Consider the following 57,671-nt stretch of genomic DNA (forward strand, 5'->3'; position numbering starts at 1 on the left):
TACGCGTGGATCGGTTATTTCAAGTTTGTTGAGAATATTTTGATCAAAAATAAATATGGGAAGTACTTTGTATCCGTAAGAGAGCGCATGATATAATGCAATATTGTCCTCGAACCTTAAATCTCGCCTAAACCAAAAAATATTTATTCTCATTTTGTATACTCACCAAATATTTTAATCATTGATTGTGTTCTGTAATTAAATATTTTTTCAAGATCTCTTTGAATAAACAGTTTATTTGCTATTTTCCCAAGAATTGAAAATGGCGGCTCATAAGTTATCAAATCAGTCATCAATACACCTTTTTCAATTTCGACCAGCTTATGTTCGTGATGCCATATTTTATATGGTCCAACGCGCTGTTCATCCACAAAATATTCACCTTCTTTTACATGTGTGATTTCTGTAACCCAAGTCATCTTTAAACCTAAAAGTGGTTTAACTGTATAATGAATAATCATCCCGGGATAAATCTTTGCTGCCAAGTTTCTATATGTAATATTAAACTGCATATGTTCTGGGGTTATACGTTTAAGATTATATGGTGATGAAATAAAATCCCACACTTTATCTATAGAAGCCGATATTTTTTGTTCTTTATAAAACTGAAAAACTGCCATAAAACTAACTCGCTATTCTTTTTATCATGCCATTAAAAATTATATTGTGGAAAGGTACTAAAGCATACCAATACAGTCTTCCTAAAAGACCTTTTGGTTGAAAGGTAGCAGTTAAGAATAAAATTTTATTTTCAATTTTGAACTCCAGCCATGCTTCTCCCGGTAACTTCATTTCTGCAAACAGCAAAAGCGTTCCAGCAAAACGATCGGCATAAATTACCCGCCAAAAATCAATCGCATCACCAGGATTAATTCTGTTCATAGAAGTGCGGCTCCGCCTTAACCCAATTCCGCCAAACAGTTTATCTATTACACCCCGAAAGCCCCAAAGCCAATTAGCATAATACCACCCGGTGTCACCGCCAATTTGCCAGATTTTATTTAGCGTTCGATTATGATCTTTAATAGAAATAGTGCGCTTATCAACAAAACAGCCAAATGTTGGAACCTGGAAAAAATCAGAAAGATTACGGTTAAAATTTCCACTGACCAGTGAATCACGCCACCCTGAAACTATTTCCTTTTTTTCGTATGCCGAAAAGGTGCGTTTCAAACTTTCTTGATAACCAACGGGTGTAACTGAAGAAATTTTATTGATATCACTTTCTCTGCATACAATTTCTATTTTCATACTATTTACCAAAGCAACAGCAAGTTTAAATGACGTAGAAGTGATAAAAAACAACCAATATGAAGAAAGCTGTGGCGTCATTACCGGAACAGTAAATATCCACCTTTTAAGCTGCCTTATTTTTGCATATCCCAGCAGCATATCTTTATATGAAATTATATCAGGTCCACCAATATCAAAGTTTTTGTTAAAAGTGGCTTCATTAAAAAGAGTGTTAATAAGAATACTTATTACATCACGAATTCCGATTGGCTGGCTTTTCGTATTTAACCATTTTGGAGCTATCATAATTGGCAGTTTTTCTACCAGATCACGAATTATTTCAAACGATGCACTACCAGAGCCAATAATAATTCCTGCACGAAGAGTCGTTAAATGATAGTCTCCGAGCGCCAATTCCTCTTCAACAACTTTTCTGGATTTTAGATGCTTTGATAAAGTACTTTCATTTACAATACCAGATAGATAAACCACATGCCTAACATTTGTATTAGACAAAGCTTCTCTAAAATTTTTTGCTGATTTTTTCTCGAGCTCCTGGAAATTATTTCCCGACGACATTGAGTGAATCAGGTAATAAGCGCCATCAATGTTCTTTGGGATTTTTGATAAGGATGACCTGTTTAAGAAATCCGTTTCCAAAACTTCTATTTGATTTTTGAATTCTTGAGGGGTATTGAACCTACTTTTATCCCTAGCACAACAGATTACCTCGTGTCCATTTTCCAGTAACTTCATTAGAAGCCTTTTACCTATATATCCTGTTGTTCCGGTGATAAGTATTTTCATATTTCAGATAGTCTCACAAAACCCTAAAGAAAACTTGGTTCAATAAAAATAGATTTAAAATAGTTTATGTCAGTATTATTATTTAAAGAAAGCAGGCGTCAAAAACAACGCCTGCTTCTTTGGTTCCCCCTCTTAACACATGACACTACTTAACTAATGTCATGCGTCTTGTTTCAACAATATTTCCAGTTTGTAAACTATAAAAGTAAATGCCTGAACTTAAATTACTTGCATCAAAATTTATTGAGTAGCTTCCAGCAGATAAATTATCACTCAATAGTTCAGCTACTTCACGTCCGCTAATATCATATACTTTTAATGTTGTTTTTTGATTTGAAACCAGGTTGAAATTAATCGTAGTTGATGGATTAAAGGGATTTGGATAATTTTGTTTCAATTCAAATTTTGAAGGAATAGCTTCACCTATTGTTTCAATAGATGTAATAATACCAAACTCCACAACATCACCCGTTGGCAAGGCTGCAAAAATTCCAAAACCCGCACCATTCTGATCATTATCCGGCGATAGGAAACCGGATGCGAAAACAGCAGCAGCGCCACCGCTTAATCCGGACAGATCCGCATTAAATGTAGCAACAATTGTATTGTTATCTTCGCCGGGTGTTACATCTAAAATGTAACTGCCTGCAGGAACTGAAATATAATCAGTAATGTCACCATAAGCGGCGTTGTCTACCAAAGTTGCTACATCACGGGCAATAACATCAACGGTTGGTGCATCGCTGGAACCATGAACTACAAAAAAATCTACTTTGTCGCTTGTAGCAGCTTCGCGGGCCATTGCTTTGATAAACAATGTAAATGCAGTTGAACGCCCATCTGGATTGGCTTCAAAAGACGCTGGATCTAAAACACCATTGGCCATGGCAACATATGTTTCACCAGCTTTTAAGTTTAGAGCAAAATTCTTCAGAGTATCAGCAGCAGAAGTACTTGTACCTCCGGCAACACCAATATTTATTACCTGGTTAGCAGGTGCATCGATATAAGGTGTAGCTGTTCTGAAACCGAAATCGTCGAGCAAAATGCCACCATTCAAATAGACATCTACATTTGCCGCAGCTGGATCAGCAGCATTATGGATTACCTGAAGACGCGCGGTTGTCAAAGCTTCAAAGCCAACAACATCACCCGTTGGCAAGGCGGCAAAAATTCCAAAACCCGCACCATTCTGATCGTTATCAGGGCTCAAGAAACCAGATGCAAACACAGCAGCTGCACCGCCACTTAAACCTGAAAGATCGGCATTAAATGTGGCTACGATTGTATTGTTATCTTCGCCAGGGGTTACATCTAAAATATAACTGCCTGCAGGAACTGAAATATAATCTGTAATGTCACCATAAGCGGCGTTGTCTACCAAAGTCGCTACATCACGCGCAATAACATCAACGGTTGGTGCATCGCTGGAACCGTGAACTACAAAGAAATCTACTTTGTCGCTTGTAGCAGCTTCGCGGGCCATTGCTTTGATAAACAATGTAAAAGCTGTGGAACGCCCATCTGGATTCGCTTCAAAAGAAGCAGGGTCTAAAACACCATTGGCCATGGCAACGTATGTTTCATTTTCTGCTAATACTAATGGGAAGTTTTTTAAAGTGTCAGAAACACTTGTTGAAGTTCCGGGTGCGATTCCAATATTAATTGTAGTTCCAGCCGGTGCATCGATGTAGGGAGTGGCTGTTCTGAAAGCAAAATCATCAAGTAAAATACTACCGTTTAAATAAACATCGACCTTTTCAGCAGCAGGATCAGCTGCGTTGTGAATAACTTGAAGACGAGCTGTTTGCGAATATCCTAAACCAATTGTTAATAAAAAGATGTAAAATAATTTTGATAAGTTTTTCATTTCTCCTCCAAAGTAAAACCCGCCCAATTTTGCAGACGGGTTTTGTTATTTTAGTTTGTTAGTTATTTACAATTATTTGAGCACCAAGAGCCTGGTTATCTGTACCTGCCACAAATCCTTTTGCAAAAACTGTATAAATTTTTCCATTTTCTAATGCTATTCCAGGTAATTCAAGAGCAACTGTTGCCGTACCTTGCAACCGCACTTGCAAATCATATGTTGCTGCGGGCAAAGGTTTAAAGTCACTTGCCTGCTTAAATATGTAATTTCCAAAAACGATAGTACCATCAGTTGTAGTAATATCAACAGCTGGTGCATCTGGGGATAAGTGTATAAACCTTACATGCGCATTGCCAGAAGCAGGAGCGCTGAGGTCATCTACGACAACCAATGGGCTTAAATTCGCAACAGCGTCTATCGCAAAAACTGAATAATTCACATCTGAATCAAGATCCAGGTCAGCTTCAATTACGGTAGTCGTTGTGTTTGTAACATTTACCTTAATATTTCTGGTTCCTTCTGTTACTGGGAGATAACCAGTGTTATTAGGAAATTCCAGATTTGTGCCAGCTACGTTATTATCGACTAACAGATCAACGCCGGGTGCATCGGGAGACGCATGAGTAACAAGAACTCGCGCTTCACCAAGATTAGAATCCATACCGCTATCGTTGTCATCACTACAACTAAAAAATGCAAATGAAGCGGTAATAAATAAAATTAAAAAAGACTTAGAAAATAGTAACATGATAAAACTCCTTAGGTTAATGATTGTGTTTGTCTATCTTTTGTTTAAATAATCGGGAGCAATATATGTATTTTGTCTATCTTTTGTCAACTATATTTTTACTTTTTATGAATTCTTTTTCTGTAATATACTCCTAAAGCTTTATTTATTAACAACTTATTTAAATAATAAAAATATTGACAAATATTAGACAGAGCTATATATTGGACGCATGAAAACAAATAACTTATATCCGATAAAAGCAGTTTCTGTGAAAACAAGGCTGACAATACATGTAATTCGAGCCTGGGAAAAAAGGTATAATGCTGTTGTCCCAGTGCGAACCGAAACCAACCGGCGATTATATAGTGATCAAGATATTGAAAAGCTCTACTTGTTAAACAAAGCAACAAAAGAAGGTCACAACATTGGACATATTGCGTCTCTCAATACAGATGAACTAAAAGATCTCTTAGGAAACAATTATGATTCCGGGCTTATTCAAAGTGCAGAAAATCAAAAACGCAATGGAGAGAATGAATATTTAAAGACAAGCATTGAAGCGGTTAAAAATTTCGATGGGCTGGCTCTTGAGAAAATATTGCACGAGGCTTCACTTCAATTAAGCCAAGCTGATTTTTTGGATTTTTACATTCTTCCATTCATTGAGCAAATTGGCATTCTTTGGCACGGTGGTGATATTAGAATTATGCAAGAACATATGGCAACAGCTATACTTAAAACATTTTTGTCGAATATGCGATCCGGTTATCGCCCGAGAGAGGATTCACCTGCAATTATTGTAACCACACCATTAGGGCAAAACCATGAGTTGGGTGCCTTAATACTTTCCCTTGTTGCTGCTTCTGCAGGCTGGAATGTTACTTACCTGGGCCCAAATCTCCCGGCAGATGAAATAGCAACTGCTGTATTAGAAAAAGAAGCTAAAGCTATTGTATTGAGTATTGTATACCCTGCAGATGATCATTTATTAAAAAAAGATTTTGAAAAACTAAAAGATCTTATCCCGAAGGACGTAGAAATTATAGTAGGTGGGAGACTGGCCAATAATTATAAAAAGGAACTTGACTCTCTGAATGCCTCAATTATTAGTGATTTCAATATTTTCCGCAGGACTTTTTCTTCAGTTTTGTAAAAAGGAAAAATTTTTTTAAGAAGGTTTCCTTTTCATAAAGTAAATATTTTCTGCGGTATAAATAAAAAGTGCTGCCCAGATAAAGCTAAAACCAATTAATCTTTCCTGATTAAAATCTTCATTATAAAGAAATACACCAAGTAGAAATTGCATAGATGGTGCAATGTATTGAATCAATCCCAATGTACTGTAGGGAATTCTGCGGGCACCATAAGCAAAAACAACCAGAGGTACAATCGTTACAATCGCCGTTAAAGAAAGTAGAAAATGCATATCCCAGCCCAAAGATGGGATCATGAAATCCGTGTTAACTGCAAGGAAGCCTAAAAGCCCAAAAGCAGGAAGAAGTAAAACGGTCATTTCCCCGGTTAAACCACTTATTGCACCCAATGAGGCTGTTTTGCGGATAAAACCATAGCCTGCAAATGACACCGCCAAGACAAGCGCAATCCACGGAAACTGTCCGTAATTAATAGCCAAATACATAACGCCACCAAATGCCAAAATAATTGACAACCACTGCATGCGACGCATTCTTTCGCCTAATAAAATTACACCCATCAAAACATTTACAAGAGGATTAATAAAATATCCCAGACTGGCTTCGACGACATGGTTGTTATTCATTGCCCAAATAAAAATATACCAGTTTGTTGCCAGCAGAAATGCACTTAATATATAAGGTTTAATCTTAGAAAGGTTTGTTAGATCACTTTTAAAAGTATGAAAGTTCTTTGTAATCAATAAAATGATCAGCAAGAAAGGCAGCGAGAGCAAAACTCTCACAGCTAATATTTCCTCTGCAGGGATTGATGAAATTAGCTTCCAGTAAATTGGCGAAAGACCCCACCAAAAGTATGCAGAAAAAGCAGCAATATATCCTTTATTCAAGCTAATCCTTTTTTAATAACAATTCATAAATCAAAGTAAATGCCATAATAAAAATGGCGGCATATGTCAGGAATCCCGCTATTATTACTGCACACACAAAACCAGGATGGATAAATCGCATGGCCCACATACCGGAAAAAGTGATTAAAACAGAGAAAAACGGCTCAACTAATAATAAATATTTCCAGAATCCGGTAATAACAGAATTAAAATAAAAGACAAATCCCAGCGTAAAGAAAATAAAAGCAAACCCAAATAAATGATTGTGTGTATTGAGCAACATTTCCGAATATGATTTGGGGTATTTTTCCAGAATATCAAAGTCATCTGATGGTGAAGTTATACTACCACTATATCTTTCAGTAATTCCTGTTTTAGCAAATTGGGTTGTTTGGTATACAAATGCTAATCCTGTAAAGGTTGAAGCCAATAAGAGTAATATAAAAGCCGATAAGAAATGACGAAATGTACGATCGAGTTTATAAAGTTTAATCTGCATTGAAAAAATTGGTGAAATGATGGAAAATTGAAATTCATCAGGTCAATAGTTCAGAATTATCTTCTTTTAATTTACATTCTTTTGAATAAAAGGAAAGAGCATTACTATTTTTTGTATGCCTTTTGTAAGCGCATTTACCGAAATTGTTGCACCGCTGATTGCATCAACATCTTTTCCGGGGCTAAAATCGGAGTCTACACTTTTCCCGGTAAATTGCTTTAACCATTTTGGATTTGTAATCTGGCCTCCTATGGATTCACGATACTTAATAACCCGAACAGATTTAATTTTACCCGAATTATCGAGGATGGTCAAAAAGGTAATCGGCATGGCTTTACCGTAAACATTATCCAAAACGGCATACTTTGTGACAGAATCATTTTCCATCACTTTCCAAATATATAGCCAATCTTTAAAGAAGCGCTGGCGTACTTCTTTTTCTATTTTACTTTTTAAAATGGTTTTAAGTGAAATTTTTTGAAAACTTATTTTTGCATCCTCGGCCGACAAGCTATGAATTTTATTTTCAGTTAGCTCGCGTATCTCTCCTGCTGAAGATTGCAGGCAAAGGACAAATATTATAGTAATAATTTTTAAATAATTCATACTTAACTTTTTATGAGAAGCAGGGACACAATCGTCCCTGCATAAATAATTCATTCAGTTTAAAACATGTAACCGGCGCCAAAATTGAATAAGGCTGTTTCAAAATCTTTGGTACCATTTTTAAGTTCGTTTGTCTTCACACCATAATCTATTTTAAAAACAACCTGATCAATTGGTTTTACACTCAGCCCAAGCATCCACTTAGTATAGTGTGCTTTTTGCTCAGCATCTCCACCACCAATTACAGAAGCTGCTGTGTTGTAATCTGTGTATCTCACCCAGGGGATCAGTTTTCCATCCAAATCAAATATTGGGGCGATATTATATCCTAAATCAAAATAATAACCCATGGCACTTTCAACCATAAAGCCTACATCTTCACCATCATAGGCTATATTTCCATATTCAAAAACTGCAATAACATTATTAGCGTCATATTTTGCATGAACTTCAAAAAGGGTGGTTGAAATGGTAGAATCAACGCCAACAAAAGCATCGTTATAAGAAAAAGATGAACCAAGCCAAAGGCCTTCAATTCCTGTATAATCAACCCTGGCATTGTACAAAAGTTCTTGTGCATTTGATTTATAACCTTTCTGACGTCCGCTGCGAATTTTGCCATCAGCTAATATTTTTGCACCATTCAATCCTTCCATAACAGTGGCTTTGTAAGAAAAATCAGAAAACCGGCCATAAACAGCAGCGCCGTTTCCAAACCAGGTTGTTGGAATTATATTTTTCGAATATTCAGGCCGTTCAACACTTAAAAACAAAGGTGGCTCATGGTACTCATTTATAAACCCAACTGATGGTAAGATCACACCAACCTGAAATCCAAATGCATCACTGTGATGATAGTTAATATAGGCCTGTTCCAACTCTAACTCACCTTCACCATCTTTAACAAAATTGTGTTCCAATTCTATCTCCGATTTAAAAGACCATTTTTCTGTCCAAGAGTGTGAATAGAATAAAACAAAACGGTGAAAATCGAGTGTTTTCTTTGCGTCGTCGGCACCATCATCTTTAGACCAATTATAGTGCAGCTCGCCATATCCGCCTATGGTGGACTTTGGTTCAAAAAACTCGTCCTGGGCGCTTAATGTTGTAAAAGTAAAAGCTGAAAACATGATTAGAAGTAATAATTTCTGAAACATAAAATCTCCTGAAGTTTTATATAAAGAACTTTTGTTATATATGCTTAACATATAAGCTATAAATATAACATATTCATTTTGTTGTGTCAATCGTTTTTAAGACCTTATAACTTCTCTTGACAAAAAATTAAACTTTTATTTCCAATACAATTTTCAAAAATGGTAGAGTATTCCACAATTCATCAGTATTTTCGTGCTTTTTAATAAAAGCTACTTGCAATTTTTCTTAGAAAACATACGTTTTCCACTTTTCGTAAACCATAACAGGAGGTGAAATGAGTAAACTTACTTTTATTTTAGCTATTTTTACATCACTTATATTTTCTCAAACTAATGACGGCAAAATTTTTGATACAGGGTTTGCGATGGAGGAGATTAGTTCTAAAGCGCCTTCTGAGCTTAAACAAGCAACTTGGATGATCGGATCTTTTGATGTTAAATATACAATCCACACCAGCGATACATCCGAGATTGTGAGCACAGGGAAGTCTGTAATCACTTTAATGAATCGCGGGCATGGACTTATGGAACGTTATTATTCAAAGGATTTTAACAAGCAGGGAACCGAGCTGAATACAATCTCAATGCTGGTTTATAACCCTACCCAAAAAAAATGGTTACTGGGCAATGTGGACAGTTATAAGGAACAGTGCCGTGTTTATGATGGTGACTTAACTGATGATTCATTTATTTTGTATCACGCCAATCGCGATTTTGGCTGGATAAACCACCGCTATTATAAAATGTTAATTTCAAAAACAGATAATGGCTTAATATTGAGAGTTGATAATTCTGCAGATTATGGGAAGACCTGGGTAAAAGGGCTTACTAAGGAATATACTCGAACAGAAGAAAAACCTTCCTGGCCACAATCTAAAACACTAATTGGTGAAGCTGCTGAAGGTTTGCCCGATGAAGCACGCCAGTTTGATTTTCTTCTTGGCGAATTTGAAGGAAACCACACAATGCAAAGGCCAAACGGCCCCATTCGCTTTAAGGATAACTCGACAGCTGTCCATGTTATGAATGGCCATGCTATTATGGAGTTTAGCTGGTTTGACACCGATCCTAACCTGCCGGATGCCGCAACGACTATAATCAGGATTTATAACCGCGCAATGCGGCGATGGGAAAGCTTATTTTTTAATAACCGTGGCCATAGCCTTCTTTATTTTGGTGGCGTAAAGGAAGATGACAAAATAGTTTTGCACAGTTTTAATGCTCATTCCGGCACAGGTAGTTATTCATATTGGGTATTCTTTAACTGGCAGGATAATAGTTACCAATGGCGCTCTGAAGACACAAGAGACCGCGGCAAAACAGTCACCAACAATTGGGTTATCGACTTTGTAAGAAAGGCAAAGTAGCCTGGTTTAACTTATGCAAATAAACCAGACAATAAACAAATAACAGCTATTCCATATTATTTAATAACCAAAGAATCTGTTCTTAAAGGGTATGCCCCAAAATACCCTAATGCGCCACCGCTAATGTTGGAATTCGGATTTGCAAGTACTTCGGATGAGCCAAGACCTCTTGGATCACTGGCAATTGCATCACTTAAAGTTGAATAATACTCATAAACTGTTTTATCGATTGTCAATAAATCAAGTTGAATTTTATCATTTTGCTTTATCTCCTGGACGCGAAATCTGTCAAACTCAATACGATTTCCATCAGATAATCTGCCATTATACAAAAAGTATCCGCTTTCAAGTTCATTATTTTTAAATACTTTAATCCGGCAATAATCATCTATACCGGCATTATCCTTGAAGACACAAACCAGCTTATAATTGTTTTTGTCTCGAAAATTACCCTCTTCCTGAGTATAATAAAAAGAATCAATATTGATCGCATGCGGCATAAAAGAAGTGGCATTATACGATTCTCCGTCATGCAAAACTTGCAGTGTATAAGTCCTGCCCGGCGTTCCCTGTATTGCCTGGGTTTCATACAAACCATTTCCCAGCTTAGTAAGAACTTCTGTGTTTCCCAGGTTATCCGATATCTGTACTTCTGCGTTGGAAATAGTTGGTATACTGTCAGGATTATAATAATCGGTTGTTTGAGTAATTTTCACCTGGTATGGCCCTGGTTGATCTGTAACATTCCCTTCAATTACTATATTTGGATTTGAAGAATTCAGTTCAATTTCAATTATCTCTTCACATGCAAACATAAATAATAAAACAGGAACAAGACTAAACGATATTTTTAAAATTCGATTTTTCATTTTTTCGACTCACCATTTAAAGTTATAGGATATGGATGGGAAATAGGTAAAAAGATATAATTTTACTGCTTCAGTGACAGTGGGATCATCTTCATTTTCCCTGAAATAAATCGTATATGGATTCTTCTGGCCGTAGGCGTTGTAAATTGAAAAATTTAGACTCGATTCATAACGGCTGGTTTTTGCAAAATTATATGTAGCGCTTAAATCCAATCTGTGGTAATCAGGCATGCGGTAACTGTTCCGGTCTGTGTAATAGTTTACTGTCTGGCCATCAATAATATATTTACCACTTGGATATGTCACAGCTTGCCCGGTGTTATAAACCCAGTTCGCAGAAAAATTCCACTTCTCATTAAGCTTGTACATCGCAACAACTGAAACATCATGTGTCCTATCATATATTGTTGGATAAGGATCTCCATTATTGATATCGGCAAATTCACGCTCTGTTCGGGACCATGTATAACCCAACCAGCCAGTTAACTGACCAAAATTTCGTTTTATATATAATTCAGCCCCATAAGAATAACCATCGCCAAAAACCAGCTGGGATTCTACATATTGGTTTAGAAGAAGATCGGCCCCATTCTTATAATCAACCTGATTTTGTAAATCCTTGTAATATATCTCAAATGATGTCTCATATTTATTATTATCAAAATTACGGAAATAACCCAATGAGATCTGATCTGAAATCCCAGGTTTTACCAGGTTTGTGCTGGGGTGCCATACATCCATTGAAGGTCCACCGGATGAATTGGATATCAAATGAATGTATTGATGATTGCGTGAATAAGCCATCTTAACTGAGCTATTGCGGTCGATCAGCATATTGGCCGTAAACCTGGGTTCCAGGCCTCCGTAGGTTTTTATAACTTCCCCATCTGAATATTCGGTCTCAGATTCAACATCACCTTCTTCATCAAATCCAAAAACGGTACCCGGACCTAAAACTGAAAAGGCAGAGTATCTTAATCCATAATTAAAAGAGAGCCAGCTTGAAGCTTTCCATTCATGTCCAAAATAGACTGCGCTTTCAAGAGCATATTTTTTATCAATCGTAAAAGTGCTTAAAAGAGCATCTCCTGATGATGAAATGCGACCAGGTGTGAATGTGTGGTAATTCAAATCAAAACCGGAACTAAAATGGTGTTGTGGATTGAATGAATAATTGAAGTTTTGTTTAAGATTATAATCTTCAATACCTGAGGTGATATCTGTAAGATCCCCACCATTTTCCAAACTGACAACATAATCAAAATTACTGTAAATAAGCGACGTATTAGAAAAAATCTTATCATTGAAAATATGGTTCCAGCGCATGGTTGCTGTTGTATTGCCCCAATCCAATCCAAACCGGTTTTGAAAACCCAAAACATCCCGCCCCAAATAACCTGACAAATAAAGAAAATCCTTTGAACCCAATTGATAATTGACTTTCATATTCAGATCATAAAAATACAAAGACAAATCATCAAAGTTATCCGGGTCTACGGCTTTCATTACTAAATCGGCGTATGTGCGCCGGCCAGAGATAAAGTATGATCCATTTCCATTATCAATCGGGCCTTCAACTGCCAAACGAGATGAAATAGCACCGATACCACCAGAGGTACTAAAATTTTTCCGGTTTCCCTCTTTCATCTTAATATCAAAAACGGAAGAAAGGCGTCCGCCATATTCCGGATTTCCACCACCTTTAATTAGTTTAGCGCTGTTTATGGCATCAGAGTTAAAAACAGAGAAAAAGCCCATTAAATGCGCTGCATTATAAACCGGTGCCTCATCCAATAGGATCAAATTCTGATCCAGACCACCACCACGAACATGAAATCCGCTGCTGCCTTCGCTTCCCGCCGTTACACCAGGAAGAAGCTGAATACTTTTTAAAATATCCTGTTCTCCAAATATAACCGGTACACTTTTAAGTTCTACCGGGCTGACGGTTATTGTACTCATTTCTATAGATTTTACATTTTCATCTGTCCGCTCAGCAACCACAACTATTTCTTCTGTGGAAAAGGTTGCTGGTACAAGTTCAATACTTAGTGTCTGATTTGATGTGAGCTTTAATTTATGATCATAGGATTCATACCCAATATAGTTATAACGGATTGTATATTCTCCTGATTCGAGTGAAAGGGAATAAAATCCATACTGATTAGTACTTGTCCCCAAAGATGTTGTATCAGCAACGTAAACATTCACACCTATCAGCACCTCTCCTGTTTCAGAGTCTCTCAGGAAACCGCTTAAGGTTAAATTTTCCTGTGCGAAAATTGGTGAGAGAGATATTACAAATAAAAAAACCATTCGATATAGCATGTTAACTTTCAGTTTTGTGTAAGTTTTGTTTTCTATTTCTGACAAACGAACTTATTATTTATTGCATTCTTTTTTGTACTGTTAAATAGTAGCTGTTAATGTGATGTGTGATAGGAAAATAATCTAGATCGGAGAGTTTTCAGGCCCCTGTTAAAACCGTAGGTAATATATGATGGATAGTCAATTGCCAGCTACTAACCACAAAGGTTGGCATTTATTATTCGAAGAAAAGTAAGACGTTCAGAAAGTTTAAGTGGCTTTAATAGCCCCCATAGAATTTGTTCTTAGCACTTTTTTATTCTTAACCGGGTTTTGGGCATTTGCCAGCGTGCTTAAAAATAAGAATGATGTAATCACAAAGAGCATTATTTATAATCAATCCTTAAAATATTTCAACCGTTCATGGTTCGTCTCCGCTACCATGAAGATAAATACTCAATATTAGGTTATTGTTGCTTCACCATGAGCGAAGACGAAGGGCATATCTTTTTTATTACAACAGTTTCAGAATCAGTATTTTATTTGACTGCCAATGCTTCTTTCAATTTGGCAATATACTTCACGGCTGTCTCATTCCCATAACCGGCAAACTCACTAATTTTCTTTCCTTCAGCTGTCACCAAAACAACTTGTGGGAAATTTCCTTCAGGATTATAGATTTCTGCCATTTTTTCATTATGGGCAATCTGGGCAGGTTCAGGTTTATTCTTATCACGCGCGGGAAAATCAAACAATGCTAATACCAGGTTGTCATCAGCAAATTTCTTAAACAATTCTTTTTCGAAAACTTTTTTCTTTAATAAAATACATGGTCTGCACCAATCCGATCCGGAAAAATAAAGCAAGATTTTTTTATCATTTTTTGCTGCTATTAACTTGGCATCATCAAAACTCGATACCCAGGTTTCACCGGCAAAAACAGCTGTTGAAAAGAGTAAAAATATAATCAAAGTATTTTTCATTAGTTTCTCCATAAAAAAGTCTAATTAAATCTGTAGATGTGAACAAAGTTCCAAAATCAAACATGCATCATATCACGCATATTTGTTCACTTTTAATCAGACCATTAAATTTCTTATTTCTTGCATATTTTTATATGGGTGCGAAAAGTAACAACTGTTAGGAAAATTCTGACAGGGAAAGCCTAACTTACTCTTTTGCGGAACCTGCCTACTGCAAGTGAAAAGGTGATAATTCCAAAGAAGGCCATAGCCATTGTTTCTTTCAATAAATATGCAGCTCCGGTACCCTTAAGGTAAATCTCTCTAATAATTACCATAAAATATCGTAAAGGATTAAGATAAGTAACACCCTGCACCCAATCCGGCATATTTTCAATCGGGATAAAAAAACCGGATAATAAGATGGCAAAGATTGCAAAAAACCATGAGATAAACATTGCCTGTTGCTGAGTTTGAGAAATGGTTGATGCAAATATCCCCAAGCCCAGAGTACTTAACATAAAAATCAGGCTCATTGCATAAAGCAAAAACAAGCTGCCTTTCATCCACAAATTGAAAATTAAGCCGGTTGCCAAAATCCCGACATTCATCAATAGAAAACCCAAAATTACAAAAGGTATAATTTTACCAAGCATCAGTTCGTAGGATCTGATTGGAGTAACCATTAGCTGCTCCAGCGTGCCAATTTCTTTTTCTCGAACAATACTCATCCCGGTCAAAAAAGCTGTAATCATAGTAAGCAAAACGGCTACGATTCCCGGGACAATATTATTCTGGCTTTCAAGAGTTGCGTTATAAAGCATACGTGGTTCAATCTGCACAAGGCGCATTGAAGATATTTTTTCTCTGGCCTGTCCACTCTGAGAGAGCCATTCTTTTTGCAATAACTGGCCAATTTGATTTACATAAGCCATGGAAACACCCGCGGAGTTGCCATCCACCCCATCAATTATTGCTTGTATTTTCGGACTATCACCTCTTTTTAAATCTCGTTCAAAGTGCTGCGGTATAACCAATGCAATTTTTATGGATCCATTATCTATAAGCTCCTGGGCCTCTTTAACAGAACTTGCTGCATGCTTTAATGTAAATGATTCCGTCACGCTAAAGGCATCAACAATACGTCTGCTCGAAGCACTCAAATCCATATCTACTATGCCCAGTGACATGTTGCGCACATCAGTAGAAATCGCAAATCCCAAAATCACAATCTGGATAAAAGGCATTACCACTATTATTCCTATAAATGCCTTCTCGCGCATTATTTGCCGAAATTCTTTTTGAACAAGATAGAGGATTCGTTTCATATTTTAAAAACCGTAATGTGAAGAGTGTGATGCATTTGGCGAATAGAAAAAACTTGTATCAATTTGCGTTACGCGCAATCCCGCCACACTTCATTTTTTATCAAATCTTTATTCCAAATGTGTTTTAAATTTTCGCATACTCACAAAAGTTAAAAAGAGCGACAATCCTACCAGAAATAAAGTCTGATTGTATAACTCTTTTATTCCAACGCCTTTTAACATTATGCCACGAATAATTTCAAGAAAGTGCGTGGCAGGAATAATTTTTGCAACCCATTGAAGTATCTCCGGCATGCTGGCAATTGGAAAAATAAAACCACTTATCATTACTGTTGGTAAAATTGTTGCAACCAAAGTTACCATCATGGCGATTTGCTGTGTACGGGCAATCGTGGAAACCAGCAGGCCAATACTCAAACCTGTAAAAATATAGAGCAGCAACATAATATTTAATAAAAGCAGTGATCCATTAATTGGTACATCAAACCAGAAGTAACCAAAAATCAAAATCATGACGCCCATTAAATAACTAATTACAAGGTACGGGATAACTTTTCCTATAATAATTTGAAGCGGCTTTACAGGACTTACAAGAATTTGCTCTAACGTCCCGCTTTCTTTTTCACGCACAATAGCAATACTGGTTAGCAAAGCACAAATAAGCAGAAGAATTAATGCAATCAATCCCGGCACAAAAAAATAAACAGATTTTAAATCCGGGTTGTATAATAATCTTGGCTCTACGCTAAATGGAAAAATAAGAGAAGCGTTTTGGGCAAGATTATATTTTGCCGCGATTACGTTTAAATAGTTATTGATAAAATTTGCCGCATTTGGATCACTGGCATCAATTAGTAATTGTACTTTTGTATGAGGATTGGAATTAAGATCATCGGCAAAATTTTGAGGAAAAATAATAATAGCCCGCGCCTGGCGTTTTTGAAAAACACTTTCCAATTTCTCGTAAGGTACATCTACGGCAGTAACTTTAAAAAAGTCATTTGATACAATTTTTTCGATAAAGGAGCGGCTTTTTTGAGAATGTGACAAATTAATAATTGCTGTTTCGATCTGACGCATTTCCATGGTGATGGCGTAGCCGTATAAAAAGAGCATCAACACCGGCATCAGGAAAAGTATTATCAGCGTTTGCCTGTCACGCAGGATATGATAGAACTCTTTTTTAATTATTCCGCGCAGCGTTTTGCTAAACATTGTGCCTCGCCACTTTTAAAAAAACCTGATCCAAATTTTCTGCCTTGTATTCGCTTTTAAGCTGTTCCGGTTCTCCAATAGCCGCAATAATACCATCCTTCATTATACTCAATCGATTGCAATATTCCGCCTCGTCCATAAAATGGGTTGTAACAAAAACTGTTTTTCCCTGCCCTGTCAACTCATAAATCAACATCCAAAAATTTCGCCGGGAAACCGGATCCACACCGCTGGTGGGTTCATCTAAAAAAACAATATCAGGGTCATGCAACAAAGCTGTACTCAGGGCCAACCTTTGCTTCCAACCAACAGGAATAGATGAAGTCAGCTTATTGGCATGTTCATCCAATTTTAAATAGTCCAGCAATTCCTCAGTACGTTTCTTTATTTGTGCGCGGGAAAGCCCGTAAATACCGCCGTAAAATTCAACATTTTCTTTTATGGTCAAATCATCATATAAACTAAACTTCTGGCTCATATATCCAATATTCAGTTTAATTTGCTCAAACTCTTTATAGATATCAAAACCACTTACTAATGCACTTCCGCTACTTGGTGATAATAATCCGCAAAGCATCCGGATTGTTGTTGTTTTACCGGCTCCGTTTGCACCCAAAAAGCCAAATATCTCGCCCTTTTCCACTTTAAATGAAATATTATCAACCGCTGTAAATTGACCAAATGTCCGGGTCAGGTTTTCAACCTCAACAATATATTTTGAGTTATTCATGAGAGCCGCCCGTTGTCTGCATTAAATCCAGAAAAATATTTTCTAACCCCGGTTGCGATTTTTGAATATTTTTTACACCGGCCACATTTTGAAGTATTTGTTTTTTTAACTTTTCTTCACCTGCATTGGCTCTGTCAATTATATGAATACCATTTGAAAATAGCTGAAGGTTTTGTTCATCAAAGTTTTTTAAAAGTTCATTGTACAATTTGTGTGGCGATTCTGATTCGATGACAAACAAATTATGTTGGAAATTATCGATGATATTTTGGGGACGGTCATTCACCATAATTTTGCCATCATAAATCATGGCTGTTCTATTGCAGCGGAGAGCTTCATCCATGTATGGTGTACTAACAATTAATGTAGCACCATTTTCACGCAGCTTGTACAAAATCTCCCAAAACTCAATCCTGGAAATTGGATCGACCCCAAAAGTCGGTTCATCCAAAACCATAATTTCGGGTTCATGGATCAACATGCAGGAGAGAGCCAATTTTTGTTTCATACCGCCGGATAAATTTCCCGCCGGCCGATCTTTAAATGGGCCAAGCCTGGAAAACTCATACAAGTTTGCTATGCGCTCCAATTGAGTTTCTTCCGGGACACGAAATAAATCACCAAAAAACTTTAAATTTTCTTCTACAGTTAAATCCTGATACAAGCTAAATCTCTGGGGCATATACCCCGCATTGGATCGGATATATGCAATATCTTTTGTTGTTTGTCTGCCCTGAAATAAAACCTCGCCACGGTCAGGGTTAAGCAGTGAAACAATCATTCTTAGCAAAGTAGTTTTCCCAGCGCCATCAGGTCCGATTAATCCAAATATTTCGCCTTTTTTAACAGAGAAAGAAACATCGGACAATGCTTCAATTGCTCCATATTGTTTTGAAACCGATTTTATGACGAGTGGGTCCATTGTCAATTTTAGCTTAATAATCTCAAGATTTTACAAGATGTATAAAAAATAGAATTAAAAACCTTTTCCCAAAAAATGCTGTCATTCTGAACGAAGTAAAGAATCCAATTGCCTAAGGGGGATCTTTCTCTATACTTCGTTTCGATCTGGATGACACCAGTTTTCATAGAAAAGGTTCAATCCGCAAAAGATACATCGACTGGCATTCCAATTTTTAAAAGACCATCCGGATTTTCAATCGAAATTTCCACTGCGTAAACCAGCGTATTGCGTGTTTCTTTTGTAAGGATTGTTTTTGGGGTAAATTCCGATTCTGATGCAATCCACGAAACCGATCCCTTGATAGAGTTTTCTTTACCGCTAATAAAAATATCTGCGGATTGACTTAACTGAATATCTGGTAACTCTTCCAGCGGAACATAGATGGATGCGGTCATTTTTTGCAAATCTGCCATTTCAAAAAGCGGTACGCCGGGTGCGGTACCTTCGCCTTCAGTATGAAACCGGGAAAGAATGACCCCATTAATTGGAGCATATATCCGCGCATCCTGAATAGATAAGTTTGTAAGATCGATTGTTGCATTTAATTGCTCTTTTTTGCTGGCGATTACATTAAACTGTGTTTTTAATGCCGTTTGTTTTGCCATTAAAACATCAACCTGCGTTTGGATGTCATCTTTCTGGGATTGAGTAGCTGCGCCCTTAGAAAGCATATTTTCAATCTTACCCAGATTCAAATTACCAAGGGCAAGTTGTGCTTCCAGTTGTTTAAGTTGTGCTTGTATGGATGCATGATTTGCAGAAATTTCGTTCAATTGGGCTTGTTGGATTTTTTTCCGGAGTTTTGTTTTGTCGGTGTTTATTACTGCCAGAAGCTGCCCTTTTTTAACAGATTCGCCCTCATCAACCAAAACAGAATCGATGTCTCCAACAGTTTTTGCGCTAATGCGAACTGTTTCAGATTCTATTCTTCCATTATAAACAGTTATTTCATCCTGTCCTTCATTGCAGGCAAATATGAATAGTAAAAAAATATATGTTAAGTTTTTCATCAGTTTAATCTCCATTCACTAACCGGCTTACCACTGTAAAAATCAATCTCTGAAATTTTTAAACTTATCTCTATCATCTGCTTTTTTAAATCCAGTTCTGTTTCAATCAACTCCTGGTTGGCCAAATTGTAATCCGTTGTAGAAACACTTCCTTCCTGATATTGCGTTTCAATAATTTTCATTTTTTGACGGGCAAGCTTATTTCCCATTTGGAATACTGCTAAAGATTTCTGCGCATGCTCATAATTTCGGATTGACTTTTCGTAGCTGGTTTTAACTTGTTCTTTAAGGCTGTTTTTTTCAAAACCAACCTGCAACATTTTTGCATTATTGGCCTCAAGCTGATTTCTGTGTGTACTCCAACTCCACAAGTTCCATTGCAAACCAACCGCCAACACACCATAATCCATCCATTCATCTTTAATAAAATCCAGACCGGGTTTGCCGTATTTATAAAAAGCCTGTAATCCAATTTTGGGGTAATATGATGATTTAATTATGTCGTTTTTTATGTCCAATTGTTTTTCTTTAGAGTCAATTTTCCTGATTTGCTCGTTCTTATCCGGATTAAATGGACTGTCTAATGCTTTTCCTAAATTTGCTTCAAATGGCAATACCTGAAAATTCTTTCCCGTTGCAATTTGCAGCAATTCTACCAGATTTGCGCGGCGAACGGCAATGTCAGATTTTCGCTGCTCAATTTTTAAAACAGAAAGTTTCAAAGAGAGCGTATCTACGGCCAGAGAATACCCATTTTGAACAGCAATTTTTAATCGATCAAATTGTAAGTTTAGCCTTTTATGGCCGGCATCTAAAATGAGATCAGCAATATCAAGCAATTGAACGCCGCGATACAATTGAACTGTTTTCAGTGCAATTTCCTTTTGATTAGCTAGTAAACTTAAGCGGGCCAGGATTATTTTCTCTGAGGCAAGTTGTTCACTAGCCGTTTGAGCAAATCCACTAAAAAGAGTATAGTTTAATCCGATGCCCACCTCGTAGGTATCTTTAGAGCCGAGGGTAATACTTTGGCCAGATAATCCGGGTAAAGCAGGAAAGTCGATTTCCGGAACATGCGTTACATATCGTGCAGATCCTGTAAAATCGAGCGTTGGAAGAGTCCCGGCAAAAGTAGAGCGTTCCAGATATTGGGCCTCCACAACAGCTTGCCTGCCTGCATTCACAAGATCATTATTTTCTAAAGCCTCGGCTACTGCTTCCTGTAAGGATTGGGCAAACAGGAATGAGTTTAATAAAACATAAATCAGGGTAATGTACAGTTTCATATTAAGTAACCCGTCTATTGTTTATATAAGAACAAATTTGACAGAATGCTGCCTAAATCTCAGGTTAAAACCCTTTCAGGTTCCACCTTTTTTCCTAATAGTCTTTTAATACCAACCTTAACATCTTCCTGGCTGCGGTAAATAACCGGTACAAGGATTAATGTTATAAAGGTAGCAAATAAAACCCCAAATCCCAGGGAAATTGCCATCGGAATTAGAAATTGTGCCTGAACACTTGTTTCAAACAAGAGCGGCAACAATCCTAAAAATGTTGTTACGGATGTTAAAAGAATCGGCCTGAAACGTGCAATACCAGCCTCACGGATTGCATCACTGATTCTTAATCCACTGGCACGGGACCGGTTAATGAAGTCAACCATCACCAAACTATCATTTACAACTACGCCGGTTAAAGCAACAATACCAAACATGGATAAAATTGTTAATCCAAATCCTAAAATAAGATGGCCAATAAGAGCACCAATAATGCCAAATGGTATTGCGCTCATAACTATAAAAGGTTGGATGTATGATTTAAAAGGAATTGCCAGCAAGATAAAAATAACAAGCATTGCCACGGCAAAACCTTTCATTAAACCTTGCATGGTTTCTTTTTGTGTTCTTTGTTCACCTTCCAGAGAGTATTTTATTCCAGGATATTTTTCCATTAGCTCAGGGAGATAAGCGGCCTTCAAACTGTTTAGAACTTCATCGGGTGTAGTTTGCTTGTCATCCACATCTGCTGTCACGGATAGCGTTCTACGCCTATCCCTACGGCTGATTGCCGCAAATCCACGGCTAAACTCAACTTCAGCTGCCACAGAAAACGGTACTTCCCCGCCTTTAGGTGTTCTAATCCTCAAATTTTCCAAATCAGCTAAGGAACGTCTTTTTGATGCGGGATAACGAACCATGACCCGAATATCATCGCGTCCGCGCTGGATGCGTTGAGCCTCATCTCCGTAAAAAGCCTGTCGAACTTGTCTGCCCAAATCTGAAAGTGTTAAACCTAATGCCTGTGCTTGGGGTGTAATTTGTAATTTAATTTCCTGCTTGCCTGCGCGATAAGAATCAGAAATATCAAATACACCGGGATATGTTGTCAATTGCTTCTTCATTTCAGCAGATACAGCATTTAAAGCATCATAATCATTTCCTGAAAATTCTATATTAATAGCATCACCCGTAGAAAAAAGAGAAGAAGTAAAAGTAAGTTCAACTGCATCCGGGATTGACCCAACCAGCTCGCGCCATCTTTTAGCTATTTCTTCACTTGTGATGGTCCGTTCCTCAGAGGGCTGCAACTCAATATTTATCTCACCAAGATGAGCACCGGTCAAGCCAGCTCCTCCATTTACCTCTCCCCTGCTTTGACGAATTTTAAAGGGTTGTTCACCAATGGAGGTTAAAACATGACGGAAGACGCCATCATTACCTTCGTCCTGATACTCCTTGTCCAGTTGTAATGCAGCCTTTTCTATTTGATCCATCGCCTCAGCAGTTTTTTCAACCGGAGTTCCCTGTGGCATAGTTAATAATGCTACAACATTATCTGCTTCAACCTGTGGAAAAAAAGTAAACGATAACCAACCACCTTTTGCAAGTCCAAAACTAATAAACAGCATGGCCAAACCACCAGCCATAGTTGCGTAACGCCATCTCAAAGCAAATTCAAGGCTTGGCTTATATTTTGTCTCAATAAACCACTTAAGTTTATTGGAAAACCTGGCCTGAATTTTTTGCCACCAGCCTTCAGATGTTTTTTCAGGATTTATTTTTGAATGAGCCAAATGCGCAGGTAAAATCAGCAAAGATTCAATCAATGAAAATGCCAAAGTTGCAATCACAATTACGGGGACTGCCCTCATAAATTTACCGAACATCCCTTCCACCATTAACAAAGGTGCAAAGGCTGCAAAAGTTGTAAAAACAGCAAAGGTTACCGGAACAGCTACTTGTTTGGCACCTTCAATAGCGGCTTCCAAAGGTGGTTTTCCCTTTTCAATCATTGTATAAATATTCTCACCTACAATAATTGCATCGTCCACCACAACCCCCAAAACCAAAATGAATGCAAAAAGGGATATTAGGTTTATTGAAACATCATAATGCGGAATTACCCACAAAGCGCCCAAAAATGAGATCAGCAAACCAACGCTCACCCAGCCGGCCAAACGTAGTTTTAAAAATAAGGCCAAAGCGATAAAAACTAAAAATATACCCATGCGGCCGTTTCTGTATAACAGGTCAATTCTGCTTTTTAAGATTCGGGTATCATCTTGCCATGTTGTTAGGTTTAATCCTGCAGGCAGTTTTTTTTGTTTGGCTTCAACATATTCATTTACCACCTCAGCAATATCCAAAGCACTCTCGTCACCAACCCGGAAAATTTGTACCATGGCTGCCGGCTTTCCATCAAAACGCGCATTTTGATCTGTGTCTGCAAAACCATCATCAATGTTTGCTACATCTTTTAAATAAAGCCGCGTCCCATCCGGAAAGCTGCGTAAAACTATTTCCTCAAATTGCTCCCCAACATAGGCCTGACCTTTTGTGCGTAACAAAATTTCCCCAGCCGAAGTTTTTACAGACCCACCAGGCAAATCCAGAGACGACATTTTTACAGCACGGGCAACTTCATCAAATGTTAAACCATAGCTGCGCAACGCATCTTCGCTCACTTCAATTGAAATTTCATACGGTTGGGTATTTGTAATGGAAACCTGGGTTATTTCCGGCATTACCAATAAATCTTCGCGGATATCTTCTGCCAATTTTTTTAGTGATTTTTTATCGGTTTCGCCGGAGATAGCAATATTAATTACCTGTGTACGGCGTACAATTTCACTAACAACCGGCTTTTCCGTTTCCACCGGGAACGTGTCTATTCCATCCACCCGAGACTTTATATCTTCCATCATTTTAGAAACATCATATCCTGTTTTAACTTCAACAGTTACGCTGCCAACATTTTCTTGTGCGCGTGAAGTAATTTCTTTTATACCATCCAAATCCTGAATGGCCTCTTCTATACGAACGCAAACCCCTTCTTCCACTTCTTCCGGGGCAGCACCACGATAAACCACTGAAATCGAAACAAAGTCCAGGCTTGCCTCTGGAAATACTTCCATTTTTATTGTAAAAACAGATAATAGCCCCAGAGCCAAAATCCCGATCATTAATAAATTGGCTGTTACTGAATTTTTAGCGAACCATTCTATTGCACGGTTCATATTTTCTCCCTTTTTTGCATTTAATTTGTTTAAGCTTTCTGACAAATACACTAAATCTTGTCATTCTGAGAGGAACTTCAGTTATAGCGAAGAATCTCTTTCTTGAAGGGATGCTTCGTACCTCAGCATGACAGCAAAGTCAAATTTATTCTTCAATCCGTACATCCATCCCATCAATCATAGCATCCAATGGGGAAAGGCAAATCTTTTCACCATCGTCTATGCCGCCATTTACAATTATTCTTCCTTCTTCCTGGCGTAAAATTGTTACCGGACGTATGTACAATTTGTTGTCATTGTCAATCACCCAGATATTGCTTTTACCACGCAATGCCGATCGGTCGATATCATAAACATTTTCATATTCACGTCCTTCTATCTCAGCACTTACATACATTCCCACCGAAAGAGGCAGTCTGTTATCTGCAGCTTTTTTTGCATAAGGATCACTAACTCTGGCAACTACATGAACCATTCTGCTTTTGGGATCAATTTCGCCTTCAAGCCGAACAAGCTGCGCATCCCAGGAATGTTTTTTCCCCGCAAAAACCGTAGATAATTTAACCCCTGTTTTTTTTGTTGCAGATCCGCTGTAAGAAAGGTCTACAAATTCAAGTTCTGCATCCGGTAATGGCAAGCGAACTTCGGCATAATCGATGGCATAGATTTGACCAAGCGGTGTTCCTGGGTTTATAACTTGTCCTACATCGGCACTTTTGGATCGGATTCTTGAAGCGAATGGTGCACGTATTTCAGTTCGTTTTAGGTGAATAATAGCCTGCTCTAATCCGGCTTTTGCAGCATTGAGGCTTGCAATGGCTTCTTTAAGTTGAGGCTCCCGTAAAACTAATTTTGATGGTTCACCTGTTCCAACTTTTTCCCATTCAGATTTTGCCAGCTTGGCTTCCTCTTTTTCACGGGCCAGCCTAAGCTCAGCTTGTGCCACTTGAAGCTCTGCTTTGGTTTTCGCGAGGATAAAATCTGTGCGGTCGATTTGTAGCATAATTTCGCCTTTATTAAAAAATCCACCTGCGGCAAAACGTGGAGAAACAGAGACAATTTGTCCTCCCACTTGTGATACAACATTGCTTTGCGTACGCGGTACTACAGTTCCCTGGGAAGAAACATTAATTTGCACATTGCTTTTTGCAGCTACCTGATAGCGGACCAAAGGTTTATAAGCCTCTGGCTTTACCTGCTCCGGTTCTTCCTGCGCCAATACTAAAACAGCAGTAATAATCAATCCAACAAAGATAATTATTATCGGCATAAATATTTTTCGTGTTTTGTCGCTCATTTTAAACTCCATTAAATTATTTTAAGATTTGTAGATTGTAAGACTGAAAGATTTTAGATTATAAGATTTTCTATGCTCAATCTTACAATAATCAATTCGCTTCCCCGCCAAGTGCCACATAAAAATCTACACGATTCTCTAGGCGTAAACGACGAATCGTAAGTAATTGGCTTTCTGCATTATTTGCCTGACGACTGGCATCTAAAAATGTGATAATATCAACCAGTCCTTTGTAATAGCGGTCTTCCGAAAGTTCTTTGGCAGCAACTGCTTCATCTCGTGAAATTTTGGTTGCTGCTTCTTGTTTTCTTAAAAATTGATCTGCCGCAAGAATTAGTTCTACTTCAGAATAAGCGAGAAGGACGGTATTGGCATAAGCGGCAAATGCTTGTTTTTGCAAAGCCTCGTTTAGCTTAACATTTGCGCGTAATTTTCCACCCTGAAAAACAGGTTGTAACACGTTGGCTGCAATACTCCAAACTGAAAAATCCATATTGAGGATTTCTGACAGATCGTCTGTGCTTGTGCCGTAAGACCCGGTAAGCCGGATACTAGGAAACAATGCAGCTTTGGCAGCGGAAACATTACACTGTGAGGCAGCCAATCGTCGCTCTGCGGCAATAATATCGGGGCGGCGTTGCAACAAATCCGCAGGAATCCCTTCTGGGATATCTCCTATTTCCATTGGCAGTTTTTTGCTTAGCTCAATTTTTGCAGCAGGATATTTCCCTAAAATGAATTCAACTTGTCTTTTACTCTGGTCAGATTGCTGTATACGCTGATACATTTGCGATTCTGCTGCAGCCACACTACTTCGTGAAAATCGATAATCCAGTGATGGGCGCAAACCTTTTTCATAGCGGGCTAAAATCCGCTCCTGAGATAATTGATAACTTTCAAAATTGGATTGGCTAAGTTCTAATTGCTTGGATGCGTCAATCGCGGCAAACCAGGCTTTTATTGTTTGTGCTGCTAATGATAGTTTAAATCCATCATAATCCGCTTTTGACGCTTCAAAACTTGCACCGGCTGCTGAACGGGCATTTCGCACTCGGCCCCACAAATCCAATTCCCAGGCTACATTGGCCGAAGTGCCAAAAGTATTCAAATGTTCTGGCAGTGAAAAATTTGGATTAGAAGGAAACCCAACCAAACTTCTTTTTTGGCGAACACCGGAACCACTAATACTTATACTTGGATAAAGGTCAGCACCTGCTATGGTTGCCTGTGCTTCAGCGGCTTCCATGCGTGCTGCAGCTGCCTGCAAGCTATAATTATGTTCAAAAGCTGTTGCAATCACAGAATCAAGTTTTTCATCACCAAATCCTTCCCACCAGGCAGAATCGATATAAGCATAAGTTTGAGTGCTGTCCAGCCACTTTTCGGGAAACTCAACTTTTAAATCCGGGTGCTTTATCTCAGGGGAACATGAGAAAAGAACAGACATTACAAAAGTTGTTAAAAACAATGGTTTATATTTCATATCCAATCCTAAATTTGTATTCTTTATTTTCATCGTTTGTTGTTTTGACCGGCTTATGCTTTAAAACCTGCAGCAACAAACTTTATTGCTTTATTAAGAAAAACTTCAAACGGCGTCTTTTCATCTATCTTACTAAGTTTGTTATGAAAGATATTTTTATTCATTATGCTACCCATAACTCCAATCATAAACATAAAGCGCAAGGTCAAATCATCTTTAGATAGTTGTGGCAATACTTCTGCAATGGCCATTGTGTATTGCTCGAAAACATCCTTAAACATATCCATAATATGTGCAACTTCATCTGGTTCTGTTTGAACATGGCTAAACAATTTCCTCATTTTTTCACGTTCATTTTTTGAAACAGATTCACAAATTAATATTGGCAACAGAAAAGCTTTTATTATCTCTTCAAGATCAAGTTTTTCTTCACCAGCCTGCTCCTTCATTTCCTGCAACTTTGCTAATCGTTTTTCATTTATTGGTTGCAAACGTCTCAAATAAACTGCTGATATCACCTCTTTCTTAGAACCAAAATGGTAATGAATGGCAGCAATATTAACATTCGCTTTTGCAATAATTGTCCTTAATGAAGTCTTGGCAATCCCGTCTCGACTAAATAACGCTTCAGCAGCATCTAGTATTTTTGTTTTTGTATCTTTTTTTCTACTCATATCTATTTCTTAATTTTGTTTCAGGAATTTTAAGGAAGGATAAACTGATTGTCAAGTTTTTTTCAATCACTTGTTTGAATCAATCGTTTGATTTAATTTTTTAGTAAGAGAATTGATTTAAAAAGAGTATTTGATAATAATAGAAAATCTAAAGCGGAAAGTTTACAGTGCTGAAATAGCTAAATCTTTTATTTAAAATCTCAATAAAACCTTTCCAAACTGTTTACCTGATTCTAGCCATTCATGTGCCAATTTAATATCTTCGAAATCAAATATTTTGCCAACAACTGGCTTTAGTTTTTTCTGAGCTACAAGTTCACAAACCTTTTTCATATCTTGCATTGTTCCCATTGTTGATCCGATAATCTGTTGTTGTTTTATAAACAAGGCCCGCAAATCAATGTTTACAAACGGCCCGGTCGTTGCACCGCAGGTTACAACTTTACCACCAATTTTTAAACAACGGAGGGAATCTCGCCAGGTTTTTTCACCCGTGTGCTCAAATACAATATCAATACCGCCGCTTATTTCTTTTGCTGTTTTGCCGATCGGTTCTTCATTGTAATTTATAGTATAGTCAGCCCCAAGTTTTTTTGCCATTTCTGCCTTTTCTTTTGAGCCAACTGTTGTAATTACGTTTGCACTAATCGCTTTAGCAATTTGAATTGCTGCACTGCCAACACCACTTGAAGCACCATATATTAATACCCATTGTCCTTTTTGAAGATTTACTTTTGCAATAAGCATATGGTAGGCCGTTAACGATGCCAACGGAAAAGCTGCTGCTTCCTCCCAGCTTATATTTTTGGGTTTATGCAGAATAAACTCTTGCGGAATTGAAACATACTCTGCCTGGCATCCATTACTGTGTTCGCCGGGTATTGTATATTTAGAAGATAGGTTTTCCTGGTTTCTTTTTACTAATGGATCATCTAAAGGAATGCGAAAAGGGACATTTATTATTTCATCGCCTGTTGTATAATTCTCTACTTCTGAACCAACTTCTACAATTTCTCCTGCGCCATCGCTGCCCAAAACCAAAGGTAAGGGAATGCCGGGGAAACCTTCACGTACAAATATATCCAGATGGTTTAGTGCCGCATATTTTATTTTGACCAAAACTTCGTTTGGGGCCGGTTTAGGAGTTTCAAGGTTATCAATCTTCAAATTATCAACACCACCATGCTTATGAATTCGAACAACTCTCATAAATCCCCTTTAAACTATCACTTAAATAAATTAAATTAGTAACTTTGAAAAACCATTGGCGTAAGCAAATTAACCAAATATTCTAATCATGTAAAACTCAACCTTTAAGGAAAACTATGAAAATTTTTACTCTGCTCATTTTGTTAGCTCTTTCATCTCAAATTTTTTCCCAAACCATTTTTACTCCAAACAATGAACACCGCCAAATTGAAGCCAATCGAAAAGCAAAAGCACTTGCAAAATCATTTAACCAAAATCCTGTAACAGCTTTGGAAGATGGACGGGGTTATGATGTTAGTTATTATGGACTGTCCCTGGATTTGCATCCGGCCAATACAAATATGAATGGTTCCGTTGAAATTAAAGCAACCGTCAGTTTAGCAGAGTTAAGCGAAGTTGTTCTGGATTTCAATACATTTTTAACTGTTGATTCAATCAAATCTGAAGAACTATCCCTAAATTTTGTTCATGAACACGATGCCGGCAGACCAAGTGATTTGCTAATAATTACTCTTGATAAATCTCATGTGCAAGATGAAAGCTTTTCATTTACGATATACTACCATGGACCAACTGATTTTGGTGGAACAAGTGTTTTCGGTGTTTCTTTTGGCCATACAGAAGTTTTAGGAAGAGACCACATCTGGAGCCTTAGCGAACCATACGGTGCCCGTGATTGGTGGCCTTGCAAAGATACAGCTTTGGACAAAGCAGACAGCATGGACATTATTTACACTGTGCCTGAAGGTTGGTCAGCTGCTGCAAATGGTAAACTACATTCAGAAATAACCAATAATGGAAGAACGACTTTTCACTGGAAAGTTGGATACCCAATCGCCACATATCTTGTTTCAATCGCAGCTTATGAATACACAAGGTATGAAGACACTTATGTCGCCCAAAATGGCGATTCCCTTCCTATAATGTTTTTTGTTGCCCCGGAAAATTTTGAAAACTCCAAACCTGGTTTTTTTCTTGTAGATAATATGATTCAGATATTTGCTGATTTATACGGCGAGTACCCGTTTATGGGTGAAAAGTATGGCCATGCAGAAGCATCAATCTTTGGTGGTATGGAACATCAAACTATGACAACCCTTGGACCAATCCAGTTTAATCAAGGTTTCTATAGCGAAGGATTAATTTCACATGAATTGGCACATCAGTGGTGGGGCGACATGGTGACTTGTGCATCGTTCCAGGATATCTGGTTAAATGAAGGGTTTGCAACCTATTCAGAAGCATTGATTGTTGAACAAATATATGGAAAGCAGGCTTACAAAAATCAGATAGCAAATGATGGTTATAAAGGCCCGGGAACTATTTTTGTTGAAGATACAACCAACACTAATCGTATTTTTAACCAGAACCTTAGTTATGCAAAAGGGTCCTTTGTGCTGCACATGTTACGTGGCGTAGTTGGCGATGATACTTTTTTTGAAATAATGCAAGCATGGTACGATAATCCAAAAACAAAATACGGTGCTGCATATACTTCGGATTTTCAACAAGTAGCTGAAGAGGTTAGCGGATTAAATCTCGAGAAGTTTTTTCAGCAATGGATTTATGGCGAATATTTCCCGGTTTATGCATATGGACATAAGGTTATTGAAACTGATAGTGGATTTAACATCAGCTTAATTATTGACCAGAAACAGACAAATACAGGATTTTTTTGGATGCCGATTGATGTACAAATAATAACTGAATCGGACACGCTTAATTATGTAGTGTGGGATTCGTTGCAATCGCAATCCTTTGAGTTTTCAATTGATCAAAAGCCATTGTCAGTTACACTTGATCCAGATGATTGGATATTAAAAGATTCAAAAAGAAAACTAATAGACCCTCCTTTAAACAAAGGTACTTTGCTTTTAAATGGACTTACATGGAATACTAGCGGAGTTAGGGAAGCATATGAGAACAGGGCGTTTTGGGGTGATGCCCCAATCACTTTTTGGGATTTTTCTAACGAACCAAGCGAGGGGTATCCAAACACCTTGCCAGAGCCATTAGGAATTGGAGATCTGTCAGTCGATATACTAGGTGAATATTCAACTATAATCTGGATATCCAATAAGACACAAAGTGACTTTGATAATTGGCAAAAACTACCAATGATTGACTATTTAAACGAAGGCGGAAACATAATTTTAGCAACCAAATTTGGACAATTTTTTATTGATGATATGATGAGGGAATACCTGGGTATAAACTGGGATGAGAAAGAAAACTCATTAATTAAAAACTACCTGAGTGCATATAGTGGATTAGTGGATATGCCAGTTACTTCCAACATGCCTTTAATAGCTTTGTTTGATACAACAACAGCCAATGAGAATAGTACATTATTATTTAAAACAACTGAAGGTTTTGATAACGCAAAAGGAGCGGGTGTTTGGAGCAATCCTGCAAAAGGCGGTGACTTTGTATACCTGGCTTCAAGACCATGGTTATTTGACAATGATGCACTTAGGGCAAACATGGTTTATATGTTGGACAATTATATGAATGAGCAGGTTGTCTCAATTGAAGAATCAGAGAAAAAAATCATTCCTCAAAAATTTGAGATCAGCAATGTTTATCCAAACCCCTTTAACCCAATTGCCCAAATCGATTTTTCTCTTCCTCAAAGTCGTAACATTACAATTACCATTTTTGACCTGATTGGAAAAAAAGTGGCAACTTTATTAAATAATGTTACCTATAAAGCAGGTAAGCATACTGTTTCATGGGATGCAACAAAACTTGCCAGTGGCCTTTATTTTATCCAGCTCGTGGCGGGTAAAAACATCCAAACACGCAAAGCAATTTTGATGAAATAGTTAAACTAAATGATCCACATAAAAATCCCATTATGAATAATCCTTAATGGGATTTTTTTTAGCACAATCTTTCTAAATACGTTCCAAAATAACTACTTCTATTTGAAATAGTTTTGCTCTCAAAAGAGAAAATAGTTAGAAATATTTTTCTATAGAATATTTTAAAATTTGAAAAATATTAAAATACCCCTTTTTTTTCCTGCCATGAAATGCTTATATTAAAAACCTTGATGTGAAAAAAGCCGGTGTGGAGGAGATAATCCGTACCCGGGCTGGGCTACACCGGCATTTTTTCTTTTAAGTTCCATTTATATCTACCCGGATATAAACTTTGAAATAAACTTCCCATACACATATTGACGATTGCTTAAGATATTATTCTAAAACAAATATTTAGAAGAAGTAAAGAATGACAGAAAAATTAAAAATTGAATTAATTATTTTCGATTTAGATGGGACTTTGGCAGAAACACGACAGGATATTGCTGATGCGGCTAATTACATGCTGGCTCAACTCAAATTGCCAACCTTGCCTGAAGCAACCATTACCAGCTATGTTGGCAATGGCATAAAAAAGCTTATTGAACGTTGCTTGCCAGGCTCAAGCGAATCACTTCGTGAACAAGGCTTTAATTTTTTTGTAGAATTTTATGCAAATCATCTTGCCGATAACACATATCTTTATCCAGGCGTTTTAAACATTTTAAAAGAACTGAGACAGCTTAAGATGGCTGTTCTTAGCAACAAAGCACAACGGTTCACAGAAGAGATTATCCATAAGCTTGATATTGAAAATTATTTTAAGATTGTTATGGGCAGTAATCCTCATTTTCCCAAAAAACCTGCACCTGATTCAATAAATCACATAATTGAAACTTTGGACTGTTCAAAACAAAAAACAATTATAATTGGTGATACTAAAAATGATATTATAGCAGGAAAAGCTGCAAATATTCATACCTGTGCTGTCACTTACGGATTTCGCAGTAAAGAAAAACTGTTAAAATACAATCCAGATTTCATGATAGATTCAATTGTTGAACTTAACGATATTCTTGTGCCAAGTTTTTAACCGCCAAAATAGTTACTTCCAAAACCCAAATTATAAATGCTTTTTTCATTATTTGACCGCTAAATAAAAGTGTAAATTTGTGTTTAAATTTTGTAAAATTGGAATTAATCAAAAAATAGCTATAAGAAGGAAATACCGATGACCGTTACAGAAATACAACAGCTTCAGGAAATGGCCAAAACAATTCGCGGCCTCTCAATAGATGGAATACAAAAAGCAAATTCAGGCCATCCGGGCTTACCTATGGGAATGGCTGACGCTGCATCAGTTTTATGGATGAAGCACTTAAAACACAATCCAAATGATCCAAAATGGATTGACCGGGATCGTTTTGTATTATCTGCCGGGCATGGTAGTATGTTAATTTATAGCCTTCTTCACCTCACGGGATATGACCTTTCTCTTGATGAACTAAAGAATTTCCGCCAGTGGGACAGTAAAACGCCGGGTCACCCGGAATATGGGCACACAGCAGGTATTGAAACAACAACCGGTCCACTTGGCCAAGGTGTCGCAAATGGTGTTGGTATGGCCATTGCAGAAAAAAGGCTTGCTGCACATTTCAACAAAAGTAATGAGACGATTGTTGATCACTATACTTATGTAATAGCTGGAGACGGCTGCATGATGGAAGGCATTTCGCATGAAGCTTGTTCTCTTGCAGGCCACCTAAAACTTGGAAAACTTATTTTACTTTATGACGACAATAATATCAGCATTGACGGTCCAACTGAACTCTCTTTTAGTGAAGATGTTTTAAAACGGTTTGAATCATATAACTGGCATACCCAACGGATCGATGGCCATGACCTCGAATCTGTTAACAGCGCAATTGATAATGCAAAAAACGATAATCGCCCTTCTATAATTGCCTGCAAAACTATTATTGGATTCGGCAGCCCAAACAAGGCTGGTACATCGGGCGTTCACGGTTCTCCACTTGGAGATGATGAAATTATTCTGACAAAAGAAAAATTGGGATTACCAACGGATAAAACATTTTATATATCTGAGGAAGTTTTACAATATACACACACTTCTGCAAACAAAGGTTCTGATGAGCAGGGAAAATGGCAATCACAATTTAAAAACTATAAAAATAACAATCGCGATGCAGCCCATTTACTTAAAAGAATTATGAAAGGCCAGCTCCCTGAAAACTGGCAAGACAATTTACCGGAGTTTGAAGCCGGCACAGCAATGGCAACTCGCTCGGCTTCAGGAAAAGTTTTGGATGCGCTGACCCCAAATTTATTTGAAATGCTTGGTGGTTCAGCGGACTTAACACCTTCCAATAATACTTTCCCCAAAGATGGATTGGCAATTAATCCTGAAAATTTTGATGGAAACTATTTACACTATGGTGTCCGTGAACACGCCACAGCAGCAATTATGAATGGGCTTGCCCTCCATGGCGGAATAATTCCTTATGGCGGGACTTTTCTTGTCTTTTCAGATTATATGCGCAACAGTATTCGTCTTTCTGCAATGATGGGAATCCGGGTAATTTATGTTTTTACTCATGATTCAATTGGCCTTGGTGAAGATGGCCCAACACATCAACCTATTGAACACTTGGCCTCATTAAGAACTATCCCAAATTTAACAGTTATCCGGCCTAGCGATGCTGCTGAAACTATTTGGGCCTGGGAGAGTGCCATCAATAACACATCCGGTCCTACAGCTTTAATTTTGACTCGCCAAAAACTGGCAAACCCGGATAGAAAAAATCTTGCTGCAGCCAGCAATGTTCAAAAAGGTGGTTATATATTTTCAGGAATGGATGACGCAAAAGTGGCCTTAATAGCATCCGGTTCTGAAGTTGAAATAGCAATGGATGCCCAAAAAATTCTCAACAAAAAAGGCATTGCATCACGTGTGATTTCTATGCCGAGCTGTGAACTTTTTGATCAGCAAAACGAGACATACAAGCAAGCAGTATTACCAAAAGAGATGGCGGCAAGAGTAGCAATCGAAGCAGGTTCAGATCAGTCCTGGTACAAATACGTTGGGTCTGAAGGAAAAATTATTTCGATTGACGGCTATGGCACTTCTGCTCCTTACGATGAAATTTATAAACAATTTGGACTGACAGCAGAAAATGTTGCTGAGCATGCAATTAGCTTAATAAAATAGTATTCTTATGAGTGTGTGTTAACAGAACTAACGGATTTTATATGCCAAGAAAAAATAGAAAAATCGCCCCCTCCATTTTATCTGCAGATTTTGCCAAACTTGGAGAACAGGTAAAACTTGTAGAGGATGGAGGCGCCGGTGTAATTCATGTTGATGTAATGGATGGCCATTTTGTCCCAAACATCACAATCGGCCCTTTTATTGTAAAAGCATTAAGGCCTGTTACACAACTTCCTTTAGATGTTCATCTGATGATTGAAAATCCTGGTGACTATATTGATGCATTTGCCAAAGCCGGTGCAGATTATTTAACGGTTCATGAAGAAGCGTGTACTCATTTACACAGGGTTATTCAATCCATAAAAGAAAAAGGTGTAAAAGCAGGCATTGCGTTAAATCCACACACGCCTGTTTCCTCAATTGAAGAAATTGTAGAAGATATCGATCTTATTCTAATTATGTCGGTGAATCCGGGATTTGGCGGTCAGAAATTTATTTCGAATGCATTAAACAAACTTCGGCAAACTCAACAGCTTTTAAATGACCGCGGTTTAAACCACATTGAAGTTGAGGTAGATGGCGGTGTAAAAATTGATAACATAAAGGAAATCTCTGACGCCGGTGCTGAAATTATCGTTTCCGGTTCCGGGATTTATAATACTGAAAACCCGGCAGCAACAATTCAGGAAATGCTAAAAATTGTTAATGACTAAGATGTATTATATCTCGGCTATTCGCTCATATCAGAGTTGATCATTTCATCGCTTGCAATTAAATATTTTTATTTCCATATTTTCACATCCGCCAGGATGGCTCACCTAAAACTCTCCGCTTTAAAAGGAATTTCCAATCGTAAACATCTCGAAAGGAAATTGTTATGTTCAAAACTTTTAAGCTTTTTATAGCAACCTGGATATTAATCTCATCAGTTTTATCAGCGCAAGACCGTACTATTTTAGTACCAAGACAAGTTCCAGGCGCCCCTTTTTCATACAATGATCAAAATGAAAATTTTGGTAAAGCTTATCGCTGGTTTCATGAAGGCGTAATTGACAGTGCCGTTGATAACTTGAAAAACGTAATTGCAAATTCCGGTTATTCGATCGACCCAAAGGCATATTATGTTGTGCTTGCTCATTTTAGTGATTCGTTCGCGCCAATCGGAATTATTCACGGCGAGCAAACAGATTTTTTTAACACCCGCTTATATGGCCTGGAAGAAGAAAATCTTTATTATGTTTTTATTTCGCAAACGGAGAACGCCCCTTCGTTTCTATCAGTTATGGCTACTGCCAAAAATTCTCCATTTATGGAAAACTTACCCGGTTTTTTGGGACTTGTCGGGTTATTAGGTCAACCCGTTGCTTTGCAGAGTAATGAAAATACTGTCTGGGTGGACGTGCGCCGTTTTTCACTACCAAAGGTTTATCAGGATTTTAGCGACCTTTCTTTTCTGGTAAAAAAACAGCTTTCAGATGAAAGCCCATTGGCAACAATTGTATTTGATAATACTGCCAAAGAAAGATGGAGCTATGGATTTGCAATGGCCCTAACCAGCGTTCGAGATGTGGATTTGGTTGTCGGCAGTGATGGAACCATAATTGTGCGCCCAAAACCGGAGGCTGACCTTGCGGGATTTGCAGTAATTAACTATCATTTTCAGGCGATCGATACTAAAGCAAAATCATTTGGAAATTCGTTTCATTTGCTTGGTGGTTTTAGGCTGGCAGAGATATTTGAGCCAATTATTGGGGTTGGAGGTGGTGTGTCACTTGGAATAATCGATTTACATGCTTTTGTTGGTTATAGCTTTGAGTTTACAAATAGTTTAAAAAAGGGATTTGAGATAGGTGATACGGTAACTTCAGATACAAGCCCATTTAAAAGTAAGGTTCGTGGAAAGCCGCGTTTTGGAATTGAGATAAAACTAAACTAAAAAAACCCTCCCGTTTGGGAGGGTTTTAGTATTATTAACCACCTGCAACTTCAGATTCAGGTTTTGGCATTTCTTTTATGACAACATCGCCAGCCCGATCCAGTGGTAAATCACCAAGCTTATCATAATGGCGCATATCTACCCACCTATGCCCTTCCATAAAAAGCGAGTATCTCTTTTCATGTAAAAGTTGGTTTAAAGCATCACCTGCCGACATGGATGTAACATCAACACCCGCTAATCCTGCCGCAGCACGCACAACATTGATATCAGTTTCTGCTGTACCATTGTTACCTAAACCAATATTAGCTTCCGCTCTCAATAGTAACAATTCTTCATTACGGATAATAGAAATCTTATCAAATAAATCAGAAACTATTGTTACAGCTAATGTGCTTGTTAAACTATTAAAAGATCCGGTTAAAGAATCCGGTCTTTCCAGAACCTTAGAGCTGAATCGCGTATCTCCTGCTTCTGCATCGGTTTTAAAACTTGGATGTGCGTATAATTTCAGTCCGGTGCTTAAAGGATCTTCCCAAAGACTATTATTCTGATCACCTGCTCCGGATGTATAAACATGGTACGCGCCTAAATCCATCGCCGCAGTTTCATCAATGAAAGAATCATCCAATGTTGTTAACGCTTCTGCCCATTTACCTTGTAAAACAAGGACTCTTGCTTTAATTGCCCTGTTAAATTCTGCCAAAGTAACATCATCAAATCCTGATGATAAGGCGTAGTTGGCTGTTCCCCCTGAAGTCAGGTCAGCATATCCAAGATCCAGGCGTCTTTCAATTTCTGTATATGCCTCGGCTTTAGATACAAACGGTGTATTTACATCCTCTGAGAATACAATTTTAATACCATTGTCATTTGTGAAGTTCAATAACATCAATAGTTGATACCCAATGATGGTATGAGCAAATCCTGTAGCTTGCTTATCATTAGAGTAGGCATCCAAGATAACTGAACTGGTTTTAATAACCCTATAACAAGACTGCCAATGACGGTTAAGTAAAAAGCCACCTTCATCGATTGGGCCTGTTAATAACTCACCGGTATAACGTGGATCAGCTACTTCAAAGTAGTACGCGTTACGACCAAATGTCTCAACCACACGAAGATATATCTCAAGCTCATTACGCATTTCAGATTCTGAACCGGAAACAAGCCTTTGAATATCAGGAGGGTTATCTAAATCAGGATCATTTGGATTTGGAAAATCAAGATTTTTGCAACTATTTAGCCCAAGGCTTATTAAAAAGGTAGCCAAGAGCGTAACAAATATATTTCTTTTTATATAATTCATATTAGCTATCCTCCCTAGTTAAGACCTAATGATACATTAAAATAAATACTTCGTGCTGATGGAAATGGAATTACATCAACTGAGCGACCAATCGCAACATTACCGAAGTTACTGACTTCCGGATCGTATCCTGAGTAATCAGTAATTACAAATAGATTACGTCCGGAAATACCTACATTTAAAGACGACACCAATCCGTTAAACCAACTATTGACAAATTCTTTGTCTACGTTATAGGTTAAACTGGCTTCGCGCAATTTGATATATGTTCCATCTTCAATCCATGGACCGGTACCAAAATCACCACGTAAGCGGGGTGTTATTTCCCCAATCTTAATACCGTCATCATCAAGTACATCAACTTTTTCTTTTTCCCAATCATCGCTCACTTGACCTAAATCTGTCAAAAAACGACCAAGGTTAATTACATCACCACCTTGTTTCCAATGAAACAAGAAACTCAGGTTAAAATTGCCATAAGAAAAACTATTTGAAAAGCCCATTTCGAAGTCAGGTGTTTCATCTCCAAAATCAACAACATTTCCATCGGCGTCATTGCCAATAATTGATGTTGGTGATTTTCCTTCTTCAATTCGGTAGGTTCCCAATGATGTCGCAAATCCACCTTTATTAAAGGGATCAACATTTAGCTTTGTGATTTCTGATTCTGTTTTTGAAAAATTTATACGTGTATCCCAGCGCATATCAGCGGTTTTAAGGGGAGAAGAAATTACAGAAAGCTCGAGACCTTTTGTTTCCATTTCACCGGCATTTGAAAATTTTTCTTGAAACCCGGATGAAAGAGGTAAGTCTGAAATTAATATCAGATCTTCAATAGTTTGCATATAATATGAAAACTCAATACCAACTAATCCTTCAAAAAATGAAGCATCTACACCAAATTCAGTTTCAGTCGTTCTTTCGGGTTTAATATTTGGATCGCCAACTTGCGTTCTTGGTATCAAGCCCGGTTGTCCATCAATATTTGCTGTTGTAAATGATCTGTATTTTGCAGCTGGAATCGGCGAATTACCGGTTTGCCCCCAAGCTGCCCTAAGTTTAAAATCATTACTTATATCATTTAAACCTTCCCAGAAATCATATTCTGACAGCCTTATTGAACCAGAGGCTTTGGGATATGTGAAGAACTTGTCAACATCGCCATGAGCGCTACTTCTATCCGCTCTTAAGCCAAAAGTTAAATATATTTTTTCTTCCAGACTTATTTCTTCCTGAAAGAAAACGCCTTGATCATATCTTTTGTTGATTGTTTGATAAGTTGCATTTCTTGCTGCCAAATCAACATTGGATTGTCCGGCTGGAATATTATGTGCTTCAACAACTGTATTATCTACTTTTTCATTTTCAATCTGAAAACCTGCAGAAGAATTAAAAACCATATCTTCCATTGCCATACTATGTGCAAAACTAAAATAAGCAGTAGTGTTTAGCCCTCTTGTTTCTCCATTTATAGAAGTAACAGGCTCACCACTTGCCTTTTCGAATTGCAGCTCAGCCGGCGCATAGAGTTTGTTAAATTGAGAATAATAATCAAATCCACCTTGAAATATAAAATCAAGATTTTGTGTAGAACCACGTAACAAGTTATAAGTCAGTTTTGCTGAGTTCATCGCTCTGTAAACTGTTTCTCTATTGATTAACGCATCGCGTGTGTGGATTGGGTTAGAACCACCGGGTCCATCCGGGTAAACACCATTTTTAGGTCTCAAATCAACAAAACCTGGAGTAAAAGCTAAAGAAACACCGAATGTCGTTCCGGAATTGTCATTGCCTGTAATTGCACGATTAGCTTCGGTGTTGATAAAACTGGAATAAGTATCAAGTTTTAATCTCGGACTAAAACGGTGAGAAAGGTTTATTTTACCTGATAATTTTTCGTATCCAGTATTTTTAACAATTCCATCTTCATTTTTGCGTAAGCCTGAAATATAAAACTGTGTATTTTCAGTTCCACCAGAGGCCGATATTGATGATTCTGATAATAAGCCGTTTTCGCCATAAATGATATCTTCATAATCTATATTACCATTTTGACGAAAAAGATCACCGCCACCCTCTTGATAGGCTTCTGCTGTTTCAGCATTAAATTTTCTTGCACCAATGGTATTCAAAATTGAGCTGTATCCAGTTCTTTGACTTACATTGATTTTTGTTTTACCGGCACTTCCCTTTTTCGTTGTAATAATAATTACACCATTTGAAGCTTTCGCACCATAAATTGCAGCGGCACTAGCGCCTTTTAAAACCTCTACATTTTCTATATCATTGGGGTTGATGTCAGCAATTCTGTTTACCGGTTGGCCCTGAGGTCTGCTACTTCCAGCTCCTGCTGCTTCCGTAATTCTATCAATCCCGGACTGTGTGGCAGAATTATTAACAATCATACCATCCACTACATAAAGCGGCTCCGTCTTACCCTCGATGGTTGAAACACCACGCAGATTAACAAATACTCCACCACCTGGTGCACCCGTATTTTGGCTTACCACCATGCCTGGCATTTTGCCTGCCATAGCAGATTCAACACTTTGCGTAGGAGCACCTAATAGTTCATCTGAATTTATGGAGCCAACTGAGTTAGCCAGGTTTTGTCTTTTTACAGAGGTTGCAATACCTGTTACAACAATTTCTGATGTACGTAAAATATCCTCATACAAAGTAACAGAAATACCTGTTGATTTTACAGAAATATTAACTTCTTCAGTACGATACCCTACAAAAGAAAAAGTTAAGGTTCTTTCTGCTCCATCTAAAAACGGTACATGGAAAGAGAAAAGACCATCAATATCGGTAGATGTACCGATAAAAGTCCCTTTAAGTTGAATATTAACACCCGGAAGTGGCTCATTGTTTTCGTCCACTACGCTGCCACTAATTTTCACTTCTTCAGCAGGCTCATTTTGTGCAAATACACCTGTTGTAAATATAAGTAGTGAAAAAAGTGCTAAATATAGTCTATATAATTTAGTCATGCTTACTCCTCTCAATTGTTAATATGCCTCAAGTAATTTATAATTTTGGTGAGTAGGCTTTACGGGCCCCGAGTATATAGGTTATGGAAGGGAAAGCATTTCCCTGCTATGATATATGTCATTGGTTTTGGTCGTTGGTTGAAAGCGAGATTCGAAGTAAAGTATACATGAATAGCTTTATAAAAGCAACCTTGCTATTTATTTCACTTATTCAGTCCCAAAACTTGATTTTATTATAAATAAAAAAACCACAATTCCCAGAGGGGGTCAAGGAATTGTGGTTAATATATAAACCCGAAAAACAATCGGGAATTACCAGGGAATGGAACCCTTTATATATATAGTGTAAATGAAATTGAAAAATGGTGCAGTAAAAATAAAAAAAGTTGTTTTTTAAAAGAAATATAGCTTTAAGATTGTTTTATTTGCCTATTTAAGCGCTTTTGGTAAAAAACCAAAACTAATAATCCCGCAAAAATAAATAATACTAAAACCAACATATTATTTGTTTCTGTTTTTATTCTCGAACTATGGATTGTACCAGCATCTCCATATAAACTGAATGCCGCCCAAAAAAATGGATGGGAGAAGTAGTTGTTATTTTTATTTCTTAAATACATTCTTTTGGCTTCACCAACTGCTTCAATTTTAGAAAGCTTCTTTTGATTTATATTTTCATAAAAAACTGGTATCAAAGAAGCACTTTGCATATCATCAATTTTCCATAATGTCATTAAAACCGATCGTGCACCGGAGTTTAAAAACAGACGGGGTAACCCCATTACACCTTCAGCTGAAACGATCTTTCCACGCCCACTTTCGCAGGCACTTAAAGTGACTAGATCACAATTTAAATCTAACTGGCTAATTTCAAAGCCTAATAAAAAACCGTTATCAGATAAATCGTTGGGCAATGTCAAAACCAAGCCGGAAAATAAATCAAATACTGTATCAATAAATGCATGTGTAGCAAAATGGATAATTTTGGCTGAACTAAGCCGGTTCTCGAAGTTTCCTTTTACGGCTTTTTCACGATTAAAAACAACTGCATCTTCGTAATATTCTTTTATTGATTTAATTTCGGCATTCGAATACATCAAAGGTTCAAAAGACCAACCGGAGTGATTAATTATTTCTTGGTTAATTTTATATTCAAGATTAAAATGTGGATTGGCAATTAAAAAAACATCTTTATTTTCATTTCTTTTTTTGAATGCTTTGATAATATTTGCTGATGGCAAGTATGAAAAATTGTACTTTTGAATTAATAGCTTCTCTAAATAATCTTGTTGTCCATTTATTGAATATATAGAGTATTCCGGAGCATCGTACATTAAAATATCGAACGGAAAATTGAGTACATTTTGGTCAGGGATAATAATTACATTTTTAAGAATATTTATGTTTTTTTCAATTTGGTCCCAAAGTGATAAATAAACTGAATGTGACAATTTTGCATTAAACACAAGATTTTTTATTTCCGAGTTATTAAAAGCGGATTCAAATAGTTTCTTGATATTGTTTTGTAATGAATCTGGATTAATATTCAAATCAATTACTTTTGTATTTTGACCATCCAAATAAATTGCAAATTGATCATGTTCGTTTACTGTATAAATAATGGAACATGAGTTATTGTCGGATAAATATTTTTGGTATTCATTCCGGGTTATCGTTTTGAAAGAGGCAGCATCGTCTTTTATTATTTCAACCTGTTTTGAAACTAGTGTATATTTTAATCTATCTAACTCTTCAATAGTCCCTGGGCCTGTTTGCTCAAGAGTTCTAATACTTTTATAAAAATCATCAATTTTCTCCATGCTTGCCAAATACGGATTTGTACTTGGTAAATTCAACCTACTAGCGTTTTCAAATAATGACCTGGAGCGGGAAATGTTGATGTATTTAAACAAAGAATCAAAGAGAGAAATATTATTAGTTTTCTTGTAAAGCGTTTTGTAAATCCTTGCAATACTTAACGATTTCGAATAGTCTCTACTGTTAAATCCAATTCGAAACCTACTTATATTAATTTTTCCTTTTCGTTCTTCTGTTAGCTTTAGAGATCGCTTATAATAAAAAAGTGCTGAGTTTAATTCATTTGTTTTGTAGAAAAGATTGCCGATTCTACTATTTTTCATTATTTCAAGACCAATATCATTTTCAGTATCAATTGAATCAACCAGCGACATGTACTCAAACGCTTTTTTATATTGACCAAGCTGGGTTTCTAATTTTACCAGAGCTAACAAATTGTTCAAAGCATAATATTGAATATTGTTTTCATCTGCAATTCTATGCCCGATTAAATAATGTTTTCTCGCAAGTTGAAAATCTTTTTTAAGAAAATAACAATTTCCAATTTGATTGTAATTATAAGATCTAAACTCAGGTACCTTGCTGGATTTTAAGTTGACAAGACTTTGATTTGATTTTTTATAATATGTAATGGCCTCATCATATTTTTTCCCTTTCTTTGCCAAATCAGCCAATGCTTCATAAAAACTGTGCAAGTATGGAGTATCTTTTTCTTCTAGTGATATTTTAATGGCTTTGTTTAAAAGTTGTTTTGCCAGATCATATTGGTCTAAATAGCTATAGATCTTAACACGCAAAGTATAAATTAGTAATCGGCGTTTTATATTGGGATTTTTTAAAGTTGATTTTTCAGCAGCTGTCAAACTCTTAAGCGCCGAACTATAGTCATCATTTAAATAATGAATTACTGCAACATAATAGGAAGTATTAAAAATCAGCTCGCTGGCCTCCAAATGTTTTTCAACTTCAATTGATTGTTGAAAAAAATAATGTGCTTTGCCCCGATTATCCATTAGATAATACTGATATCCCAGGCGGAAAAATGCATTATAAAGTAAATGATTATTTTTTGCTTTCTTTCCAATTCTAATAGCTTCCGTATAATACTTAATTGCATTTTCCAATGAATCAGTTGAGTGTTTTTGACCTCGTTCAATTTTTTTAAATGCCCACTCTATTGAGTCTTTAGCTGAGGAAACTTGGGGATAAGTAGAAGTTGTAAAAAATAAAATAGTTGTGATTAATATTATTTGAATTTGTTTTTGCATGAGCCGAAGATACTCTTTTGCAAAAAAAAAAGCTACTTATTCAAGCAGCTTTTTTAATGTAGTTAATTTTCCGGTGGTGGATCTTCATCTACCGGTGGTTTTGGATCCTCATCTTCTCTAAAATATGCGATCAAATTATTAAAATCGTATCTAAGCATATTGCCCCCTTATTTGGGTTATTGGTTAATATGTTCTTCAAGAACAATTCTTTTACTGTACATTGTCGATTCTGGATTTATATCCTTTAATAATCTTTTTGACTGGTCCATATTTTTGTTTAATGCAAGTGACAAAGCAAAATAATACTTTGTTGTATCGTTATCCAAATGCATTTCTTTAAAAATATTTATCGCCTTAGATAGTGATTCTTTCTTTTCTCCTTCAGCCAATTTTTTATTTTCTGACAAAGCCAAACTCAAATAACTGATTGCACTGTACAATTTTAATTGCTGTTCTTCTTTTCCGGCAAACCCATTACGTTTTCTTAGATCCGGTAGCTTGTCTTCAATTATCTTCCATTCTTCCAAAGCAAGTTCATAATCCTGGACTAAATAACTTGCCATTCCCTGTTTAAAATGCTGTCTGAATAATTTGTAATCAGGATCGTTGCTATCTTCTACCAAAGCATTACCACGTAAACTTTTAGTCTGGTAATTTAATGCAGATTGGGAATCAAAGTTATATAAGTCATCCAAGTCTTGCTGTAACTCAATAGGAAGAATAAACAATATCAGAAGAATTGCTGCCGAGGCAAGAATACCGGAAACAATTGCATTTCTATTTACAAACCTATTTTTTCCAGGTTTATTATAATTTCTGATATCTTCTTTTTTAACCATCTGGCCTGCAAGCTCAGAATCAGTTTGGCTGAAAAATGTAGATGAAAGATTCTGCTCGGTAAAAGTCTTAACATGCATATCAATTTTTCGAAGTAGCTTTATATATACTTTTTCTGATTCTAAAATTGCCTGCTTTAACACAAGTGCTTTTTCATTTCCTAAATTGCCGGAAAGAAAAAGACCCATGCATTTTTCAATGTAAGAGTAGCTAATATCAATATCAGGATTTGTTTCTGTTTCTAATTTGGGCAATTCTTTCATTTTTGTAAAAAGCCCATAAACAGGATGTTCTGTTTCAAAAGGATATATATCTGTTTTACCTTTTAGGTATTCACAAATACCCATGTAATTATTTTTTGATGCTGTCATTTAGTCCTCAGCATATTTTTCTCTTTTAAACCATTATACGTTAATAAAAAATCATTTAAAATTCGGCTAAAGCCTTCAAACCAATCAAAATGGTTGTTCAAAGAATTTGCAAGTTTATAACAATCTTTATCTGTTGTATCTACAAGAAAAAGATTTAGAAAAAAGTCCAAATGCTCTTTTTGATCAATGTTATCTATTCTCAGCACATCCCGGGCAATAAATAATAAATCCTGAAAGTCACGCTTTTTCTGTAATTCTATGGCTTGTTCTTTTAACTGGTTTAAATACTCCAAATTATTTTTACTTAAATTTTCTGAATAATCCCTTCCGAAAACTTTTTCAGAACGAAGATAAGCAAGTGCTTGACCTAAAGTTAAATTCTCAGATTGGAGTATTTCCATAATTTTCCTTTTTGCCCTTTATATATATAGTGTAAATTAAATGGCAAAATGGTGCAGAAATTTATAAAAAAGATACATTTTTTTTAATTCGGGTAACGATACTTTTAATGGAATCGTGGGTTAAATGGTTATAACAAGGGTGTTCTGTAATTTGCTCGGTTGGAAATCCAAACCATACATTTAACAGAAAAATATTTATATCCCGCTCAAGGTTTTTGGTAGAGTTGGGTAATTCACTTCGCAATGTTTCTACCATAAATTCATGCAGTTCCCACATGATAATATCTTCGTGTCCCTTTTTTAACAAAGGTATATCCAGAATATCAACTTCACTGATATTATTTTTAAAAACCCGTTTGAGATAAATACTGCAAGTACGGTTACATACAACCTGAAGCCAGGCAATAAATTTTTTTTCAGAATCCTGGTTCTTAAAATCCGCGAGATTTTTATTTATCATTATCAATACTTCAGAAAGAACGTCATCCAGAACATCTCTTTTTTGAAGTTGCAATCGGGACAAACTCCATTGATTGCAGCTGCGTTCAATAAAATAAAATATCAGCTTCTTATATCGCCTAAAAAACTCCCGCCAGGCCAATTCGCGCTTTGACCCATCGATATCGGTACAATAAGTAATAAGTTGTTTTAAAGTGAATGAACTTGCTGGCATATTATAATTTATTAGGTAAGAAGATGATTTGGAATAATCATAAAAATACAAAAAAACGGTGTTATTTTAAATAAAAAATAAATTCAAATACATTTAATTTTTAGCATGTTTTTGAAAACTTAAATAGACAGGACCTTTTTCTACTAAAAATTCGCATCAAGCCGTTTTTTAAATCCCCAAAATTTGCTAAATTCATAGCCCTCGTATTTTGGGATTATTCCAATGGATAAAATAAGATTGAAAAACATTGTCTTTTACGCGCACCACGGCTATTACAAAGCAGAACGCGAACTGGGACAAAAATTTGAAATTGATATAGAAGTTGCATGCAGCCTGCGCGAAAGTGCAATTAGTGATGACCTTGACAAAACAATCGACTACAGTAATATTTATGATATTGCCAAAAAAAGCTTTGAGCAATACAAATTTAAGTTGCTGGAAACAGTAGCGGAGAAAATGGCTGGCGAAATTTTAAAACTTTCTGGAATCAAATCTGTTTTAATAAAAGTACGTAAACCACACGTTCCTATGAATGGATTGTTGGATTATGTGGAAATTGAAATTGAGAGGGAAAATTAACTTTTCATCAATTCAGGGTACCGTAAAGTTTTTATGATATATTATTTGTCCTTAGGAAGCAATGTTGGTAACAGACTGGAATATTTACAAAATGCGGTGGTCGGCTTAAATCACATCGGGCAGATTAAAAAAAAATCTTTCGTTTATAGCAGCGAACCAATTGGCGATAAAAACCAGGCAGAATTTTTTAATGCTGTGGTTAAATTAGAAGCAGAAATTGAGCCAAATCTGCTGTTAAAAAAAATCAAACAATTGGAAGAAAATATTGGCCGAACCAAAACTTATCGCTGGGGGCCAAGGGAAATTGATATTGATATCATCGAGTATTCTGGCCCGGAAATTGACACTGAAAAATTAGCTATTCCGCATATACAAATGGAAAAACGCAAATTTGTATTACTGCCATTATTGGAAATTGAAAAAGGATTTAAAACGCGGACCGGGCAGACGATTGATCAAATTCTGCTGCAAAACGAGGATAAAAGCTTAGTGACACCTGCAAGGCATATTTGGTAAAATGAAACGTACTAATTTTAAATATATTGCAATTGAGGGTGTTATCGGGGCAGGAAAAACAAGCCTGGCAGCTAAATTAGCAGATTGGTATGGCGCCCACCCGGTTATGGAAGAGTTTGAAACAAATCCATTTTTAGGGGATTTTTATACAGACCGAAGGCGATATGCTTTTCAGACTCAGATCTTTTTTTTGCTAAGCCGTTTTCGCCAACAGGAACAATTAAGGCAGTATGATTTGTTTCATTCTAAAATAATCAGCGATTATATTTTTCAAAAAGACCGTATTTTTGCAACAACGAACCTTTCAGAAGCTGAGATGAAACTTTATGACGGACTGGCGCGAATAATGGAACAGCAAATTGCAGTCCCGGATTTTGTTATTTATCTTAAAACATCAACTTCACGTTTAATGGCCAATATCCGTAAAAGAAACCGTGATTATGAAAAAGATATGAGTGAAGAATATATTAATACCTTGAATGAATTATACGACTCATTTTTTGCTCATTATTCAAAAACGACACTTATAACAATTAATATGGATGATGTTGATTTCATTAATTCAAAAGCTGATTTCCGAGATATAGTTAAACAAATTTCGAAAATCACAGAAAAATAAGTTCATGATTCAACTTTAAACAGAGATAAAAATGTTTTTTAAAATTATTATATTTACAATTTTGGGATACTTTCTTTTCAGAACATTACGCCAATTTTTATTGGGCCCTTCTGCCAAATCACAAGCAAAGCAAAATAAAAGCGCTGTCAGGGACGATGATTTTCAGCAAAAAAACAAATCTAAGATAGAGGACGCTGACTTTGAAGAACTCGAATGACATGTCATCAGGAATTATTGAATCGACCTATGCTTTAACCCAGGCACAATTGCAGAAAATACTTAAATTGATGCAATTTGTCGGCGGTAGCACATCCACAAAATCATTGATAAAAAAAATGGTGCCCGCGTTACAGGAAATTGTACCATGCGGGAAAGCTATCATCTGGATTTATTCTGCAAAAAAAGAAAAGCTTTGGACACTTGTAGGCAAAAGCCGTTTTGAGGTTTCTCAGGCAAAGTGCATCGCAGGACGCACAATAAAAGCCGGCCACCATATAAATCTATCCAATCCAGAACAGGATGCATCATATCTTGAAAAAACAGATTCCATGCCAGGAGCAAAAACAGGCCACATTCTGTGCTTCCCAATGAAAACAAAAGCAAATAAGGTAGTTGGTGTCCTTCAAATCATGAACACGGTTGTTCATCCGATAACGCCAACAGTTGTCAATTTGATTAGCGAATGGTCCAGGATTGCCGCCGGATTGTTTACATCGACTTTAAAAAATGATGAAATAAAAAATGCCTTTGATTCTTTTGTAGACACCATTTCGCATGCGCTGGACACCCGTGATTATATCCTTGCAGGGCACTCCCGCCGTGTAACACTTTATGCGATGGAACTGGCCAAACAGATGGGGCTTACTACGGCAGAAAAAGAAATTTTACAATATGCCGGCCTGCTGCACGATATCGGCAAAATTGGAATTCCTGAATTAATTTTATTAAAAGATAAACGTCCTACCGGTGATGAATTTCAACTTTTTAAGCGCCATGCCACACTAACCCGGGAGCTGCTATCAAAAGTACAATTTCCGGAACGGCTGAACGGCATTGTGGAAATTGCAGCCACCCATCATGAGCGTGTAAACGGAACGGGTTACCCGGATGGATTAAGCAGTGAACAAATACCGCGTGGTGGAAAAATTCTTGCTGTGTGTGATGTGTTTGATGCACTAACTTCACGCAGGCCTTATGCCGATCGTTTGCCCATAAAAGAAGTAGTGGAAATTTTGGATGCTGAAACCGGAGAAACGTTTGAGCCATTCTCTGTTTATCATTTCAAAAATATTACACTTGATAGGGTTATCCAGATTATTGAATACGGCCATACAGAGGCAATTGATAAAAAGGATTTGAAATACCTGAGCGGTTTCGCATTAAATGATTTGGTAAACCTGGACAAGTTTAAAAGCGATGATCAACAACGGGTTGAAACCACTTTTATGCGCTATTATTCACGTATTTACAGGGGATAGTTTTTTGACTTTTATTTAACACGGAGGCGCCGAGAACTCAGATGGAAAAAGAAAATAAACTTTAACTAGCTCATCCGCCTAAACATACAAATACCATTTTGCGAATTTCCAAGCCACAAAAATAATTGTACTTCCAATAGTTATCCACAGAGTTTTATTTTTTAAAAACCAAATGAAAATAACTTGCCCTAATCTCAATTTTTTCCATATATTTACAGGCAATAATCAGGCCGAAATTTATTTTCCAGAGTAAACTATATTTCAATATAAAATGAATCATTTAATAAAAGGGACAGTGTTTTGAAAAAAAGCCGGACAATAAAAAATGCAAAAAGAGATCTTAGAAAAAAATGGTATTCAATTAAATATAAAAACTCCAATCCCGGTAGTGTTGGCTGGTTAATTAAAACAGAAATTAAGTATGGGGGGTTACATACAGGGATAAAGCGAAATAAGGTTAGTGATAAAGATCCACGATCAGAAGAAAAATTGAAAATTGGTGGGATGAGAGGTGGAGACAGGATGTTTCACCACAATTATGCCGGAAAATATTCAAAATATCTTTTACCATATGTTGATAAAACAGATAAAATTGTGCTGGTAGAGGTGGGATTTTGAAAGGAACAGGGTTAGCTATCTGGTCCGAACTATTTACGAATATAAGAATTTTGGGATTGGATATTGATCTTGGTCATATTAACAACAATATGGATAATCTTAAAAAATTAGGTGCTTTTGAAAAGAATGATATTGAATTACATGAGTTTGATCAATTTGAAGAAAATATAGAAAAACTAAAAACAGTTTTAAATGACGACAAAGTTGATATTTTTATCGATGATGGATTTCATTCCAATGAGACCATTTTAAATACATTAAAAAGCGCACTACCACATTTGGCAGAAAAATTTGTTTATTTTATTGAAGACAATAAAAATGTATATAAAGAAATCGAAAGGCTTTACCCGGAATTAAAAATGGATGTTAAAGGTCAATTGACAGTTTTATCGCGCTAAATAGATACAGCCTTAGATTTTTTTTACAAACAATTCCAAGCCATCAATTTTTTGCACAATTAGCTTGTCATCTTTAATGACCGGGTTTTCCGAACGTGCTTTCCACAGCTCACCATTTATACTCACCATACCCTTTTCTTCAAAATCTTCTACAGCAATACAGGATTTTCCTTTAACATTGGCGTAATCTTCCGGACTGTGCACAATGTAAGCCGTCCAGGTATAATGAAACATTATCACATCTTTAATAATTGCCCCGGCCATTACAACCCAAACAATCCAAAAAGGAAATTCTAAAAAATGATGGATAATAATCAGCACAAGGAAAGTAACAAGCAACTCGGGAATTTGGAAAAGGATGTAGCGTTTTATAGTATCTTTTTTTGCCATAAAATAGAATTGAAAACTTTGGAGGTTTTCTTTCTCTTTATCATACTCATACTCTTACTCGCATTTGTTTCTTAAATAATTTGATCAAGAGCATGAGTATGATTAGAGTAGGACTATATTTATTCAAATAGTTCCAGGATATCTTCTTTGTTTAGCGATTTAAAGAAAGTCTCTTCAGTAGAAATAAGCGATTCTACCAAAGCCCGTTTGCTTTCCTGCATTTTAACAATCTTCTCTTCCACACTGTTCAAAGAGATTAATTTATAAGCAAAAACTTTTCGTGTTTGCCCAATGCGGTAAGCGCGGTCAGTGGCCTGCATTTCCACGGCCGGGTTCCACCATGGATCAAAATGGATTACATAATCGGCAGCAGTGAGGTTTAACCCGGTACCACCTGCTTTTAGGCTGATTAAAAATGTTTTAACTTCATCTACTTCCTGAAAATTCTTTACAGGAGTCGCCCTGTCTTTTGTAGAACCATCGAGATAAGAATAGACAATACCGGTTTCATCAAAATAGCGTTTTATAATTTGTAACATCTGCACAAATTGGCTAAAAATAAGCACCTTATGGTTTTCAGAAATAATCTCCTCAACCATTTCCTTTAGTGCTTCAAATTTCCCGGAGCTTTCATTGAAAGACTTTGTCACCAAACCGGGATGACAAGCAATCTGGCGAAGTTTTGTCAAACCTTCCAATACTTTAAATTTGGATTTATTAACCCCTTTGGATTCAATTTCTTCCATAATATTATCGCGGTAGCTAATGCGCCATTTGTCGTACAAAGCCTGTTGTGCTTCCAGCATTGGAGAATGTGTAATACTTTCTACTTTTGGTGGCAATTCTGTCGCAACATCTTCTTTGGTGCGCCGAAGGATAAAAGGGAAAATCAGCCGTTTCAAAGTATCGGCTACCTGTACATTTTTATCTTTCTCAATCGGGCGCATAAATGAGTCTTTAAAAAATGCCTGGTCACCTAATAATCCTGGGTTTACAAAAGCAAATTGCGACCATAGATCCATGGTATTGTTTTCAACAGGCGTGCCTGTTAATGCCAGGCGGCTTTGCGCTTCCAAAAGACGAACTGCTTTTGACGTTTCAGATTGCGGATTTTTAATGTTTTGTGATTCATCCAGAATAACATAAGTAAAACGCATATCCTTAAGAAAGCTGACGTCCCGCCGCAAATGGCCATAGGTTGTTAAAACAAGCTGATATTTTTTTAAACGGCGAATATCTTTGGAACGACGTGTTCCATAGTGGACAAGATGAGTTAGATCCGGTGTAAAACGGGCTATTTCATTAACCCAGTTAAACACAACGGAAGTAGGTGCAATGATCAAGCTGGTAGATTTTGGATTTTTGGCAGCCACGTTCAACAACAAAGAAAGTGCCTGAATAGTTTTACCAAGTCCCATATCATCCGCAAGCAGGCCGCCAAATGAAAACTCTTTTAAAAAGTTCATCCAGTCATAACCGGCTTTTTGGTAATCTCGTAATTCCCCTTTAAAATTTGCAGGTAAAGAATATGTTTTTATTTTTTCAAACGTATCGAGTTTTTTCAGTTTATCCTGGCTCATTACGTCCAGTTTTTTATGATCCGCCTCAGCCAATAACCTGTCCACAAAAGTCATGTGGTGGTTTTCAAAACGGATTGAATTGTCATCCACTTTACCAAAGTTGATGATATAATTAAATTTCTCAATCAGTTTTTCAGGAAGACGTGCAATACTTCCATCACGCAGTTTTATATACTTTTTATTGGCGCGTAGGGCTTTCTTTAACTCAGATAAGCTTACGGGAATACCATCGAACTCCAGGTTTAATTCTATATCAAACCAATCTGTTTCCGATGATATATTTACACCAAAATCACCTTTGGCACGTTTCACCCTAAACCTAACCAAGCTCTCTTCACCCATTATAACAAAGCCATCATTAGCGAGCGCAGGCAAACCGTCAAACAACCACTCCAGTGAATCTTCAAAGGTGGCATAAAACAATCCCGGAGTATCTTCAACAATACCGCTATCCAATACTTTATCCCGTTGAACCTGCTCCATATCCAAATCGCGATGAACCCTGATAATTTGCCGGGTTTCATTGTCATATTGCAGATATTGATCATTACTCTGGCTGAAAATAATCTCAATATTTTCATACATAAATGAGAGTGAAACAACCAGTTGATCATCCATCTCTTCTATATATAGCCTGCTTTCAGAAACATCGCGAATCTCATAAACTTCAATCCCTGCAGGAAAATCCACATAAGGGAAAATGGGCAGTTTTGCCAGGTAATCCGAAATAAAAGATTCGTATTCATCTTTTGTAACACCGATGTGCAGTTTTTCATCCACAAAAGACTTAATATAAGAGTAGCTTAGCGGAAACATGCAGTGATGCAGTTTACCTTCCCGGTAAAACCAAATCGGGTTAACTGTTAAAATATTGGTCGTGTGGTCAATAATAACTTCTTCTTCATCCCGCTGGAAAAATGGTTGAAAACGATAACTGTGCTCTTCCAGGATAAGTTTAAATCGGAGCTGCCATGGTTTCCTTCCAAAACGGATACGTGTACCAATGGTACCATCATCATTTTTTATATGCAGTTCGCTGGTACGTAAAAGGTTAAAAATTTGCCCGGCATCCAGACCAAATTTCAAATAGCTTGTTTCCAGCCTCCCACGAAAATAAACTGTTGATTGCTGTGATTGTAATCTTTCCAGATATGAAATCGTGATTAAATCGCCCGATGTACGGAAAACATTTTGTGCAGATAGTTCATTAAATGACGGTTCCTGAACGCGGCCATAGGTGCCGTCTTTTTTCATGTAAACTTTAACAGGCTTAATATTCCAATAGTTTTCTGTGATGTGGATTATATAAATCAATTTCCAGCGAACTTCCTGGGAAAATTCACTATCAACTTGTTGGATCGCAATCAGGCGGTCAAAATATTCTCGCCAGTCTGTGGTTGCAATTTCGGTGCTTTCTTCTGTTGTGGACTGATCTTCAATAACTTTTAGGGCAACTGAAACGGCGTGCTTGCACACATATTTATAGGGGCATGTGCATGTGCTTGTAAATGAATTATTATCAACACTTAATTTTACAACATAAGGGTAGGTGCCATGAACAGTTGCCATCACGGAAAGATTGTCGGTATTCTGAATTTTTACTCGTCCGTCTTTGAAATAATCGAGTCCTTGACGGAAAATAATATCGGGTACTTTATCTTTTAAATCTTTAATGTTAATTTTCAACTTACTCTCCAGAATACATATTTTTCACAAACGCACATTTGAATTTTAATATAACACATTAATTTTTTGAGTTCAAAATCATTTTTGTTTTTTTTATGATGTTATTAAATTGACGGATTATTTAAAACAGATCAGTTCAGTAAGAACCTGAAAAAGCAAAACGCATAACTTTAGAAAAATCATGACCCTGAATAGAAAAGAAATCATCAATAACTTTACAATTGGGTTCTTCCCCATCCTCATCTTTTTAATTGCTGACTGGCTTTATGGCGCTATGATTGGGATTATTGTGGCTTTAACAATTGGCTTTATTGAGCTGGGTTACTTCTATATTAAAAATAAAAAGATTGAAAAATTTATTCTTTTTGACATTGGCCTGCTGGTAATGTTTGGAGTTGTTTCGCTCCTTTTAGAAGATGATTTTTTCTTTAAACTAAAACCGGCCGTTTTAGAACTTATCCTGGTTGTTGTATTAGCGATCCATGGATTTACAAATAAACCGCTGTTGCTATTAATGGGCAAACGTTATTTACCAAACGTTTCACTACAACCTTTTCAGGAAAAACTGATTCGGGTAATGACACAGGTAATGTCTGTAATTTTGTTTTTGCATGCTTTATTGATTGTCTGGTCTGCTCAATATGCCAGTAAAGAAATGTGGGCTTTTATATCCGGAGGTCTGTTTTATATAATTATTGCCCTGCTCTTTGGCGGACAATGGTTTTATATAAAATTTTATAAAAACAAAATGACGCCTTCAGCAAAACCGGGAGAAGAGTGGTTTGATCAGGTTGACCAAAATGGAAAAGTTTTAGGTAAGGCTCCGCGCAGTCATTTTCATGGCAATCCAAAATTAATTCACCCCGTTGTGCACGTACACGTATTTAATAAACAGGGCCGATTGTTTTTACAAAAACGCATCGAAACAAAAGAGTTATATCCGGGATTTTGGGATACTGCCGTTGGCGGTCATGTTTCTGCCGGTGAAAATATTCATAATGCCATGCTTAGGGAAGCGCAAGAAGAATTAGGTTTAAATGCAGCGAAGGCACAACCCATTTTTAGATATGTGATGCGCAATAATTGGGAAAGTGAACTAATCCACACCTACAAGATTGTGCATAACGGACCGTTTAAATTATGCCCGGTAGAAATAAGTGATGGCCGTTTTTGGACAATGTTTGAAATCCGCAAAAATTTAGGAAAAGGTATTTTTACTCCAAATTTTGAACAGGAATTTGCCATGTTGGAAAAGGCAGGATTGGTTTAATCTTTTACTTTGTACGGGCCATAAACATAACAATTTGGCAAAAATTGCCAATCTCTGTTTACCTTCTTCAAAAAACTGTAAAAAGTTTCGCCCCTGTTTCTTCGATGAATATTTACCTCCAGCATAGCTTCGGTTTTATCCTCAGCAAAACTGATGTGTGAAAAACTTATTACCCCAAATTTAATTTTATCGTTTAACGCTTTTTTTAGCTGCTCATGCTTTGGTGTAGTTCCCCTGGAGAAAGCATAAATAGATAAGTGGGGGGCGTAACCTATTTCACGATTCAATTTAAGTTTATCAAAAAGAGGAAATTTTTGCCGATTAAATTCAATGTAGTTTTCAATTAACTCTTCTGATACCACGCATTTCTTTTCAAGAAAAAATTTACGGAAATATTCGGCTGGTTCTTCCTCAAAGAGATGTTCTGATAAAGACGTTTTCTTTATAAAACGCATCACGCTGAGTGTCTTTTCGTTAATAAAAACCTTCTCATAACTGTCATTAAAAAGTGAATCTATAATTGCCGAATAAATAAAGATTTCATCCGCATCCAACGGCCTGTTTAAATCTTCCCGTTTTATGCAACCGGATGTCTGTAACAAGATTATCACCATACAAAAAAGAAATCTAACATTGGTTTTCATCGAGATAATCCTTTCAAGTTTTACGGCCAAGTTTTTCATCAAGCTCTTCCGGTGTACGCGGCCAATCCTTTTTTAGTAAACGTGATAACGACCTGTCTGCAAGCAATTTACCACCGGTTTGACATTGCGGGCAATAGTTGGTTTCATTTGCCACATAGCGGATTCTTTGAACAGTTGTATTGCAAACCGGGCACTGCTGGCCATAGCGCCCATGAACCGCCATTTGTTTATGAAAGGCGGTGACTTTCTCCGGTAATTTTTCTCCCGCTTCATCCCGTAACCGTTCTGTCCATTCGAGTAAAACTTCTTTTATTTTTTCAAGCAGGTTTTCAATTTGCCCATCATCCATTTTTTGTGATTGGAGTATTGGCGATAGTTTAGCACGATGCAATATTTCATCCGAATAAGCGTTGCCAATTCCGCTCAGGATGCGGGGATCGGTAAGTGTTCTTTTTAAAGTGTGGTTTTCTTCAGTAATTGCATTTTTAAATTCATCAAAGGAAGTAGAGAATATTTCAAGACCACCGGGATTAAATAACTCGAGTTGTTCCCGGCCTTTTACAAGGTGCAAAGAAGCCCGTTTTTTTGTTGCAGCTTCGGTTATCAACAGAGAACCATCATCAAAATCGAATGTTGCTAAATCCCGCTTTATAGACATTTTATATTCTGGTTTACGCCAGTAAAGACGTCCGCTGATCATTAAATGCAAAACTGCAAAATATTCATCCTCAAATTCAAAGGTAATTCGTTTACCAATTCTGATTATATCCAAAATTTTTGAATCATTTATGGAACCAACGGGTGGATCAAGTGATCTAAGGAAAAAGGGGCTGGCAAAGCGGATTTTCTGAAGTTGTTTGCCTTCGATCATTGATTTGAGGCGTTCGATATAAACAGTAATATCAGGATATTCTGGCAAAATTTTCCTTCTTAAATTTTGAGTAATTTATAGTATAAAACATGCCTAAACCAATCGGAATTATAAAACCAAATATCCCAACCAATAAATTTTCAAATAAACCTGATAGAACATTATCGAATATATAAATTAACATAAATAAAGGGGCCAGGTATATAAGTAATGATATCCAATAAATTAGTAAAAACCAGCGTTTTAATTTTAGTAATCCATAAATAAGCAATAAAAAAATAAGAATTATAAAAATACCATAAAGTAAATACCAATAACTCGATATAACTTCCATTTCCATTTTGCTTGAAGATATTTCAAAAATCTTTAATGCAAAGAGTTGAACTAATCCAATTGCCACAATTATAGCATCAATAATCCAAACTACTAACGTTATTTTTCTTACTATTTCAAAAGTTTTATTCATGTATTAAATAGCTGAAGCCCAACATAGTTATATTGTC

General features: G+C 36.8%; 48 protein-coding genes (1 of these 48 only partly in view). 14 read left to right on the plus strand and 34 right to left on the minus strand.

What is annotated here, in order from left to right; translation table 11 throughout:
- The 5 genes from HND50_12090 to HND50_12110 all read right to left on the minus strand — a co-directional run.
- On the minus strand, positions 1-153 hold the start of the coding sequence (locus tag HND50_12090) for a deoxyribodipyrimidine photo-lyase (GenBank protein ID NOG45971.1). The gene continues 1,128 nt to the left of window position 1, outside the view; 153 of the gene's 1,281 nt are visible here — the first part of the coding sequence; its start codon is at positions 151-153; its stop codon lies beyond the left edge, outside the window.
- Positions 150-620, minus strand: a complete 471-nt coding sequence (locus HND50_12095; protein NOG45972.1) for an SRPBCC family protein — start codon at positions 618-620, stop codon at positions 150-152. Before HND50_12095 ends, HND50_12090 begins: the two co-directional genes overlap by 4 nt.
- Before the next feature lie 4 nt (positions 621-624).
- Positions 625-2,040, minus strand: coding sequence for an SDR family oxidoreductase (locus HND50_12100; GenBank protein ID NOG45973.1), 1,416 nt, complete (start codon positions 2,038-2,040; stop codon positions 625-627).
- Between the two features lie 145 nt (positions 2,041-2,185).
- Complete coding sequence (locus HND50_12105; GenBank protein NOG45974.1) at positions 2,186-3,910, minus strand: DUF4397 domain-containing protein; 1,725 nt, start codon at positions 3,908-3,910, stop codon at positions 2,186-2,188.
- A 58-nt stretch (positions 3,911-3,968) separates the two neighbouring features.
- Positions 3,969-4,658, minus strand: a complete 690-nt coding sequence (locus HND50_12110; GenBank protein ID NOG45975.1) for a DUF4397 domain-containing protein — start codon at positions 4,656-4,658, stop codon at positions 3,969-3,971.
- A gap of 211 nt (positions 4,659-4,869) precedes the next feature.
- Here HND50_12110 and HND50_12115 point away from each other — a divergent pair, with 211 nt between their 5' ends.
- On the plus strand, positions 4,870-5,793 hold the full coding sequence (locus HND50_12115) for a MerR family transcriptional regulator (protein NOG45976.1): 924 nt from the start codon (positions 4,870-4,872) through the stop codon (positions 5,791-5,793).
- Positions 5,794-5,808: 15 nt separating this feature from the next.
- Here HND50_12115 and rarD read toward each other — a convergent pair whose 3' ends face one another.
- The 4 genes from rarD to HND50_12135 form a co-directional block, all read right to left on the minus strand.
- The gene (rarD, locus tag HND50_12120; GenBank protein NOG45977.1) at positions 5,809-6,684 is read right to left on the minus strand and encodes an EamA family transporter RarD; all 876 of its coding nucleotides are present in this window, start codon (positions 6,682-6,684) and stop codon (positions 5,809-5,811) included.
- A gap of 1 nt (position 6,685) precedes the next feature.
- Complete coding sequence (locus tag HND50_12125; protein NOG45978.1) at positions 6,686-7,183, minus strand: hypothetical protein; 498 nt, start codon at positions 7,181-7,183, stop codon at positions 6,686-6,688.
- A 66-nt stretch (positions 7,184-7,249) separates the two neighbouring features.
- A complete protein-coding gene (locus HND50_12130) occupies positions 7,250-7,789 on the minus strand; it encodes an FMN-binding protein (GenBank protein ID NOG45979.1) in 540 nt (179 codons plus the stop codon).
- Between the two features lie 59 nt (positions 7,790-7,848).
- Positions 7,849-8,946: a hypothetical protein gene (locus HND50_12135; protein ID NOG45980.1), complete on the minus strand. Its 1,098-nt coding sequence runs from the start codon at positions 8,944-8,946 to the stop codon at positions 7,849-7,851.
- Between the two features lie 275 nt (positions 8,947-9,221).
- Here HND50_12135 and HND50_12140 point away from each other — a divergent pair, with 275 nt between their 5' ends.
- A complete protein-coding gene (locus tag HND50_12140; GenBank protein NOG45981.1) occupies positions 9,222-10,313 on the plus strand; it encodes a hypothetical protein in 1,092 nt (363 codons plus the stop codon).
- Positions 10,314-10,369: 56 nt separating this feature from the next.
- Here HND50_12140 and HND50_12145 read toward each other — a convergent pair whose 3' ends face one another.
- From HND50_12145 to HND50_12210, 14 genes are all read right to left on the minus strand, one after another.
- Entirely contained in the window at positions 10,370-11,182 is an 813-nt protein-coding gene (locus HND50_12145; GenBank protein NOG45982.1) for a DUF4249 domain-containing protein, read from the minus strand.
- 9 nt (positions 11,183-11,191) lie between these two features.
- A complete protein-coding gene (locus tag HND50_12150) occupies positions 11,192-13,510 on the minus strand; it encodes a TonB-dependent receptor (GenBank protein ID NOG45983.1) in 2,319 nt (772 codons plus the stop codon).
- Between the two features lie 518 nt (positions 13,511-14,028).
- Complete coding sequence (locus tag HND50_12155; protein ID NOG45984.1) at positions 14,029-14,472, minus strand: thioredoxin family protein; 444 nt, start codon at positions 14,470-14,472, stop codon at positions 14,029-14,031.
- A gap of 182 nt (positions 14,473-14,654) precedes the next feature.
- Positions 14,655-15,779 carry an ABC transporter permease gene (locus HND50_12160; protein ID NOG45985.1) on the minus strand — a complete coding sequence of 375 codons (1,125 nt, stop codon included), beginning with the start codon at positions 15,777-15,779 and terminating at the stop codon, positions 14,655-14,657.
- Positions 15,780-15,887: 108 nt separating this feature from the next.
- Positions 15,888-16,994: an ABC transporter permease gene (locus HND50_12165; protein NOG45986.1), complete on the minus strand. Its 1,107-nt coding sequence runs from the start codon at positions 16,992-16,994 to the stop codon at positions 15,888-15,890.
- Entirely contained in the window at positions 16,987-17,724 is a 738-nt protein-coding gene (locus HND50_12170; GenBank protein ID NOG45987.1) for an ABC transporter ATP-binding protein, read from the minus strand. Before HND50_12170 ends, HND50_12165 begins: the two co-directional genes overlap by 8 nt.
- Positions 17,717-18,646: an ABC transporter ATP-binding protein gene (locus tag HND50_12175; GenBank protein ID NOG45988.1), complete on the minus strand. Its 930-nt coding sequence runs from the start codon at positions 18,644-18,646 to the stop codon at positions 17,717-17,719. The genes HND50_12170 and HND50_12175 overlap by 8 nt, the downstream gene beginning before the upstream one ends.
- A 176-nt stretch (positions 18,647-18,822) precedes the next feature.
- The gene (locus HND50_12180; protein NOG45989.1) at positions 18,823-19,698 is read right to left on the minus strand and encodes an HlyD family efflux transporter periplasmic adaptor subunit; all 876 of its coding nucleotides are present in this window, start codon (positions 19,696-19,698) and stop codon (positions 18,823-18,825) included.
- A complete protein-coding gene (locus HND50_12185; protein NOG45990.1) occupies positions 19,698-20,984 on the minus strand; it encodes a TolC family protein in 1,287 nt (428 codons plus the stop codon). Before HND50_12185 ends, HND50_12180 begins: the two co-directional genes overlap by 1 nt.
- A 59-nt stretch (positions 20,985-21,043) precedes the next feature.
- Positions 21,044-24,217: an efflux RND transporter permease subunit gene (locus HND50_12190; GenBank protein ID NOG45991.1), complete on the minus strand. Its 3,174-nt coding sequence runs from the start codon at positions 24,215-24,217 to the stop codon at positions 21,044-21,046.
- Between the two features lie 145 nt (positions 24,218-24,362).
- Entirely contained in the window at positions 24,363-25,514 is a 1,152-nt protein-coding gene (locus HND50_12195) for an efflux RND transporter periplasmic adaptor subunit (protein ID NOG45992.1), read from the minus strand.
- 91 nt (positions 25,515-25,605) lie between these two features.
- Complete coding sequence (locus HND50_12200) at positions 25,606-26,997, minus strand: efflux transporter outer membrane subunit (GenBank protein ID NOG45993.1); 1,392 nt, start codon at positions 26,995-26,997, stop codon at positions 25,606-25,608.
- Between the two features lie 53 nt (positions 26,998-27,050).
- Positions 27,051-27,671 (minus strand): TetR/AcrR family transcriptional regulator, encoded by a 621-nt coding sequence (locus HND50_12205; protein ID NOG45994.1) that lies wholly within the window; start codon positions 27,669-27,671, stop codon positions 27,051-27,053.
- 192 nt (positions 27,672-27,863) lie between these two features.
- Positions 27,864-28,880 (minus strand): zinc-binding dehydrogenase, encoded by a 1,017-nt coding sequence (locus HND50_12210; protein ID NOG45995.1) that lies wholly within the window; start codon positions 28,878-28,880, stop codon positions 27,864-27,866.
- A 116-nt stretch (positions 28,881-28,996) separates the two neighbouring features.
- Between HND50_12210 and HND50_12215 the strand changes: the two genes are divergently transcribed.
- From HND50_12215 to HND50_12235, 5 genes are all read left to right on the plus strand, one after another.
- On the plus strand, positions 28,997-31,705 hold the full coding sequence (locus tag HND50_12215) for a T9SS type A sorting domain-containing protein (GenBank protein ID NOG45996.1): 2,709 nt from the start codon (positions 28,997-28,999) through the stop codon (positions 31,703-31,705).
- Between the two features lie 409 nt (positions 31,706-32,114).
- On the plus strand, positions 32,115-32,777 hold the full coding sequence (locus HND50_12220; protein ID NOG45997.1) for an HAD-IA family hydrolase: 663 nt from the start codon (positions 32,115-32,117) through the stop codon (positions 32,775-32,777).
- Positions 32,778-32,915: 138 nt separating this feature from the next.
- Positions 32,916-34,913 carry a transketolase gene (tkt, locus tag HND50_12225; GenBank protein NOG45998.1) on the plus strand — a complete coding sequence of 666 codons (1,998 nt, stop codon included), beginning with the start codon at positions 32,916-32,918 and terminating at the stop codon, positions 34,911-34,913.
- Positions 34,914-34,954: 41 nt separating this feature from the next.
- Positions 34,955-35,626, plus strand: a complete 672-nt coding sequence (locus HND50_12230) for a ribulose-phosphate 3-epimerase (GenBank protein ID NOG45999.1) — start codon at positions 34,955-34,957, stop codon at positions 35,624-35,626.
- Positions 35,627-35,790: 164 nt separating this feature from the next.
- Complete coding sequence (locus tag HND50_12235; protein ID NOG46000.1) at positions 35,791-36,849, plus strand: hypothetical protein; 1,059 nt, start codon at positions 35,791-35,793, stop codon at positions 36,847-36,849.
- Between the two features lie 34 nt (positions 36,850-36,883).
- Here HND50_12235 and HND50_12240 read toward each other — a convergent pair whose 3' ends face one another.
- The 6 genes from HND50_12240 to HND50_12265 all read right to left on the minus strand — a co-directional run bounded on the left by HND50_12240 (position 36,884) and on the right by HND50_12265 (position 46,360).
- Positions 36,884-38,158, minus strand: a complete 1,275-nt coding sequence (locus HND50_12240; protein ID NOG46001.1) for a RagB/SusD family nutrient uptake outer membrane protein — start codon at positions 38,156-38,158, stop codon at positions 36,884-36,886.
- Positions 38,159-38,172: 14 nt separating this feature from the next.
- Positions 38,173-41,151: a SusC/RagA family TonB-linked outer membrane protein gene (locus tag HND50_12245; GenBank protein NOG46002.1), complete on the minus strand. Its 2,979-nt coding sequence runs from the start codon at positions 41,149-41,151 to the stop codon at positions 38,173-38,175.
- 410 nt (positions 41,152-41,561) lie between these two features.
- Positions 41,562-44,237 (minus strand): CHAT domain-containing protein, encoded by a 2,676-nt coding sequence (locus HND50_12250; protein NOG46003.1) that lies wholly within the window; start codon positions 44,235-44,237, stop codon positions 41,562-41,564.
- A gap of 176 nt (positions 44,238-44,413) precedes the next feature.
- Positions 44,414-45,445 carry a hypothetical protein gene (locus HND50_12255; protein ID NOG46004.1) on the minus strand — a complete coding sequence of 344 codons (1,032 nt, stop codon included), beginning with the start codon at positions 45,443-45,445 and terminating at the stop codon, positions 44,414-44,416.
- Positions 45,442-45,846, minus strand: a complete 405-nt coding sequence (locus tag HND50_12260) for a hypothetical protein (protein NOG46005.1) — start codon at positions 45,844-45,846, stop codon at positions 45,442-45,444. The genes HND50_12255 and HND50_12260 overlap by 4 nt, the downstream gene beginning before the upstream one ends.
- Before the next feature lie 61 nt (positions 45,847-45,907).
- A complete protein-coding gene (locus tag HND50_12265; protein NOG46006.1) occupies positions 45,908-46,360 on the minus strand; it encodes a sigma-70 family RNA polymerase sigma factor in 453 nt (150 codons plus the stop codon).
- Positions 46,361-46,741: 381 nt separating this feature from the next.
- Here HND50_12265 and folB point away from each other — a divergent pair, with 381 nt between their 5' ends.
- The 6 genes from folB to HND50_12295 all read left to right on the plus strand — a co-directional run bounded on the left by folB (position 46,742) and on the right by HND50_12295 (position 50,727).
- On the plus strand, positions 46,742-47,098 hold the full coding sequence (folB, locus tag HND50_12270; GenBank protein NOG46007.1) for a dihydroneopterin aldolase: 357 nt from the start codon (positions 46,742-46,744) through the stop codon (positions 47,096-47,098).
- Positions 47,099-47,131: 33 nt separating this feature from the next.
- A complete protein-coding gene (folK, locus tag HND50_12275) occupies positions 47,132-47,614 on the plus strand; it encodes a 2-amino-4-hydroxy-6-hydroxymethyldihydropteridine diphosphokinase (GenBank protein NOG46008.1) in 483 nt (160 codons plus the stop codon).
- A gap of 1 nt (position 47,615) precedes the next feature.
- Positions 47,616-48,233, plus strand: a complete 618-nt coding sequence (locus HND50_12280; protein NOG46009.1) for a deoxynucleoside kinase — start codon at positions 47,616-47,618, stop codon at positions 48,231-48,233.
- A 200-nt stretch (positions 48,234-48,433) separates the two neighbouring features.
- Positions 48,434-49,711: an HD domain-containing protein gene (locus tag HND50_12285; GenBank protein NOG46010.1), complete on the plus strand. Its 1,278-nt coding sequence runs from the start codon at positions 48,434-48,436 to the stop codon at positions 49,709-49,711.
- Between the two features lie 300 nt (positions 49,712-50,011).
- Positions 50,012-50,329 carry a hypothetical protein gene (locus tag HND50_12290; protein ID NOG46011.1) on the plus strand — a complete coding sequence of 106 codons (318 nt, stop codon included), beginning with the start codon at positions 50,012-50,014 and terminating at the stop codon, positions 50,327-50,329.
- On the plus strand, positions 50,326-50,727 hold the full coding sequence (locus HND50_12295) for a hypothetical protein (GenBank protein NOG46012.1): 402 nt from the start codon (positions 50,326-50,328) through the stop codon (positions 50,725-50,727). Before HND50_12290 ends, HND50_12295 begins: the two co-directional genes overlap by 4 nt.
- 12 nt (positions 50,728-50,739) lie before the next feature.
- Here the strand turns inward: HND50_12295 and HND50_12300 are convergent, their stop codons facing one another.
- On the minus strand, positions 50,740-51,117 hold the full coding sequence (locus HND50_12300) for an NfeD family protein (protein ID NOG46013.1): 378 nt from the start codon (positions 51,115-51,117) through the stop codon (positions 50,740-50,742).
- Between the two features lie 119 nt (positions 51,118-51,236).
- Entirely contained in the window at positions 51,237-54,383 is a 3,147-nt protein-coding gene (locus HND50_12305) for a DEAD/DEAH box helicase family protein (protein NOG46014.1), read from the minus strand.
- Positions 54,384-54,564: 181 nt separating this feature from the next.
- Here HND50_12305 and HND50_12310 point away from each other — a divergent pair, with 181 nt between their 5' ends.
- Positions 54,565-55,653, plus strand: coding sequence for an NUDIX domain-containing protein (locus HND50_12310; protein NOG46015.1), 1,089 nt, complete (start codon positions 54,565-54,567; stop codon positions 55,651-55,653).
- Here the strand turns inward: HND50_12310 and HND50_12315 are convergent.
- The 3 genes from HND50_12315 to HND50_12325 are packed head-to-tail and all read right to left on the minus strand — an operon-like array spanning position 55,650 to position 57,634.
- Positions 55,650-56,336 carry a hypothetical protein gene (locus HND50_12315; protein ID NOG46016.1) on the minus strand — a complete coding sequence of 229 codons (687 nt, stop codon included), beginning with the start codon at positions 56,334-56,336 and terminating at the stop codon, positions 55,650-55,652. The genes HND50_12310 and HND50_12315 overlap by 4 nt on opposite strands.
- A complete protein-coding gene (locus HND50_12320) occupies positions 56,311-57,216 on the minus strand; it encodes a formamidopyrimidine-DNA glycosylase (protein ID NOG46017.1) in 906 nt (301 codons plus the stop codon). Before HND50_12320 ends, HND50_12315 begins: the two co-directional genes overlap by 26 nt.
- The gene (locus tag HND50_12325) at positions 57,200-57,634 is read right to left on the minus strand and encodes a hypothetical protein (GenBank protein NOG46018.1); all 435 of its coding nucleotides are present in this window, start codon (positions 57,632-57,634) and stop codon (positions 57,200-57,202) included. The genes HND50_12320 and HND50_12325 overlap by 17 nt, the downstream gene beginning before the upstream one ends.
- Between the last annotated feature and the right edge of the window lie 37 nt (positions 57,635-57,671).

It is taken from the genome of Calditrichota bacterium (assembly GCA_013112635.1).
Classification (GTDB): Bacteria; Calditrichota; Calditrichia; order Calditrichales; family J004; genus JABFGF01.

Bases quoted from the DNA above. Each gene is read 5' to 3' on its own strand.
- HND50_12095 (NOG45972.1), bottom strand. From the start codon at position 620: ATGGCAGTTTTTCAGTTTTATAAAGAACAAAAAATATCGGCTTCTATA.
- HND50_12100 (NOG45973.1), bottom strand. From the start codon at position 2,040: ATGAAAATACTTATCACCGGAACAACAGGATATATAGGTAAAAGGCTT.
- HND50_12105 (NOG45974.1), bottom strand. From the start codon at position 3,910: ATGAAAAACTTATCAAAATTATTTTACATCTTTTTATTAACAATTGGT.
- HND50_12110 (NOG45975.1), bottom strand. From the start codon at position 4,658: ATGTTACTATTTTCTAAGTCTTTTTTAATTTTATTTATTACCGCTTCA.
- HND50_12115 (NOG45976.1), top strand. From the start codon at position 4,870: ATGAAAACAAATAACTTATATCCGATAAAAGCAGTTTCTGTGAAAACA.
- HND50_12125 (NOG45978.1), bottom strand. From the start codon at position 7,183: ATGCAGATTAAACTTTATAAACTCGATCGTACATTTCGTCATTTCTTA.
- HND50_12130 (NOG45979.1), bottom strand. From the start codon at position 7,789: ATGAATTATTTAAAAATTATTACTATAATATTTGTCCTTTGCCTGCAA.
- HND50_12135 (NOG45980.1), bottom strand. From the start codon at position 8,946: ATGTTTCAGAAATTATTACTTCTAATCATGTTTTCAGCTTTTACTTTT.
- HND50_12140 (NOG45981.1), top strand. From the start codon at position 9,222: ATGAGTAAACTTACTTTTATTTTAGCTATTTTTACATCACTTATATTT.
- HND50_12145 (NOG45982.1), bottom strand. From the start codon at position 11,182: ATGAAAAATCGAATTTTAAAAATATCGTTTAGTCTTGTTCCTGTTTTA.
- HND50_12150 (NOG45983.1), bottom strand. From the start codon at position 13,510: ATGCTATATCGAATGGTTTTTTTATTTGTAATATCTCTCTCACCAATT.
- HND50_12155 (NOG45984.1), bottom strand. From the start codon at position 14,472: ATGAAAAATACTTTGATTATATTTTTACTCTTTTCAACAGCTGTTTTT.
- HND50_12160 (NOG45985.1), bottom strand. From the start codon at position 15,779: ATGAAACGAATCCTCTATCTTGTTCAAAAAGAATTTCGGCAAATAATG.
- HND50_12165 (NOG45986.1), bottom strand. From the start codon at position 16,994: ATGTTTAGCAAAACGCTGCGCGGAATAATTAAAAAAGAGTTCTATCAT.
- HND50_12170 (NOG45987.1), bottom strand. From the start codon at position 17,724: ATGAATAACTCAAAATATATTGTTGAGGTTGAAAACCTGACCCGGACA.
- HND50_12175 (NOG45988.1), bottom strand. From the start codon at position 18,646: ATGGACCCACTCGTCATAAAATCGGTTTCAAAACAATATGGAGCAATT.
- HND50_12180 (NOG45989.1), bottom strand. From the start codon at position 19,698: ATGAAAAACTTAACATATATTTTTTTACTATTCATATTTGCCTGCAAT.
- HND50_12185 (NOG45990.1), bottom strand. From the start codon at position 20,984: ATGAAACTGTACATTACCCTGATTTATGTTTTATTAAACTCATTCCTG.
- HND50_12190 (NOG45991.1), bottom strand. From the start codon at position 24,217: ATGAACCGTGCAATAGAATGGTTCGCTAAAAATTCAGTAACAGCCAAT.
- HND50_12195 (NOG45992.1), bottom strand. From the start codon at position 25,514: ATGAGCGACAAAACACGAAAAATATTTATGCCGATAATAATTATCTTT.
- HND50_12200 (NOG45993.1), bottom strand. From the start codon at position 26,997: ATGAAATATAAACCATTGTTTTTAACAACTTTTGTAATGTCTGTTCTT.
- HND50_12205 (NOG45994.1), bottom strand. From the start codon at position 27,671: ATGAGTAGAAAAAAAGATACAAAAACAAAAATACTAGATGCTGCTGAA.
- HND50_12210 (NOG45995.1), bottom strand. From the start codon at position 28,880: ATGAGAGTTGTTCGAATTCATAAGCATGGTGGTGTTGATAATTTGAAG.
- HND50_12215 (NOG45996.1), top strand. From the start codon at position 28,997: ATGAAAATTTTTACTCTGCTCATTTTGTTAGCTCTTTCATCTCAAATT.
- HND50_12220 (NOG45997.1), top strand. From the start codon at position 32,115: ATGACAGAAAAATTAAAAATTGAATTAATTATTTTCGATTTAGATGGG.
- tkt (NOG45998.1), top strand. From the start codon at position 32,916: ATGACCGTTACAGAAATACAACAGCTTCAGGAAATGGCCAAAACAATT.
- HND50_12230 (NOG45999.1), top strand. From the start codon at position 34,955: ATGCCAAGAAAAAATAGAAAAATCGCCCCCTCCATTTTATCTGCAGAT.
- HND50_12235 (NOG46000.1), top strand. From the start codon at position 35,791: ATGTTCAAAACTTTTAAGCTTTTTATAGCAACCTGGATATTAATCTCA.
- HND50_12240 (NOG46001.1), bottom strand. From the start codon at position 38,158: ATGAATTATATAAAAAGAAATATATTTGTTACGCTCTTGGCTACCTTT.
- HND50_12245 (NOG46002.1), bottom strand. From the start codon at position 41,151: ATGACTAAATTATATAGACTATATTTAGCACTTTTTTCACTACTTATA.
- HND50_12250 (NOG46003.1), bottom strand. From the start codon at position 44,237: ATGCAAAAACAAATTCAAATAATATTAATCACAACTATTTTATTTTTT.
- HND50_12255 (NOG46004.1), bottom strand. From the start codon at position 45,445: ATGACAGCATCAAAAAATAATTACATGGGTATTTGTGAATACCTAAAA.
- HND50_12260 (NOG46005.1), bottom strand. From the start codon at position 45,846: ATGGAAATACTCCAATCTGAGAATTTAACTTTAGGTCAAGCACTTGCT.
- folB (NOG46007.1), top strand. From the start codon at position 46,742: ATGGATAAAATAAGATTGAAAAACATTGTCTTTTACGCGCACCACGGC.
- folK (NOG46008.1), top strand. From the start codon at position 47,132: ATGATATATTATTTGTCCTTAGGAAGCAATGTTGGTAACAGACTGGAA.
- HND50_12280 (NOG46009.1), top strand. From the start codon at position 47,616: ATGAAACGTACTAATTTTAAATATATTGCAATTGAGGGTGTTATCGGG.
- HND50_12300 (NOG46013.1), bottom strand. From the start codon at position 51,117: ATGGCAAAAAAAGATACTATAAAACGCTACATCCTTTTCCAAATTCCC.
- HND50_12310 (NOG46015.1), top strand. From the start codon at position 54,565: ATGACCCTGAATAGAAAAGAAATCATCAATAACTTTACAATTGGGTTC.
- HND50_12315 (NOG46016.1), bottom strand. From the start codon at position 56,336: ATGAAAAACTTGGCCGTAAAACTTGAAAGGATTATCTCGATGAAAACC.
- HND50_12325 (NOG46018.1), bottom strand. From the start codon at position 57,634: ATGAATAAAACTTTTGAAATAGTAAGAAAAATAACGTTAGTAGTTTGG.